General features: G+C 62.5%; 55 protein-coding genes and 1 riboswitch (1 of these 56 only partly in view). Of the genes, 21 read left to right on the plus strand and 34 right to left on the minus strand.

Features of this window, described 5'->3' with window-relative positions; translation table 11 throughout:
- Both dnaE and EJ079_RS26080 read right to left on the minus strand, forming a co-directional pair.
- On the minus strand, positions 1-611 hold the start of the coding sequence (gene dnaE, locus EJ079_RS26075) for a DNA polymerase III subunit alpha (RefSeq protein ID WP_127810551.1). The gene continues 2,917 nt to the left of window position 1, outside the view; the window shows 611 of its 3,528 coding nt (coding positions 1-611); it begins with the start codon at positions 609-611; its stop codon lies beyond the left edge, outside the window.
- 108 nt (positions 612-719) lie between these two features.
- Positions 720-2,732, minus strand: a complete 2,013-nt coding sequence (locus EJ079_RS26080; RefSeq protein ID WP_127810552.1) for an acetyl/propionyl/methylcrotonyl-CoA carboxylase subunit alpha — start codon at positions 2,730-2,732, stop codon at positions 720-722.
- A 198-nt stretch (positions 2,733-2,930) separates the two neighbouring features.
- Between EJ079_RS26080 and EJ079_RS26085 the strand changes: the two genes are divergently transcribed.
- The 5 genes from EJ079_RS26085 (at position 2,931) to EJ079_RS26105 (ending at position 7,080) form a co-directional block, all read left to right on the plus strand.
- On the plus strand, positions 2,931-4,058 hold the full coding sequence (locus EJ079_RS26085) for an S-(hydroxymethyl)glutathione dehydrogenase/class III alcohol dehydrogenase (protein WP_127810553.1): 1,128 nt from the start codon (positions 2,931-2,933) through the stop codon (positions 4,056-4,058).
- A 70-nt stretch (positions 4,059-4,128) separates the two neighbouring features.
- Positions 4,129-4,599, plus strand: coding sequence for a YaiI/YqxD family protein (locus EJ079_RS26090; protein WP_127270240.1), 471 nt, complete (start codon positions 4,129-4,131; stop codon positions 4,597-4,599).
- A 31-nt stretch (positions 4,600-4,630) separates the two neighbouring features.
- On the plus strand, positions 4,631-5,308 hold the full coding sequence (locus EJ079_RS26095) for a DUF1345 domain-containing protein (protein ID WP_127810554.1): 678 nt from the start codon (positions 4,631-4,633) through the stop codon (positions 5,306-5,308).
- Positions 5,309-5,405: 97 nt separating this feature from the next.
- The gene (locus tag EJ079_RS26100) at positions 5,406-6,287 is read left to right on the plus strand and encodes a cytochrome b/b6 domain-containing protein (RefSeq protein WP_127810555.1); all 882 of its coding nucleotides are present in this window, start codon (positions 5,406-5,408) and stop codon (positions 6,285-6,287) included.
- 1 nt (position 6,288) lies between these two features.
- Positions 6,289-7,080 (plus strand): molybdopterin-binding protein, encoded by a 792-nt coding sequence (locus tag EJ079_RS26105; RefSeq protein ID WP_127810556.1) that lies wholly within the window; start codon positions 6,289-6,291, stop codon positions 7,078-7,080.
- Positions 7,081-7,111: 31 nt separating this feature from the next.
- Here the strand turns inward: EJ079_RS26105 and EJ079_RS26110 are convergent, their stop codons facing one another.
- A complete protein-coding gene (locus EJ079_RS26110; protein ID WP_127810557.1) occupies positions 7,112-7,909 on the minus strand; it encodes an aspartate/glutamate racemase family protein in 798 nt (265 codons plus the stop codon).
- A 221-nt stretch (positions 7,910-8,130) separates the two neighbouring features.
- Between EJ079_RS26110 and EJ079_RS26115 the strand changes: the two genes are divergently transcribed.
- Both EJ079_RS26115 and EJ079_RS26120 read left to right on the plus strand, forming a co-directional pair.
- Positions 8,131-9,411: a D-amino acid dehydrogenase gene (locus tag EJ079_RS26115; RefSeq protein WP_127810558.1), complete on the plus strand. Its 1,281-nt coding sequence runs from the start codon at positions 8,131-8,133 to the stop codon at positions 9,409-9,411.
- A gap of 52 nt (positions 9,412-9,463) precedes the next feature.
- Complete coding sequence (locus EJ079_RS26120; protein WP_245481738.1) at positions 9,464-10,147, plus strand: GntR family transcriptional regulator; 684 nt, start codon at positions 9,464-9,466, stop codon at positions 10,145-10,147.
- A 57-nt stretch (positions 10,148-10,204) separates the two neighbouring features.
- On the opposite strand, the gene EJ079_RS26125 is transcribed toward EJ079_RS26120, so the two are convergent.
- Positions 10,205-11,206, minus strand: coding sequence for a hypothetical protein (locus tag EJ079_RS26125; RefSeq protein WP_127397834.1), 1,002 nt, complete (start codon positions 11,204-11,206; stop codon positions 10,205-10,207).
- Positions 11,207-11,449: 243 nt separating this feature from the next.
- Positions 11,450-11,536, plus strand: a riboswitch (glycine riboswitch).
- A 149-nt stretch (positions 11,537-11,685) separates the two neighbouring features.
- Here EJ079_RS26125 and gcvT point away from each other — a divergent pair.
- From gcvT to gcvP, 3 genes are read left to right on the plus strand one after another with little or no spacing between them, the layout of a single operon-like run.
- Positions 11,686-12,786, plus strand: coding sequence for a glycine cleavage system aminomethyltransferase GcvT (gcvT, locus tag EJ079_RS26130; protein WP_127810559.1), 1,101 nt, complete (start codon positions 11,686-11,688; stop codon positions 12,784-12,786).
- Between the two features lie 5 nt (positions 12,787-12,791).
- A complete protein-coding gene (gcvH, locus tag EJ079_RS26135) occupies positions 12,792-13,160 on the plus strand; it encodes a glycine cleavage system protein GcvH (protein WP_127320643.1) in 369 nt (122 codons plus the stop codon).
- A 17-nt stretch (positions 13,161-13,177) separates the two neighbouring features.
- A complete protein-coding gene (gcvP, locus tag EJ079_RS26140) occupies positions 13,178-15,988 on the plus strand; it encodes an aminomethyl-transferring glycine dehydrogenase (protein ID WP_127810560.1) in 2,811 nt (936 codons plus the stop codon).
- Here gcvP and EJ079_RS26145 read toward each other — a convergent pair whose 3' ends face one another.
- The 10 genes from EJ079_RS26145 to cpaB form a co-directional block, all read right to left on the minus strand.
- Positions 15,989-17,164: a diguanylate cyclase gene (locus tag EJ079_RS26145; RefSeq protein ID WP_127810561.1), complete on the minus strand. Its 1,176-nt coding sequence runs from the start codon at positions 17,162-17,164 to the stop codon at positions 15,989-15,991.
- 160 nt (positions 17,165-17,324) lie between these two features.
- Positions 17,325-17,795, minus strand: coding sequence for a hypothetical protein (locus EJ079_RS26150; RefSeq protein ID WP_127320645.1), 471 nt, complete (start codon positions 17,793-17,795; stop codon positions 17,325-17,327).
- 163 nt (positions 17,796-17,958) lie between these two features.
- The gene (locus EJ079_RS26155) at positions 17,959-18,780 is read right to left on the minus strand and encodes a hypothetical protein (protein ID WP_127397570.1); all 822 of its coding nucleotides are present in this window, start codon (positions 18,778-18,780) and stop codon (positions 17,959-17,961) included.
- A 134-nt stretch (positions 18,781-18,914) separates the two neighbouring features.
- Entirely contained in the window at positions 18,915-19,877 is a 963-nt protein-coding gene (locus EJ079_RS26160) for a type II secretion system F family protein (RefSeq protein WP_127397571.1), read from the minus strand.
- Between the two features lies 1 nt (position 19,878).
- Entirely contained in the window at positions 19,879-20,844 is a 966-nt protein-coding gene (locus EJ079_RS26165; protein WP_127327445.1) for a type II secretion system F family protein, read from the minus strand.
- Between the two features lie 4 nt (positions 20,845-20,848).
- On the minus strand, positions 20,849-22,270 hold the full coding sequence (locus EJ079_RS26170; protein ID WP_127810562.1) for a CpaF family protein: 1,422 nt from the start codon (positions 22,268-22,270) through the stop codon (positions 20,849-20,851).
- A complete protein-coding gene (locus EJ079_RS26175; RefSeq protein WP_013531961.1) occupies positions 22,267-23,481 on the minus strand; it encodes a CpaE family protein in 1,215 nt (404 codons plus the stop codon). The genes EJ079_RS26170 and EJ079_RS26175 overlap by 4 nt, the downstream gene beginning before the upstream one ends.
- A gap of 49 nt (positions 23,482-23,530) precedes the next feature.
- The gene (locus tag EJ079_RS26180; RefSeq protein WP_127269273.1) at positions 23,531-23,800 is read right to left on the minus strand and encodes a hypothetical protein; all 270 of its coding nucleotides are present in this window, start codon (positions 23,798-23,800) and stop codon (positions 23,531-23,533) included.
- A 4-nt stretch (positions 23,801-23,804) separates the two neighbouring features.
- The gene (locus EJ079_RS26185) at positions 23,805-25,250 is read right to left on the minus strand and encodes a type II and III secretion system protein family protein (protein WP_127395790.1); all 1,446 of its coding nucleotides are present in this window, start codon (positions 25,248-25,250) and stop codon (positions 23,805-23,807) included.
- Positions 25,251-25,280: 30 nt separating this feature from the next.
- Entirely contained in the window at positions 25,281-26,207 is a 927-nt protein-coding gene (cpaB, locus tag EJ079_RS26190; RefSeq protein ID WP_245481739.1) for a Flp pilus assembly protein CpaB, read from the minus strand.
- 237 nt (positions 26,208-26,444) lie between these two features.
- On the opposite strand from cpaB, the gene parE reads away from it, so the two are divergent.
- Together parE and EJ079_RS26200 are read left to right on the plus strand one after the other, a co-directional pair.
- The gene (parE, locus tag EJ079_RS26195; RefSeq protein ID WP_127810563.1) at positions 26,445-28,499 is read left to right on the plus strand and encodes a DNA topoisomerase IV subunit B; all 2,055 of its coding nucleotides are present in this window, start codon (positions 26,445-26,447) and stop codon (positions 28,497-28,499) included.
- A 44-nt stretch (positions 28,500-28,543) separates the two neighbouring features.
- Positions 28,544-30,610 carry an FUSC family protein gene (locus EJ079_RS26200; RefSeq protein ID WP_127395788.1) on the plus strand — a complete coding sequence of 689 codons (2,067 nt, stop codon included), beginning with the start codon at positions 28,544-28,546 and terminating at the stop codon, positions 30,608-30,610.
- On the opposite strand, the gene EJ079_RS26205 is transcribed toward EJ079_RS26200, so the two are convergent.
- Positions 30,607-31,731, minus strand: a complete 1,125-nt coding sequence (locus tag EJ079_RS26205; RefSeq protein ID WP_127395787.1) for a DUF2336 domain-containing protein — start codon at positions 31,729-31,731, stop codon at positions 30,607-30,609. The genes EJ079_RS26200 and EJ079_RS26205 overlap by 4 nt on opposite strands.
- A gap of 150 nt (positions 31,732-31,881) precedes the next feature.
- Here EJ079_RS26205 and EJ079_RS26210 point away from each other — a divergent pair, with 150 nt between their 5' ends.
- Entirely contained in the window at positions 31,882-32,334 is a 453-nt protein-coding gene (locus EJ079_RS26210) for a MaoC family dehydratase (RefSeq protein ID WP_023810497.1), read from the plus strand.
- A gap of 3 nt (positions 32,335-32,337) precedes the next feature.
- Entirely contained in the window at positions 32,338-33,219 is an 882-nt protein-coding gene (locus EJ079_RS26215) for a CoA ester lyase (protein ID WP_127810564.1), read from the plus strand.
- Between the two features lie 7 nt (positions 33,220-33,226).
- On the opposite strand, the gene EJ079_RS26220 is transcribed toward EJ079_RS26215, so the two are convergent.
- Positions 33,227-33,901: an isoprenylcysteine carboxylmethyltransferase family protein gene (locus EJ079_RS26220; protein WP_127272690.1), complete on the minus strand. Its 675-nt coding sequence runs from the start codon at positions 33,899-33,901 to the stop codon at positions 33,227-33,229.
- Between the two features lie 107 nt (positions 33,902-34,008).
- Between EJ079_RS26220 and EJ079_RS26225 the strand changes: the two genes are divergently transcribed.
- Positions 34,009-34,740, plus strand: coding sequence for a TetR/AcrR family transcriptional regulator (locus EJ079_RS26225; protein WP_127379837.1), 732 nt, complete (start codon positions 34,009-34,011; stop codon positions 34,738-34,740).
- Here EJ079_RS26225 and EJ079_RS26230 read toward each other — a convergent pair.
- Positions 34,737-35,345, minus strand: coding sequence for a flavin reductase family protein (locus EJ079_RS26230; protein WP_127810565.1), 609 nt, complete (start codon positions 35,343-35,345; stop codon positions 34,737-34,739). The genes EJ079_RS26225 and EJ079_RS26230 overlap by 4 nt on opposite strands.
- Positions 35,346-35,930, minus strand: a complete 585-nt coding sequence (locus EJ079_RS26235; RefSeq protein ID WP_127810566.1) for a nitroreductase — start codon at positions 35,928-35,930, stop codon at positions 35,346-35,348.
- A gap of 152 nt (positions 35,931-36,082) precedes the next feature.
- Between EJ079_RS26235 and EJ079_RS26240 the strand changes: the two genes are divergently transcribed.
- Complete coding sequence (locus EJ079_RS26240) at positions 36,083-37,045, plus strand: hypothetical protein (protein WP_127270173.1); 963 nt, start codon at positions 36,083-36,085, stop codon at positions 37,043-37,045.
- A gap of 23 nt (positions 37,046-37,068) precedes the next feature.
- On the opposite strand, the gene EJ079_RS26245 is transcribed toward EJ079_RS26240, so the two are convergent.
- The 5 genes from EJ079_RS26245 to EJ079_RS26265 all read right to left on the minus strand — a co-directional run bounded on the left by EJ079_RS26245 (position 37,069) and on the right by EJ079_RS26265 (position 41,837).
- A complete protein-coding gene (locus EJ079_RS26245) occupies positions 37,069-38,007 on the minus strand; it encodes a GNAT family N-acetyltransferase (protein ID WP_127810567.1) in 939 nt (312 codons plus the stop codon).
- Positions 38,008-38,091: 84 nt separating this feature from the next.
- Positions 38,092-40,068 carry a threonine--tRNA ligase gene (gene thrS / locus EJ079_RS26250; RefSeq protein WP_127396400.1) on the minus strand — a complete coding sequence of 659 codons (1,977 nt, stop codon included), beginning with the start codon at positions 40,066-40,068 and terminating at the stop codon, positions 38,092-38,094.
- A gap of 174 nt (positions 40,069-40,242) precedes the next feature.
- Entirely contained in the window at positions 40,243-41,070 is an 828-nt protein-coding gene (blaOXA, locus tag EJ079_RS26255; RefSeq protein WP_127810568.1) for a class D beta-lactamase, read from the minus strand.
- Positions 41,071-41,218: 148 nt separating this feature from the next.
- The gene (gene yidD, locus EJ079_RS26260; RefSeq protein ID WP_127322936.1) at positions 41,219-41,593 is read right to left on the minus strand and encodes a membrane protein insertion efficiency factor YidD; all 375 of its coding nucleotides are present in this window, start codon (positions 41,591-41,593) and stop codon (positions 41,219-41,221) included.
- 79 nt (positions 41,594-41,672) lie between these two features.
- Positions 41,673-41,837: a hypothetical protein gene (locus EJ079_RS26265; RefSeq protein WP_127810569.1), complete on the minus strand. Its 165-nt coding sequence runs from the start codon at positions 41,835-41,837 to the stop codon at positions 41,673-41,675.
- A gap of 92 nt (positions 41,838-41,929) precedes the next feature.
- Between EJ079_RS26265 and EJ079_RS26270 the strand changes: the two genes are divergently transcribed.
- A complete protein-coding gene (locus EJ079_RS26270) occupies positions 41,930-42,847 on the plus strand; it encodes a LysR substrate-binding domain-containing protein (RefSeq protein ID WP_127810570.1) in 918 nt (305 codons plus the stop codon).
- A gap of 21 nt (positions 42,848-42,868) precedes the next feature.
- Here the strand turns inward: EJ079_RS26270 and EJ079_RS26275 are convergent, their stop codons facing one another.
- Both EJ079_RS26275 and EJ079_RS26280 read right to left on the minus strand, forming a co-directional pair.
- A complete protein-coding gene (locus EJ079_RS26275; RefSeq protein ID WP_127396397.1) occupies positions 42,869-43,315 on the minus strand; it encodes a cell envelope integrity protein TolA in 447 nt (148 codons plus the stop codon).
- Between the two features lie 2 nt (positions 43,316-43,317).
- Positions 43,318-43,764 (minus strand): iron-sulfur cluster assembly scaffold protein, encoded by a 447-nt coding sequence (locus EJ079_RS26280; protein ID WP_127267647.1) that lies wholly within the window; start codon positions 43,762-43,764, stop codon positions 43,318-43,320.
- A 240-nt stretch (positions 43,765-44,004) separates the two neighbouring features.
- Between EJ079_RS26280 and folE the strand changes: the two genes are divergently transcribed.
- From folE to EJ079_RS26295, 3 genes are all read left to right on the plus strand, one after another.
- Complete coding sequence (gene folE, locus EJ079_RS26285; RefSeq protein WP_127399015.1) at positions 44,005-44,640, plus strand: GTP cyclohydrolase I FolE; 636 nt, start codon at positions 44,005-44,007, stop codon at positions 44,638-44,640.
- Between the two features lie 90 nt (positions 44,641-44,730).
- Positions 44,731-45,192, plus strand: a complete 462-nt coding sequence (gene hisI, locus EJ079_RS26290) for a phosphoribosyl-AMP cyclohydrolase (RefSeq protein ID WP_127399016.1) — start codon at positions 44,731-44,733, stop codon at positions 45,190-45,192.
- An 84-nt stretch (positions 45,193-45,276) separates the two neighbouring features.
- The gene (locus tag EJ079_RS26295) at positions 45,277-46,248 is read left to right on the plus strand and encodes a patatin family protein (RefSeq protein ID WP_127267650.1); all 972 of its coding nucleotides are present in this window, start codon (positions 45,277-45,279) and stop codon (positions 46,246-46,248) included.
- An 88-nt stretch (positions 46,249-46,336) separates the two neighbouring features.
- Here the strand turns inward: EJ079_RS26295 and EJ079_RS26300 are convergent, their stop codons facing one another.
- Positions 46,337-47,794, minus strand: coding sequence for an MFS transporter (locus EJ079_RS26300; RefSeq protein ID WP_127810571.1), 1,458 nt, complete (start codon positions 47,792-47,794; stop codon positions 46,337-46,339).
- A 159-nt stretch (positions 47,795-47,953) separates the two neighbouring features.
- Between EJ079_RS26300 and EJ079_RS26305 the strand changes: the two genes are divergently transcribed.
- The gene (locus EJ079_RS26305; RefSeq protein ID WP_164873856.1) at positions 47,954-48,925 is read left to right on the plus strand and encodes a helix-turn-helix domain-containing protein; all 972 of its coding nucleotides are present in this window, start codon (positions 47,954-47,956) and stop codon (positions 48,923-48,925) included.
- Between the two features lie 53 nt (positions 48,926-48,978).
- On the opposite strand, the gene recJ is transcribed toward EJ079_RS26305, so the two are convergent.
- The 8 genes from recJ to EJ079_RS26345 all read right to left on the minus strand — a co-directional run bounded on the left by recJ (position 48,979) and on the right by EJ079_RS26345 (position 56,183).
- Entirely contained in the window at positions 48,979-50,763 is a 1,785-nt protein-coding gene (recJ, locus tag EJ079_RS26310) for a single-stranded-DNA-specific exonuclease RecJ (protein ID WP_127397568.1), read from the minus strand.
- Positions 50,764-50,943: 180 nt separating this feature from the next.
- A complete protein-coding gene (locus EJ079_RS26315) occupies positions 50,944-51,177 on the minus strand; it encodes a DUF6434 domain-containing protein (protein WP_127810572.1) in 234 nt (77 codons plus the stop codon).
- A gap of 73 nt (positions 51,178-51,250) precedes the next feature.
- Complete coding sequence (gene glpX / locus EJ079_RS26320; RefSeq protein ID WP_127810573.1) at positions 51,251-52,234, minus strand: class II fructose-bisphosphatase; 984 nt, start codon at positions 52,232-52,234, stop codon at positions 51,251-51,253.
- Positions 52,235-52,438: 204 nt separating this feature from the next.
- Positions 52,439-52,606 (minus strand): Thivi_2564 family membrane protein, encoded by a 168-nt coding sequence (locus tag EJ079_RS26325; protein ID WP_013531988.1) that lies wholly within the window; start codon positions 52,604-52,606, stop codon positions 52,439-52,441.
- Between the two features lie 71 nt (positions 52,607-52,677).
- Positions 52,678-53,034 (minus strand): hypothetical protein, encoded by a 357-nt coding sequence (locus EJ079_RS26330; RefSeq protein ID WP_127810574.1) that lies wholly within the window; start codon positions 53,032-53,034, stop codon positions 52,678-52,680.
- Positions 53,035-53,166: 132 nt separating this feature from the next.
- Positions 53,167-54,480, minus strand: coding sequence for a homoserine dehydrogenase (locus EJ079_RS26335; protein WP_127398513.1), 1,314 nt, complete (start codon positions 54,478-54,480; stop codon positions 53,167-53,169).
- Positions 54,481-54,527: 47 nt separating this feature from the next.
- Positions 54,528-55,745, minus strand: coding sequence for an LL-diaminopimelate aminotransferase (locus tag EJ079_RS26340; protein ID WP_127810575.1), 1,218 nt, complete (start codon positions 55,743-55,745; stop codon positions 54,528-54,530).
- 45 nt (positions 55,746-55,790) lie between these two features.
- Positions 55,791-56,183: a hypothetical protein gene (locus EJ079_RS26345; RefSeq protein ID WP_127323218.1), complete on the minus strand. Its 393-nt coding sequence runs from the start codon at positions 56,181-56,183 to the stop codon at positions 55,791-55,793.
- Between the last annotated feature and the right edge of the window lie 92 nt (positions 56,184-56,275).

Consider the following 56,275-nt stretch of genomic DNA (forward strand, 5'->3'; position numbering starts at 1 on the left):
AGTTCGACATAGAGGCGATCGCCGAACATTGCCTTCAGGGTCAAAAGCCGTGCCTCGGCCAGATCGCGGCGATCTTCCTTGATGGCGGTGCCGATCGGTCCGCGCGGCCCACCGCTGAGGCAGATCAACCCGTCACAAAAGCCTTCCATCATTTCCGTGGTCAGGTGCACGGCTTCGCCCGGCGGCGTTTCGAGGTAGACGCGGCTGACCAGCCTGACCAGGTTGGAATAGCCGGCCTCGGTCGCGGCAAGCAGGACGACCGGCCGCATATCGGGACCTTGCCGCCGGCGGTCGCGCTGGCCATCGCTGTTTTCGCCGGAAAAGGCGAGCGCCGTCTGACAGCCGATAATCGGCTGGATGCCGTCCTTCACCGCCTTCTGCGCGAATTCCAGGGCGCCGAACAGGTTGTTGGTGTCGGTGACGGCGATGGCCGGGGCTTCGTCCTTGACCGCATGAGCGACCACCTTGCCGATCTGCAAGGCGCCTTCCAGCAGGGAATAGGCCGAATGCACGCGCAAATGGACGAAGGGCCGCGCCGGGGCCTCCGGCCGCGCCGCAGCAATCGCTGCTTCGCGCTTCAGGGGATCGCGGGGAAGTTTTTCGTCGGCCATGGTGCTGTGTGAAGGTCCTTGAGTCGATGGAGATGTATTGTCCGGGACCGCGCGATGCCAGTCCAGCACAAACCACTGCTGATCACAGGCCGCCTGCCCGGTCAGGCCTTACGCAAACTCCATGATCACCGCGTCGACAGCCAGGCTGTCACCCGGTTTGGCGTTGAGCTTGGAGACGACAAGGTCACGTTCGGCACGCAGCACGTTTTCCATCTTCATCGCTTCGACCACCGCCAAGGTCTCGCCGGCCTTGACCTCCTGGCCTTCGGCGACGGCAATCGATACGACAAGGCCAGGCATCGGGCAAAGCAGCAGGTTCGACGTGTCCGGCGCCACCTTTTCGGGCATCAGCCTTTCCAGCTCGGCGGTGCGCGGCAGCATGGCGCGCGCGGTCACCGACATGCCTTTCCAGGCTATGCGAAAGCCGTTGGCAACCGGCCTGACCTGAGCCGTAACCTTGCGCTTGCCGACCGTGCCGCGCCAGACCAGATCGCCCGGCCGCCAGTCTGATGCAACGGTCAATGCCCTGCCGCCCTCGATCGACAGATCGACTTCCATCGGAATGGAAATCATGCCCTCGATGATCGACGCCGACAGATAGTCATCATCGATCTTCACGACCCAGTCGCGCTTCAGCGCTCCCGAATGCGGCGCCAGGCGCCCGCCCAGCCGGTCAAGCCGATCACGGCGCAGCAGTTCCACTGCGGTCGCGATCGACGCCAGCACCGCCTTCTCGTCGTCGTTCGGCAAGACCGGCGCGAAGCCGTCGGGATATTCCTCCGATATGAAAGCGGTCGATATCCGCCCTTCCCGCCAACGCGGATGCTGCATCAAGGCAGCCAGGAACGGAATGTTGTGCTCGATACCGTCGACGACGAAGCTGTCGAGCGCTTCCGACATGGCATCGATGGCCTCCAGACGCGTCGGCGCCCAGGTGCACAGCTTGGCGAGCATCGGATCGTAGAACATCGAGATTTCGGAGCCTTCGGTGACGCCTGTGTCGTTGCGGATGACGACATCGCCGAATTGTCCTTCCTCAGGCGGCCGGTAGCGTGTCAGCCGGCCGATCGACGGCAGGAAGTTGCGGTTGGGATCTTCGGCATAGAGCCGGCTTTCCACCGCCCAGCCGTTCAGCTTGACGTCGCTTTGCTTGATGGCAAGCTTGGCGCCGGCGGCGATGCGGATCATCTGCTCGACCAGATCGATGCCGGTGACGAGCTCCGTCACCGGATGCTCGACCTGCAATCGTGTATTCATTTCAAGGAAATAGAAGTTCTTGTCCTTGTCGACGATGAATTCGACCGTGCCGGCGCTCTGGTAATCGACGGCCCTGGCCAGCGCCACCGACTGCTCGCCCATGGCCTTGCGTGTCGCGGCGTCCAGGAATGGCGATGGCGCCTCTTCGGCGACCTTCTGGTTGCGTCGCTGGATCGAGCATTCGCGCTCGCCGAGATAGAGCGCGTTGCCATGCGCGTCGGCCAGCACCTGGATTTCGATGTGGCGCGGATCGACAACGAATTTCTCGATGAAGAGACGATCGTCGCCGAACGAACTCTTGGCTTCCGAGCGCGCGCGGTCGAAGCCGTTGCGCACTTCGGCCTCGCTCCAGGCGATGCGCATGCCCTTGCCGCCGCCGCCGGCCGAAGCCTTGATCATCACGGGATAGCCGATTTCGCCGGCAATCTTTTCGGCATGGTCGGCATTCTCGATGACGCCGAGCCAGCCGGGCACGGTGGAAACCTTGGCGGCGTTGGCGAACTTCTTCGATTCGATCTTGTCGCCCATCGCCTTGATGGCCTTGGGCTTCGGGCCGATGAAAATGATGCCTTCCGCTTCCAGCGCTTCGCAGAAGGCCGCCCGCTCTGACAGGAATCCGTAGCCGGGATGCACGGCCTGGGCCCCCGTTTCCTTGCAGGCGGCGATGATCTTTTCCGGGACGAGATAGCTCAGCGCGGCTGGCGAAGGCCCGATATGCACCGCCTCGTCGGCCATCTCGACATGCACGGCATCGCGATCGGCATCGGAATAGACGGCAACCGTGGCGATGCCCATCTTGCGCGCCGTTTTGATCACGCGGCAGGCAATTTCGCCGCGATTGGCGATCAGGATCTTGGTGAACATGCGAAATGTCATCCCCTCGGGTCGGCCGTTCCTTTTATGGCCTGTGCTTGCAGGGTCAAGCCGACCATGCAATTCACTGCCTTTCAATCGACTTGCGATTCCAGTTCATCGCCGTGGCCCAGTCGGGGAGCGAGCTGCCAGTTGATCGTGTCGGCAAAACCTGAAACCTTGGAAAAAAATCGCATTGGAGGACGCCTGATGAAAACCCGCGCCGCTGTCGCTGTCGCCGCCGGAAAGCCGCTGGAGATCATGGAGGTCGACCTCGACGGCCCACGTGAGGGCGAGGTTCTGGTCGAGATCAAGGCGACAGGCATCTGCCACACCGACGAATTCACGCTGTCGGGCGCCGATCCGGAAGGTCTGTTTCCGGCCATCCTCGGCCACGAGGGCGCCGGCGTGGTCGTCGATATCGGCAAAGGCGTCACCTCGCTCAAGAAGGGCGATCACGTCATCCCGCTCTACACGCCCGAATGCCGCCAGTGCCATTCCTGCCTGTCGCGAAAAACCAATCTGTGCACGGCCATCCGCGCCACCCAGGGCCAGGGCCTGATGCCCGATGGTTCATCGCGCTTCTCGATCGGCAAGGACAAGATCTTTCACTATATGGGCTGCTCGACCTTCTCCAACTTCACCGTGCTGCCCGAGATCGCGCTGGCCAAGGTCAACCCCGACGCGCCCTTCGACAAGATCTGCTACATCGGCTGCGGCGTCACCACCGGCATCGGTGCTGTGATCAACACCGCCAAGGTCGAGATCGGCGCCACCGCCGTCGTCTTCGGCCTCGGCGGAATCGGCCTCAACGTGATCCAAGGCCTGAAACTTGCCGGCGCCGACATGATCATCGGCGTCGATTTGAACAACGACAAGAAGGAGTGGGGCGAGCGGTTCGGCATGACGCATTTCGTCAATCCGAAGGAGATCGACGGCGATGTCGTGCCCCACCTCATCAACATGACCAAGCGCGGCGCCGACCAGATCGGCGGCGCCGACTACACATTCGACTGCACCGGCAGCACCAAGGTGATGCGCCAGGCGCTGGAAGCCTCGCATCGCGGCTGGGGCAAGTCGGTCGTCATCGGCGTCGCCGGTGCCGGCCAGGAGATCTCGACGCGGCCGTTCCAGCTGGTCACCGGCCGCACCTGGATGGGAACCGCCTTCGGTGGCGCGCGCGGCCGCACCGACGTGCCCAAGATCGTCGACTGGTACATGGACGGCAAGATCCAGATCGACCCGATGATCACTCACACGCTGAAGCTCGAGGACATCAACAAGGGTTTCGATCTCATGCATGAGGGCAAATCGATCAGAAGCGTCGTGGTTTACTGAGGAAGATACCAGGCCGCCGCCCAATCGGCCCGCGACCTCTGTGGTTCACAAGTGGGAGGAGAAAAGAAACATGAGCGAACTCCCCGCCATTCTCGTCGATGCAGACGCCTGCCCGGTCAAGGCCGAGGTCGAAAAAGTGGCCGACCGGCATGGCGTCGTTGTCACCTACGTCTCCAATGGCGGCCTGCGGCCATCGCGCGATCCGATGATCCGCAATGTGGTGGTTTCCAAAGGTGCCGATGCCGCCGACGACTGGATCGTGGACAATGCACGCACCAACGACATTGTGATCACCGCCGACATTCCGCTGGCCGCCCGCGCGGTGGCACTCGGCGCGCATGTGCTTGGGCCAACGGGGCGCCCCTTCACGCCGGAAACGATCGGCATGGCGGTAGCGATGCGTGACCTGAAGCAGCATCTGCGCGAGACCGGCGAGAGCAAGGGCTACAATGCCAGCTTCGCGCCGCAAGACCGGTCGCGATTTCTCGGCGAACTCGACCGCATCTTGCGGCGGGCGCTCAAATCCGCCACACCAGACTAGAAACCGAGCGCCATCCCAGGTTGGAACCGACATGGCTGCCGAAACCCCGGTGAAGTCTCCCATTCAGCGCCACATGTTGTTCGCTGTGTCGGCCTGCGTTGGCGTTTTTGCGCTTCTCGTGGCGTTGCTGCTGCACGCCCCGCTCGCCTATTCGATCGGCGCCAACGCGTTCTTTGCCGCTTATGTCATTCTCGTCGTCGCCCAGATGCCGAAGTTCACCGGCAGGTATCTGAGCAGGAATGCGCGTGCCACGGACCAGCCGGTGCTGGTCATCTTCGCTGTGACGCTTGTCGTCGTCGGCGTTGCCGTTATCTCATTGTTCCTACTGATCAATCAGAAGGACAGAAGCCATCCCGTCGAGCTCACCTTCGCGCTGCTGTCGATCCCGCTCGGCTGGTTCACCATTCATGCCATGGCAGCGCTCCATTATGCTCATGTCTACTGGATGGACGGCGATGCTGTGGATGCCGAGACCAGGAAGAAAATCCCTGTCGGCGGACTGCTGTTCCCGGGTGGCAAACGGCCGGAGGGCTGGGATTTCCTGTACTTCTCGACGGTGATCGGCATGACGGCACAGACCGCCGATACCAACATCTCGACCACGCATATGCGTCGTGTCGTGCTTGTCCATTCGATCCTGTCGTTTTTCTTCAACACGGTCATCGTCGCCGCCGCCGTCAATCTCGCCGTCAGCCTGGGCGGTCCGTAATAAATCCGTGATCAGATGAAACATCGGTTTGGATCGCGACGTATCAGGAGGACAATGAACGCGCAGGCCATGCCGCGAGGCCGGGAGACGAAACACGATGGAATCCGTTGCCAGAAGCCAATCCGCCGCCGATCCAGGCGCTTCGGCGTCGAACGACAAAACGCTGATCTACCGGCAGTCGCGCTGGACACGGCTGACGCATTGGCTCTGGGCTATCTCGTTGTTCTTCATGCTGCTGTCAGGCCTGCAGATCTTCAATGCCCGTCCGCAGCTCTATATCGGCAAAGAATCGGGCTTCGAATACAACAACACCATCTTCGCCATCGGCGCCGAGAATTCCGATGCGGGTCCGCGCGGCTACACGGAAATCTTCGGGCATCGCTTCGACACCACTGGCGTGCTCGGCTGGTCGGGTCCGGCCGGCCAGGAGACGTCCCGCGCCTTTCCCTCCTGGGCGACCATCCCGTCCTACTATGATCTCGGCACCGCGCGCGTCATCCATTTCTTCTTTGCCTGGATACTGGCCACGACGTTGATCGTCTGGTTTGTCGCCAGCACCGTGAACGGCCATCTGCGGCGCGATCTCGCGCCACGCCTCGACGATTTGAAGCGATTGCCGCAAGACATCGTCGACCACGCCAAGCTCAAATTCCACCACACGCGCGAATACAACACGCTGCAGAAGATGGCCTATGGCGGGGTGCTGTTCGTGCTGTTGCCGCTGATGATCATCACCGGTCTGGCCATGTCGCCGAGCATGAATTCGGTGCTGCCGTTCCTCAACGATCTGCTCGGTGGCCGGCAGACGGCACGCACCATCCATTTCACCGTCATGGTGCTATTGGTCGCCTTCTTCGTCGTCCATATCCTGATGATCCTGGCCGCCGGCCCGATCAACGAACTGCGTTCGATCATCACCGGCTGGTATCGCACCGATCCTCCCGCACAGGACGACAAAAACGTCGAGAGGAGTGCCTGACATGGCGAAGTTTGAGATCAGCCGCCGCAAATTCCTGACCGGTGCCAGCCTTGGTGCCTCCGGCATCATGCTGTCGGGCTGCGACGCCTTCGACAGTCAGCTAGGTGTTGGCAGCGGCCTGCGCAGTTTCCTCGAAAACGCCAATGGCCTGACCTACCGCGCACAGCGGCTGCTTGCCGGAAGTGACGCGCTCGCCCCGGAATTCACCGAGGCCGACATCCGCCAGCCGCAGCGGCCGAATGGTGTCACCGCTCCCGATGACGATGTCTACAAGGGCTTGCTCGCCAACAACTTTGCCGACTGGCGACTGGAGGTTTCAGGCCTTGTCGAGAAGCCGCTGTCGCTCAGCCGCGAGCAACTCCAGAATATGCCGAGCCGCACCCAGATCACCCGCCATGACTGCGTCGAAGGCTGGAGCTGCATCGCCAAATGGACCGGCACGCCGCTGTCGCTGGTGCTGGACCAGGCGATGGTCAAACCGCAGGCGCGTTACGTCATGTTCCATTGCCTCGACACGATCGACCGCAGCCTGTCGGGCGACATCAAATATTACGGCAGCATCGACCTGGTCGATGCCCGCCACCCACAGACGATCCTCGCCTATGGCCTGAACGGCAAGCCGCTGCCGGTCGAGAACGGCGCTCCGCTGCGGGTTCGCGTCGAGCGCCAACTCGGCTACAAGATGCCGAAATATCTCTACAAGATCGAGCTGGTCGACGGCTTCGCCACTGTCGGCGGCGGTCGCGGCGGCTATTGGGAAGACAATGGCTACGACTGGTACGGCGGGATCTGATCTGAACACCGCAATTCCGGCTCTGAAGATGCTAGCCTAGCGAGCGGCGAAACAGTTCGCCCTTTCCGGCAATCTGCTCGCCAATGCCGCCAAGCCGCAGCATATGCCAAGCAAGTGCATGGTTGCTCGAGGTTACCGGTTTCCCCAGTTCCTTCTCGACGTCCTCGATGATGCGGGCAACGCGCATGCTGGTGCAGGAAACGAACACCGCCTCACAGTCGCTCGACGCACCGATTTCCAAGATGGCCTGCTTGACCGATGCCGGCGTGATGCGCGCAACGACATTGTCATCCGCCTCGTTGAAGGAGCCCATGACCGGAATGTCCATCCCCCGCGCCATCAGCGATGCACGTAGCGAATGATTGATTTTCGCCAGATAAGGGGTGAGCAGCGCGATCCGCGAGACGCCCAGGGCCTTCAGCGCCGCCCTTGCCGCCGTCACCGGGTTGGTCACTTGCACGCCCGGCAGCACCTCATGAACGCGTTCGGCGACCTTGTGCTCGCCGATAACCAGCGCTCCCGAGGTGCAGGCAAAACCGATCACATCGAACTTGACGTCCGGCAAGAGCCCGACAGTTTCCGGGATGACGGCCGACATCTTCATCAGGTTTTCCGGCGTGATCTCGACATCGCTGTAGAGCCGCGCCTCGTACAGCGCGATGTCGCGCGCGGGCAGCGCATAGCGGAATTCATCCTCGATGGTCTGGTCGGTTCGAAGGACGAGCAGGCCGAGATTGGCGCGGGTGCCGATGCCGTCGTCGGTCTTGAAGGGAATGTGTTCCTTGTCGACGACAAGCGCATCGTCGGCGCGGCTAAGCGGGGCGTCCATGGCGCAGTCCCCTTCCTGATGCCAATCAGAATTGTCGACAATAGAAGCGACAACTTTGCCAAACGTGTCAAGAGCTCCGTTCCAATTTTGGGAACCGGGAAATGCCGGGATTTCGCCCTGTCTGAACGGTGAATCGATCGTCGACCCACGCGCCGTTGACAATGGCCAGCGTCCTCCTGTTGAATTGTCGACAATAGAAACGACAACCATTCGGGTCAGCGATGCGCATATTGATCTTGGGCGGTGGCGTTGTCGGGATCACCACTGCCTATCAGTTGCAGAAGGACGGCCACACGGTCACCGTTCTCGAGCAGGCATCACAGGTGGCCGAAGGGGCAAGCTGGGCAAATGCCGGCATGATCGCGCCCGGCCATTCCTTCGTCTGGTCATCGCCGGCCGCGCCAAAAATCCTGCTGAAGTCGCTGTTCCAGAAAGACCAGGCGCTTCGTTTCAAGCTCTCCGCCGACCCGCATCTCTACAGCTGGTCGCTGCGCTTCCTCATGCAATGCACGGCCGCCAAAGCGCGTCGCAACACCCTTCTCAAACATCGGCTTGCGGTCCATTCCCAATCGGTCCTGCAGGCGGTCGTCAGGGAGGAAGCGATCCAGTACGACAGGACATCGGCCGGCATTCTTTACTTCCACCGCAACCGCCAGGCGCTCGACAAGGGCATCGCCAACATGCGCCTGCTGGAGGCCGACGGCCAGGAGATCCGTATCGTCGACGCGCAGGAAATCGTTGACCGCGAGCCGGCGCTGGCTTCGTCGCGCGACATCATCGCCGGCGGCGTATTGTGTCCGACCGACGAAACCGGCGACGCCGCCAAGTTCACGCGCGCGCTGGCGGCCATCGTCGAAAATAGGGGCGGCAAGATCCTGACAGGGACCAGGATCGTGGGGATCGAACGCAGAAAGGAAACGATCACCAAGATCGTCACCGACAAGGGAGAGTTTCTGGCCGACACCTACGTTCTGTGTCTCGGCGCCGAGAGCCCCGTCCTCGCCCGCAAGATCGGCCTTGGTCTGCCGATCTATCCGGTCAAGGGATATTCCATGACCATTCCCATCGTCGATCAGGCGCTGGCTCCAAAACTCCCTGTCATCGATGAGCACAATCTCGTCGCCATCACGCCGATGGGCGATCGCATCCGCGTGACCGCCACCGCGGAATTCGCGGGCTATGATCGCAGCCACAAGCCTTCGGATTTCGCCTTCATGAAGCGCGTCACGCAGGACCTGTTCCCGCGCGGCATCGCCTATGATCGCGCCGAGATGCGGGCCTGCCTGAGGCCCATGACGCCCGACAACCTGCCGATCCTCGGCCGGCGCGACATTCGAAACCTGTGGCTGAACACCGGGCACGGCCATATCGGCTGGACGATGGCGCATGGATCGGCCCGTATCGTCGCCGATCTGATCGCCGGCCGGGCAGCGCCGATCGCCCTCGACTGCATCCTTCCCACACAGGCGCGGTTCGCCGAACCAAGCGCCGCAAAGGCCTGACGACGCCATGCTCCGACCCGCCAGGCAAAGCAACCGGGACAACAGCGCAGCGTTGGCATCCAAGCCGATCAAGACCGGCCCGCGTGTCTATGAAGAAATCCGTCGCATGGCGATGGATTATCGCTTCAAGCCGAACGAGCGCATCAACGAAGTGGTGCTTGCCGCCAGGCTGAATGTCAGCCGCAGCCCAGTCCGGGAAGCGCTCCAGCGGCTGGTCACGGAGGAACTCATCACTTTCCAGACCAATCGCGGCTTCTTTTGCCGGGGCTTCGATGTCGACGAGATCGTCAATCTTTCCGACGTGCGAGCGGTGCTCGAGGACCGCTCCGTCAGGCTGGCGATCCAGCGCGCGACTGATGAGGAACTCGCCGCGCTCGTCGACTGGTGGGCGCTCACCATGGCGCGCGCCGACTCGTTTTCCAGCACTGAGCTGACCGCCAGGGACGAGGAGTTTCACAACCGCATCGCCAGGCTGTCGGGCAATCCCGAACTGGCGCGCATGCTCGAAGGCATTAACACGCGCATCCATTTCGTTCGCAAGATCGAAGTGGAGAAGCACCGGCGATTGTCGACGACCTACACCGAACACAGCGAAATCGCCCGGGCCATGGTAGCCCGCGATGCCGACAGGGCCGCAAGGCTCATGCACGACCACATCGCCATCAGCGTCGCCGATGCCATGTCGACCGTCAGGGAAGGCTTGGCAAGGATATACATCGACGTCGACCAGATCTAATCGGGCAACCCCAGCTTTGACCGAGGCAACCCATACCGCTCAGGCAACCCCTACCGCTCAGGCGACCTTGTCGAGCAGCGGCCTCAGCGCCGGATGGATTTCCGGTGAGGCGTGCTTGATCAGGGTCAACAGCGCGCGTTCGTTCTCATAAAGAGGCCTGTCGACGCCGATATGTTCGATCAGCCAGCCGGCTTCACCGGCATCGACCGTCTCGGCGCGGCGGGCCAGCGCCTCGGCCGCCCTGTTCTTGGCTTCCCACTCGGCCTCGATGTCGCCTGGCGACCGATAGGCTTCCATGATGCCGGCAAGGCCGCCGGAGATCATGCGGCTGAAGAAGCCACCTATTTCCGGATCCGCATGTTCGAGGAAGGCATCACGGCGCAGCGCCACATCGCGCGTCGGTGCTTCGTAGCCGGCCGAGCACATGACGAAATTGGCGATCGCCTTGACGAACAGCTCGTTCCAGGACGGATCGTTGTGCCCTTGAGCAGTGCACTCGTTGATCTTGAACAGCACCTCGGCCTCGGCGCGCGTGATGGCGATGTTGCCGTCGCCGCCATGGGCATGGAGGATCCGGCGCAGCAACTCGACCTCCGCCTGTGCGATGAGGCCGGGAGCCAGCGTGCCGCCGAGCATCAGCGGCCCCTTGCCGTCAATGACGGCATGCGCCACCTGCTCCAGCGCATACACACAAAGCTGGCTCGGCGACGATTTCGCCTGTTCCAGCACATGCACCAGCAATTCGAGCTCGGTCCGGCTGTCGACCATGCCATCGCGCGAGATCGTGCGGATCAGCCAGTCGGCATTGTCTTGCGAGATATAGCCCGACGGCTTTTCCTGGTGGACGATATAGTCGGTGACCGCCTCGACGAAGAAGGGCGGCCATTCCTGGCATTTGTCCTTCGCCGTTGCATCGAGCGCAAACAGCGCCTCGGCCTCGCCGCGCGTCACGACGCCATCGCCGAACACTTCATGGCGCAACATCGCCACGTCCTCCGCGGCGATGCGGATTTTCGAGGTCAGCCCGGCCACCGGCGCGCTCATGATCAATTCGCCCATTTGTCGTCCCCGTCCGCCGTCGCCAAGCGCCGGCCCCAAGCGTCATACAAGCCAACATATCAGCAGTGTCTTGAAAAACCGGCAAACGGCGTGGTTAGCGAAGACTTGTCGGCCAACGCATATCGCCCAAAACGTGCCGCGGTTTTGAAGAATGGCATGCACGCGCTTTAGATGTCGCTGACAGGTGACAAGCCGTCGCGCGCGAGCTATGGATGGCGCGTCGAGGACTCAGGGTCTGAGTCCTACCTGTTTGCGGGAGAGAACAGCGAGAGCTGTCGCCGAAGGGGAAATCGCCCGAAATCTCTCAGGCAAAAGAACCGTAGACGGGAAAGACACTCTGGAAAGTCGGGGCTTGCCCCCGCGCCGAAGGTGTAAGCGCCGCTGACAGAGTTCCGGCTGCGCGAGTCTCTCAGGCTTCAGACAGAGGGGCACGGACTGGTCGCCATTCGCGACCGATTGCGTGCGACTCTGGAGACGACATGACGGGCGACGATACAAGACACCTACCCCTCGAAGACATCCATGTAACCGCCGGTGCGCGCTTTGGCGCTTTTGCCGGCTGGTCGATGCCGCTGACCTATCCGGCGGGCGTCATGAAGGAACATCTTCACACCCGCGAACAGGCCGGCCTGTTCGACATCTCGCATATGAAGCTATTCGAAGTCAGCGGGCCGGAGGCGGTTGCGCTGCTCAACCGCGCTTGCCCCTTGGATGCAGGCGCACTCCAAATCTCACAGTCCAAACTGTCCTTTTTCCTCAACGAGGCAGGCGGCATCCTGGACGACCTCATCGTCACCAGACTTGGCGATAGCAGGTTCATGGTAGTCGCCAACGCAGGCAACGCCGTCGCCGATGAAAAGCATTTGCGTGCACTTGCCGCGGATTTCGACGCCAGAGTCGAGCCGCTCGACCGCGTCTTCCTGTCCATCCAGGGTCCTGAAGCCTGGGCCGCCCTTTCCCGCGCCGGCATCGAGACCGGCTCGCTGCTTTTCATGCATGGTGTCGAACCGCGCAAAAACTGGTTCATGAGCCGGTCGGGCTATACGGGCGAGGACGGTTTCGAGATCGGCCTGCCGGAAGCCGATGCACGCGACCTCGTTGCCAAGCTGCTCGGCGACGAACGCGTGCTGTGGATCGGCCTGGCCGCCCGCGACAGCCTGCGGCTGGAGGCAGGACTGTGCCTGCATGGCCAGGACATCACGCCGGAGACCGATCCGGCCAGCGCCGCCTTGATGTGGGCAATTCCAAAGGACGTCCGCGCTTCCGGCGCTTTCATCGGCGCCGATGCGCTCCGCGCCGCCGTGGAACGAGGACCCGCGCAAAAGCGGGTAGGGCTTAAGCCGGAAGGCCGCCAGCCGGTGCGTGGCGGTGCCGCGCTTTTTGACGCCGACGGCAATCCGGCCGGCCAGGTCACATCGGGCGGCTTCGGCCCCTCGGCCGGCCATCCGGTCGCCATGGGCTATGTCTCGACACCTCTGGCAAAGCCCGGAACGCGGGTCTTCGCCGATGTGCGCGGGACGAAAATCCCAGTCGATATCAGTTCCCTGCCCTTCACACCCCATCGCTACCGCAAAGGATGATCTCAATGGCAACGACCTATTTCACATCGGATCACGAGTGGCTCCGCGTCGAGGGCGGCATCGCCACGGTCGGCATCACTGATTACGCGCAGGAGCAGCTCGGCGACCTCGTCTTCGTCGAACTGCCGGAGACCGGAAAAAAATTGACCAAGGGCGACACCGCCGTCGTGGTCGAATCCGTCAAGGCGGCATCCGATGTCTATGCACCGGTCGATGGCGAGATCACAGAGGCCAACGGCACGCTGTCGTCGGATCCGTCACTGGTCAACTCGGCCGCAACAGGGGCCGGCTGGCTGTGGAAGATGAAGCTTGCCGACGAAAGCCAGCTCTCTGGCCTCATGGATGAGGCCGCCTACAAAGCCCATATCGGTTGATATCAGGACTTATTGACATGACCGCAGCACCCTACCCCTTCTCGGCCCGCCATATCGGTCCCGGCCTCAACGACACCAGGGCGATGCTGGCCGCCATCGGCGTGCCCTCGATCGAGACACTGATCAGCCAGTCCGTACCGAAGTCGATCCGGCTCGATCGGCCGCTTGCCCTACCAGCACCGGCGAGCGAAGCGGAAGCGCTGGCCGAACTCTCGGCTGTCATGTCCGGGAATACGGTGCTGAAAAGCTTCATCGGCGCCGGTTATCACGGCGTCCATGTCCCGCCGGTTATCCAGCGCAATCTGTTCGAGAATCCTGCCTGGTACACGGCCTACACGCCCTATCAGGCAGAGATCAGCCAAGGCCGGCTCGAAATGCTGTTCAACTTCCAGACGCTGGTCACCGAATTGACCGGCCTGCCGGTGGCCTCGGCCTCGCTGCTGGATGAGGCAACCGCCGTGGCCGAAGCCGTCGGCATCGCCTTGCGCCACCACCGTGACAAGCGAACCAAGGTCGCACTTGCCGGCACGCCGCATCCGCAAACGCTGGACGTGGTGCGCACCCGTGCCGAGCCGCTCGGCATCGAGATCGATGGCGAAACGATCGACGACAACACCGCCGCCCTGCTTGTCTCCTGGCCGGATACATTTGGCATCTATGGCGATCACAAGGCAGCGATCGACAAGGCGCGCGCGACCGGGGCTATCGTCGTCTTCATCGCCGACCCGCTCGGCCTGACGCTGACCGACGCGCCGGCCAAGCTCGGCGCCGACATCGCCGTCGGCCCGATGCAGCGTTTTGGCGTGCCGATGGGCTTTGGCGGCCCGCACGCGGCCTATTGCGCCGTCTCCGACAGGCTCACGCGGTTGATGCCCGGCCGCCTGGTTGGCCAGTCTACCGACAGCAAGGGCCGGCCTGGGTACCGGCTTGCCTTGCAGACGCGCGAACAGCATATCCGCCGCGACAAGGCGACCTCCAACATCTGCACCGCGCAGGCGTTGCTCGCCAACATGGCGACTGCCTATGCCATCTGGCACGGCCCCGCCGGGCTGCAGGCGATTGCCGGGCGCATCCACACGCTGGCCAATCGTCTCGCCTCCGGGCTCAAAGCAGCAGGTATCTCCGTGCTCGGTTCAAGCCGCTTCGACACGGTGACGGCGGAGGTGAAGGGCAAGGCAACTTCGATCGCCACTGCGGCTGAAAAGGGTGGCAGATTGCTGCGTGCCGTCGATGCCGACCATATCGGCATTGCCTTCGACGAAACTTCGACCGAGGCCGATCTCGACGCAATAGCGGCCCTGTTCGGCGCCAAGGCTGGTGTCTCCGCCGACAGCACGGTGCCCGGCAAGCCGCGCGGCAAGGAGTTCCTGACCCAGCCTGTTTTCCACGAAAACAAGTCGGAAACCGAGATGATGCGCTTCCTGCGCCGGCTGGCCGACAAGGACCTGGCGCTCGACCGCGCCATGATCCCGCTGGGGTCCTGCACCATGAAGCTCAACGCCGCCGCCGAGATGATGCCGGTGAGTTGGCCGAGCATTGCCAATCTGCACCCTTTTGCCCCGGCCGCGCACTCGACAGGCTACCGTGCCATGATCGGTGAGCTGGAGGACTGGCTGTCGGAGATCACCGGCTTCGACGCCGTCACCTTGCAGCCCAATGCCGGGAGCCAGGGCGAATATGCCGGCCTGCTCGCCATCCGCGGCTATCACCGCTCACGCGGCGACAACCACCGCACCGTCTGCCTGATCCCCTCCTCGGCGCATGGTACCAATCCCGCGAGCGCGGCGATGGCCGGCATGAACGTCGTCGTCGTGCGCTGCACCGAAGACGGCAACATCGACATGGACGACATGAAGGCCAAGGCGACTGAGCATGCGCAAAATCTCGCGGCGCTGATGTTCACCTATCCCTCGACGCATGGCGTGTTCGAGGAAGGCGCACGCGATCTCTGCGCACTAATCCATGAGCATGGCGGCCAGGTCTATTTCGACGGTGCCAACCTCAACGCGCTGGTCGGGCTTGCCCGTCCCGGCGACATTGGCGCCGATGTCTGCCACATGAACCTGCACAAGACCTTCTGCATACCGCATGGCGGCGGCGGACCCGGCATCGGGCCGATCGGCGTCAAGGCGCATTTGAAGCCGTATTTGCCCGGCCATGTCACCGAAGGCTCGGCGCACGCCGTCTCCGCCGCCCCCTTCGGCAGCGCCTCGATCCTGCCGATCACCTGGATGTATATCCGCATGATGGGCGCCTCGGGCCTGAAGCAGGCGACCGAAACGGCGATCCTGTCCGCCAACTATATCGCGACGCGGCTCGGTGCGCATTTCCCGGTGCTCTACAAGGGCAGGCAGGGACGCGTCGCGCATGAATGCATCCTCGACACCCGCGTGCTCAAGGAGAGTGCAGGCATCAGTGTCGACGATGTCGCCAAGCGCTTGATCGACTATGGTTTTCACGCGCCGACCATGTCCTTCCCGGTCGCCGGCACGCTGATGGTGGAGCCGACCGAGTCCGAGCCCAAGCGGGAACTCGACCGCTTCTGCGAGGCCATGATCGCCATATCGGCAGAGGCAGCAAAAGTCGCCAGGGGCGAATGGCCTTTGGCCGACAATCCGCTGGTCAACGCGCCGCACACCGCCGCCGAGGCGTTGGCCGGCCAGTGGACCCATCCCTACTCGCGCCTGGAAGCGGCCTATCCGGCAGGCGACCCCGACACGGCAGCCAAGTACTGGCCGCCGGTGTCACGCATCGACAATGTCGCCGGCGATCGCAACCTGGTCTGCTCGTGCCCGCCGCTGTCGGACTATCTGGGGGCCGCGGAGTAATTACGCTGAGCGCAAGGCCGGCTTGATCGGCTCGGCCTTGCCCATCCTCTTGCGGCTGATGACACAATTTCGCCCGGCGCGTTTGGCGGCATAGAGCGCCGCGTCCGCCTCGGCGAGCACGTTGTCCAGCCTGCTGCCGCTTGCCTCGCCAAAGCCGATGCCGCCGCTGACCGTGCTGCGCAACTTGCCGAGCTGGGTGGGGACGATTTCGGTGCCGAACGCCACGCCGATCTTGCTGGCGAGATCGTAAGCTTTTTCGTCCGTCATCCGCGACATGACGATTGCGAACTCCTCGCCGCCAAGGCGAAAAGCGTCGACGCCGGGCCGGGCATACTTTTTGATGACGGCGGCAAAACGGCACAAGACCTGATCCCCTACCGGGTGACCGTAGACATCGTTCGTCCGCTTGAAATGGTCGAGGTCGAACATGACGATGGACATGAACGGACCGAAACTCCGTTCGCCGTAGAGCGACGTCAATGCCCGGCGGTTCAGCAACCCTGTCAGCGGATCGGTCATAGTCTCGGCCTTGAGCTCGATTTGCGCCTGCAGATGATGGAGGGAGAGCGTCAACGCTCCGAGTCCGGTCATGCAGGCGACCGCCACCACGGAATTCAATCGTTCGGCCCAGTTGTCGGGCGCAACCGCGAGCGTCCATTGCCCCTTGGTCAGCAGAACCAGGCCGCAAAGCGCAAACGACATCGCGCAGGTGCCGCTCAGAAACGAAACCACCAGAAGGATGCGGCGGTCGTGACTGCCGTTGATCCAGAACATGGCACCGATCGCCGACAGCAGCGCCGTCACCGTGGTGTAGGTGACGATGAAGCCAATGCCGTCAAAGCCCATAAAGGTCACGACGGCACAAATGGCCATGGCGCCAAGCGCCGGTGCAACGGCGCGTCCGTAGCCGGGCACCCCCAGAAATTGCATGGCCGACAAGCAGATGATCAGGAACCCCAGGCTGAGCAGTGCGAGCACGATCTGGCAAAGCAGCGGATCGGGATCCTTGGTGTACCGCCAGAACAGGATCACATGCGCGACGAGCACCAGAATTCCGCACGCAACCGTCAGCACGAAACCTGCCTTGGGCGCGGTGAACCAGATCGCAAACATGGTGACGCTAAGGCATATGCCCGACAGCGCGGCTGCGAGCAGGAGCGAACTGAAGTCCAGCATATCGGGCAAGGGCCTCTTGAGCGTCGGCGGTTGCGCTGCATTCTAAGTCAGCGGCAGCCCTCAGATACGGGTTTTCAGGCAATCCATCGATGCAACCTGCGGATAGGGTTTACAAAGCGTCGATGGCACGTGTCCCGAAACCGGACCCATGGATGCGAGATCAACCCTTGTTCAAGAGAGCGAGGTTGGCGTTGACGACGGTGGGATCGGCCATGCCGGCCTTCGCTTCGAGCAGCAGCGCCTTGGCCTTCTTGCGATTGCCGCGCAGCAGTTGCGAATAGCCCATATTGTTGACGATCTGCGGCTTGCGGCCGGCGACCTTCAAAAGCTGGCCGTAGGCTCGGTCGGCGAAGTCGAAGCGGCCGAGTTCATCATAGGAAGCGGCGAGCCCCATCCAGGCCTCCGCATTGTCGGCCTTCAACTCGACGGCCTTGCGGAAGTGCTTTTCGGCGAGGCCGTAATTGGCGTCGCGAAACTGCGCCTTGCCTTGCGCCAGATCGGAGGTTTCGGTGTCTTTTGCCGCCGGTTGGATGGCGGTGGTCTTGGTGGTGTCGACGCCACTCGTCGTACAGCCAGACATCATCAAGACGGCCGCCATTGCGGCCATTGCCGTGAAATTACTGTGACGCATGCCCCTGCCTCATCGCCCGATTTGCCGGGTCGTTCTTCAGGAAACACAATATATCAGCGGCGATTAAACTTCGGTGCCGAAACGCCGCCAAAATTCGGCTTCGGGCACACCAGCCATTAACCACGAGACGAGGGTTATCCCTGCAAGGACGCGCGCGGCCTTTTCACGGACCCATGACCTTGAGTGCCTCGGGAACCGGATAGCGGTTGCCATCATAGCGCAGCCGGTAGGTCCGTTTCACCGGCTTGCCGGGATGGGACTGGCACTCGCCATCCTTGTCGGGAGACGGGTCATCGGTTTGCGTCCGCTCGAGCGCGACCATGTCGTGATAGCCGTGATGGCTCGTCGGGCTCATTGCCAGGCTGACCTCAGTCGAACGAAAAGATCCCGCGCAATTGGTGTCGCCCTCGCCGCCATTGCCGGCCACGACAAGGCCATCGAGCACCAGGCGCAGGGCATCGCCGGCGAGAACATAAAGCCGCAGGTCGGTTTCGCTGAAGGGGTTGGCTTGCGAATGGTTCGCGATTTCGATGCGCAGGCCGAAGGCCATGACCCCGGGCGCCAGCCTGTAGCGGCCGGTATCGAATTCGACCTTGCGGATGGCGATGGCATCATCGGTGATCAGCCCCGGCTGGAGCAGGCGCAGGCGCACACGCTGGCTGTTCCTGTCGACGACCAGAAGCTCGATATCGCCGACATGGCCATCGTCGCTGGATTGGGCGCTGTCGATCAGCGGCACGGCTACCAACAGCAGGTCGTCATGGGCAGGCCAGATCTTGCAGCTCAGCCCAAACGGCGTGTCGCCATCCGTCAGGGCGATGCTGAAATGGGGTTCGAGCGTGAACGAGGTGCCGTCGGCGCTCTTTCGAGCTTTGGGGTAGGCCTGCTGCACCAGGGCGGCGGCATCGCCGCAATCGTCGGCCACGGCCCAGGCGGGCGACAGGGTGGCTGCGGCAAGGCCGAGAAAGAGGGTGCGCAACAGCATGGACTTCTCACCTGCAAGGCCGAGTACGGTCATAACAATGGTTTGTCAGTCCCCTTGCTAGGACTTTTGTGGGGCGCTCGCTAGACCCGGACGATTTCAGCTCGAATCGAAGCCTCACACCTTTCGGCATCATGCTATTGCGCCGTCATTTTGACGATGACTGGAATGGCCGCGATCATCAGCACCACCGGCAGGATGCATACGACCACCGGCACCGACATCTTGGCCGGCAGAGCGTGCGCCTTTTCCTCGGCCAACGACATACGCTTATGGCGCATGTCGTCGGAAAAAACGCGCAACGCCCCCGACAGGCTGGTGCCGAGTTCCTTGGACTGCTGCAGCAGCGTGGCGAAGGAACGCACTTCGTCCAGGCTGAGGCGGTCGGCGAGCGCCTTCAGCGCATCGTCGAGGCTGCGCCCTGCCCTCAGCTCCAACGACACCAGCTGCAGGTTCTGGCTGAGCGCGGGATAGGTCTTGGCGAGTTCCTTGGAGACGCGCTCTATGCCCGCCTCCATGCTCATGCCGGCATCCGAGCAGACAATCATCAGGTCCATGAAATCGGGAAAGCCGTTGCGGTACTCACGCCTGCGTTCCCGCACTTTCTGGCTCAACATTAGGCCGGGCAGGAAATAGCCGGCCGCTCCCGACAGGATGACGAATGTCCAGCGACTGGCCATCGTCGCGTCCGGGCTGGCCATCCACCGGTTGAGCACAAACACACCGATTGCCGTGCCGATCATCGCGCTGAACCGGATCAGGAAGAACGTGCCGACAGCGCGCGGCTCCATGTAGCCCGCCTGGATGAGCTTCATGCGCAGCCGGGCGACATTTTCCGGATCGCTCCTGGCGTAGAATTCCTGCGCCCGCTTCACCGCCTTCTCGCGCACGACGCCGGTATTCTTCTTCTGCACCGGCTCTGGTTTGGCGGCCACGGGGCCGTTGTCGACCCTGAGCCGGCGCATGACCTCGTTGCGGTCGCCCTTCGCCATGACAACAGGCCAGGCAACAGCGGCAGCACCCGCCGCCAGCAGCAGGATGGCCACCGGCATCAATGAGGTCGGCGCAAGCGAGGCGAGGAATTCGATGAAGCCCTGCATGTCAGAACTTGAAATTCGACATCTTGAACATGATCAGATTGCCCAGCATCAGCCAGGTGATCGAGCCGCCGAGCAGGTACCAGGTTTTCGCCTCGCCCCAGACGTCGCGGTAGAAGCCCGGCATCAGCGCCATAATGGCGGTGAACAGCAACGCCGGCACCGCTGTCAGGATGTAGGCCGACATCCGACCTTCTGTCGCAATGGCGCGCACCTTGCGGCGCAGCTTGCCGCGCTCGCGGATCGTCGTCGCCAGGCCGTCGAGGATCTCGCGCAGATTGCCGCCCGAACTGGTCTGGATCGAGACGGCGGTGACGAACAGCGGCAGATCCTCCTGGCCGACCCGGTCGAACAGCGAGTTCAACGCCGAAACCAGATCGGAGCCATAGGTCACCTCGTCGGCGATGACGCCGAACTCGGTGCCGATCGGGTCGGGCATCTCGCGCGCCACCATGGCGATCGCCACCGGCACCGGGTGGCCGGCCTTCAGGCCACGCGTGATCAGTTCCAGCGCCTCCGGCAATTGCATGCCGAACCGCTTTACCCGGCGCTTGCGCTTGAAGCGCAGCGTGATCACCGGCAGCACCGGCACAAGCACCACAAACAGCACAAGCCCCATCAGCGGCGGCAAGCCGTACCAGATGGCGACCAGGGTCATCGCCATCGCCACGCCGCAGCTGATCATCAGGAATTTCGACAGCGGCATGATCATGCCCGACTGGGTTCGCAAAGCGCGGAACCGATCCAGCGAAAACAGCGGCGTGCCTGCGTCGAGGCCGCGTTCCTTGCGCAGTTGGACAAGCACCTGCTCCTGGCTGATCTTGTTTTCCTGCAGCTTCATGCGCCGGTTGATGGCGGTGCGCTTGTCGCTGCGGCCGGCATAAAGCAGGTAGCAGGCCTCGGCGATCAGGATGCCGGTCAGCGCGGCCGCGGCATAAACGACATAGATAGCGCTCATTCCATCGAACACTTGGCTACTCCTGCGGCCGGCCGGGTTCGAAATATCGTCCGGGAAACTCGATGCCCATGGCACGCAGATCCTCAAGGAAGCGCGGCCGGATGCCGGTCGCCTCGTAGTGGCCCAGAATCCTGCCGTCGGCCTCCATGCCGGTACGCACGAAGCGGAAGATCTCCTGCATCTGGATGACATCTCCTTCCATGCCGGTCACCTCGGCGACACTGGTCACCTTGCGCTTGCCGTCGGACAGGCGCGTCAGCTGAACGATCAGGTCGAGCGCGCTGGCGATTTGGCTGCGGATCGACTGCACCGTCATCGGCATGCCGGTCATGCCGAGCATCTGCTCGAGCCGCGAAATGGCGTCGCGCGGCGTGTTGGCATGGATGGTCGCCATCGACCCTTCGTGGCCGGTGTTCATTGCCTGCAGCATGTCGAAAGCCTCCTCGCCCCGGCACTCGCCGAGGATGACGCGGTCGGGGCGCATGCGCAGTGCGTTCTTGACCAGGTCGCGCTGCTTCAGCTCGCCATGGCCTTCGATGTTAGCCGGACGTGTTTCCATACGCGCGACATGCGGCTGCTGCAGTTGGAGCTCGGCCGCGTCCTCGATGGTGATCAGCCGCTCGTCCTCGGGAATGAAGGCCGACAGCGCATTGAGCATGGTCGTTTTGCCGGTGCCGGTACCGCCCGAAATGATCGTCGTCTTGCGGGCATGCACGGCCGCCGCCAGCACTTCGGCCATGTTCTGGGTGATGGCGCCGAATTCGACCAGTTTGTGCAGGCCGAGCTTGTTCTTGGAGAATTTTCGGATCGACACCAGCGGCCCATCGACCGCAACCGGGCGGATGGCAGCGTTGAAGCGCGAGCCGTCCAGCATGCGGGCATCGACCATCGGCTGCGATTCGTCGACGCGGCGACCAACCGCGGCGACGATCTTGTTGACGATGCGCAGGAGATGCGCCTCGTCCTTGAACGGAATGTGGACCGGCTGCAGCTTGCCCTTCTTTTCGACAAAGCAGTTCATGTGGCCGTTGATCAGGATATCGTTGATGTCCGGGTCCTTGAGCAGCGGCTCGAGCGGACCGAGGCCGACCATCTCGTCGACGATGTCGTCGACCAGCGCGTCAAGCTCGACGGTGTTGATCGCCATCCGCTCCTGCTTGGTCTTTTCCGACACGAAATCATGCACTTGCCGGCGCATCTCATCCTTCGGCAAACGCTCCAGCGCGACAAGATTGATCTCTTCGAGCAGCAGCCGGTGGATACGCACGCGCGCATCGAGCACCTTGTTGGCATTCTTTGCCGGCGCTGTGTCCGGCTTTGCCGGCAAAGCCTTTCGGCTGGTCGGAATGACGACGGCATGATGGGCGACCGGCGTCGTCTCAGGCACGCGCTGCGGAAGCGCATCGCGGTTCTGCAGGGCGGAGAAGCGGCTGGTCATCCGGCTTTCCTCTTCAGCAATCCACGGCCCATGCCAAACAGCGAGCGCGATTTCGCCCGGGTTGGGACCGCCTCCTCCGGCAGGATGATCTTCTTCAGATCGTTGACGACATTGGCGTTTGGATCGATCTCGTGCAACGGCACGCCGCGATCGACCGCCTCGCGCACCAGCCGATAGTTGTTGGCGATACCGCCGACGAAATGCTCGCCGAGAATTTCCTGGACGTCCGCCTGCTTGATGCCGTTGTCGAACATCTTCTGTTCGAAACGGTTGACGATGACGTTCGGCTTCACTTCCTTGCCGGCAGTCTCGTAGACCGCCTGGATCAGCCGCTGGGTGTGGCGCAGGCACGGCACCGTCATTTCCGCGACGATGTAGAGCTTGTTGGAACCGAGCAGCACGGTTTCCGTCCATGGAAACCAGGTGCGTGGCATGTCGATGACGACATTGTCGAAATAGGCCGAAACGAGGTCCAGCATGCGCACCACGACATCGGTCTTGAACGAGCGCATCTCTGCTGGATGCGCCGGTGCCGCCAGCACGCACAGCCCGCTGGCATGCTTGGACAGCATCACGTCGAGCAGTTGCCGGTCGAGACGCTCGGGCTGGTTCTCGATCTCGGTGATGTCGAAACGCGGTTCGAGGTCGAGATATTCGGCACAGGCGCCCTGCTGGAAATTGAGATCGACGACGCAGGTCGACGCGCCGCGCGTCACCGAGTGATGCAGCTGGAAAGCGGTCTGCAGCGCCAGCGTGGTGGTGCCGACGCCGCCCGCGGCAGGCATGAAGGTGTAGATCTGCGATTCGGTGTTTTCCTCGCGCCCGGGTCCCTGCAGCGCCCGCACGACGGAGCGCACCAGATCGGCCGTGGTGATCGGCTTGACCAGGAAATCCGCGACCTTGAGCTGCACCAGAATGCGCACCGCGGCGGCGTTGAACTCCTGGGTGACGACGACGACCGGAACCTTGTCCTCCAGCCGGCGCATAATGCGCTGCAGCGACTCGACCTCCTCCAGCCTTGCCGCATCCATGTCGACGATGATGGCGCCGAAGTCGGCTTCCTGGATCTCGCCGCGCAACTCGGTGACGTTCTTCTCCACCGTCGAGAGCTGTATGATCTCGGAGGCGGAAAATGCGGTGCGCGTGTCCTGCGCAAATGTCCTGTCGGTCGATACGAGCAGGATCTTCCTGGTCTTGATGCCGTTTGCCATTCTGTCAGCCTGTCAGGTCGATCGACCGTTGGATCAGTTGCCCGTGGGATCAATTGGTCGTGCTGGACTGCGACGCCTTGGCACCGGCCGCCTGATCGGGTGTGACAGCCGCGGCACTGCCTCGTTGGGCCGGCACCAGGAGCCTGGTGTTCTGGACCCCGTATTTCCAGGGATCGACCATCTGCATGACGGTGTTGGCGGCCTGCGCATTTCCGGCGCCGGCCGTCGGCCCTTCGCTGCGCACATAGTCGTCGCTGGTGCAGCCGGCGGCAAAGCCGGTCAGCAGCAAGGCGACGCTCGATCCAAAGACCAGACGCATGGCTTCAATCCTTCGGCAGGTCGAGGAAATGCCCAGCCGAAGCGGCCGCTGCAGGTTGAGTGACGCGGCCGTCTGCCAGCGCCACGGTGCGACCGGCATCGGAATCCTTCACTTCCTCGGTGTTGTTGAGAAAATAGTCGGCGTTGCTGGCCGGCTGCGTGCCATCTGTCGGCTCGATGAGCTTCTTCGACGGATCGACCGGCTTGACCAGATAGGGCGTCACGATGATGACGAGGTCGGTCTCGCGCCGCTGATAGGATTTCGAGGAAAACAGCGCCCCAAGCACCGGCATCTTGCCGAGGCCGGGAATGCGCGACGTGGTGATGTCGTTTTGCGACTGCAGCAGTCCAGCGATCATGAAGCTCTGGCCGTTCTTCAGGTCGACCGACGTCCTGGCACGGCGCACGATGAAGCCGGGAACCGAGATGGTGCCGATATTGTAGGAGGCCGATGCGTCGATCGAGGAGACTTCCGGCGCGATGTCCAGACTGACCAGCCCATCCTTGAGGACGGTCGGCGTGAAATCCAGGCTGACGCCGTATTTCTTGTAGCTGACCGAGATCTTGCCGTCGTCTTCGGAGACCGGGATCGGGAATTCGCCGCCGGCGAGAAAGCTCGCCGTCTGGCCGGACCGGGCGATCAGGTTCGGCTCGGCCAACCGACGGGCGAGACCGCGTTCCTCGAGCGCCTTGATAGCGATATCGATCGACACGCCGTTCGACAAAAGCCTGCCGATGATCTCGCCGGTGCCGGCGGCCGGCACTGTACCCGGATCGATCGAGACGTCGCGGCCACCGAGGCCGTAGGCAAAATTGGCGGCGTATTTGGCGCCCAGATCCTGACCCGCCTGGCGGTTGATCTCGACAAAGCGGACATTGAGCTGGACCTGCTGCGACGATGAGATGTTGACCGAGTTGATGACCTCCTCGGCGCCGGAAAAGCGCGTCGCGATCTTGTTTGCCTTTTCGGCGGCGACCGCGTCATCCGCCTCGCCCGACAGCACGACCCGGCCATTGGCCGATCCGACCTTGATCCTGGCATCCGGCACGCTGGCCCGAATGGTGCTGGCCAGCTGGTCTGTGTCGAGCGTCACCTCGATGTCGACGGTGCCGACAAGCTGCTTCTTCTCATCGAACAGCGCAATGCCGGTAGTGCCGAGATTGTTGCCGAGCACGTAGAAGGATTTGTCGGTCAGCGGATTGACGTTGGCGATCTCCGGGTCGCCGATGACGATCTGGTAGAAGGCGGCACTGGTCATGATCGTCTTCGGCTTGCCCTTGGCAACCTTGATCGACGCATTCTTGGTCGACGACACATAGACGATGTCGTTGTCAGCTCTCGCCGAGGCGCCGAAAGCCAGCATCGCGGCAGCAGCCAGCGAAGACGCGACAGCCACCGCACGCAAAATGCGCAACCGCCCCATGACCCGATATGTGAACAGCCCGAACATTGTCCCGTCCCTCACCCAGTCCCCACTGGCTTATTTCTGGTCCCGCGAAGGAACCTGGTATTCCTCGGCCTTCGTGCCGCGCGTTACGATGACCGTCTTGAACTTCGGTTTCTCCGGCTCCTTGGTGACGGCGTCGAACACCGAGCCGGCCGCGGCCTGCACATCCGAGGCGACCGATCCGCCGAAGGAGGAGATGGTGGTGACGCCGTTCTTGCCGTCACCGCCTTCGCTGGCGGACCGAAGCGACAGGGACAAGGTGCCGACGGTGCGGGCCAACGCCACTTTCTGCGCGCCGTCTGTCGTCACCTCTATAGTCACCGAATTGGAAATCTGCGGCGTCGTCTGGCGCTCGTCGGCGCCCTGCCCGACGCTCAGCACCTTGGCATCGGCGACGACGATCTCGGAGGTGATGGTCGAACCGGCGGCCCCTTGCGCATTCTTGGCCACTTCCTGAATTTCGCCGGCATCGCGCGTCAGCACCACGTCCACGCGGTCACCGGGCGTGACGAAGCCGCCGACACCGGCGATCTCATCGGTGCGGATGGTGACCGCCCGCATTCCAGGCGTCATCATGTTGGAGAGTGTCGCGCGGCCGTTCGGACCGGACAGCTTGGTCAGCAGCACCGGTTCGTTGACCTCGATCGGCGACAGCACCACGCGGCTGCCATCGGCAAGCAACGCATTGATGGTGGTGAAGGCGCCCTGCGGCACGGCCTCTTGCGACCACGGGATTTCGCTGAGCTGCGCGCGGTCGAGCGCCATGCCGTAGCGCAATGGGGCATTCGCCACCACGATGGTCTTGAACTCGACCTTCGGCACAACAAGTGCCGGGATCGACGACGTCTTCTCTTCGGAATCGGCCTCGGCCTGGCTTTTGACCCAGAAATCCGCGGCAAAGATCGAGATCGCCCCGAAAACGGCGGCGATGCCGATCATCGATATGGCCTTGCCCCTCACGCCTAAACCCCTGATATCAGCAGTTTCTTGTTTTGTTGGGCTCACGCTAGGCCGCATTGTTAAAGAATCAGGAATCTTGCGCGGCGGCATCGGACCTATTTCCGCCAGCTTGGTTATCGAATGGTTTTGGGTTAAGAGGGATCAGATCCCCGAACGGAACAGGAACCTCGGTCGCTTGGCGCTGAAAAGCGTGGCAGTATCGCGAGGTGATTCGCAGCACCGGACCCTATGGCAGGCATGGACGACAACAACGATCTCTTCGGCAATATGGACAAGCAGCCGCAGCCGGTTCGCACACCGGCGCGCCCGGCGGATCCGCTGGTGCAGGCCACCAAGCGTCCTGCCTCAATCAAGGATGGCAGCGAGGGCTATAGCGCTGCCGACATCGAGGTGCTGGAAGGGCTGGAGCCGGTGCGCCGCCGGCCAGGCATGTATATCGGCGGCACCGACGACAAGGCGATGCACCATCTGTTCGCCGAGGTCATCGACAATTCGATGGACGAGGCGGTAGCCGGCCATGCCACCTTCATCGATGTCGAGCTCTCGGCCGACGGCTATCTCGCCGTGACCGACAATGGCCGCGGCATCCCGATCGATCCGCACCCGAAGTTCAAGAAGCCGGCGCTCGAAGTGATCATGACGACGCTGCATTCGGGCGGCAAGTTCGACTCCAAGGTTTACGAGACATCAGGCGGCCTGCATGGCGTCGGCGTGTCCGTGGTCAACGCGCTGTCGGACCATCTCGAGGTCGAGGTCGCGCGGGGACGGCAACTGTATCGACAAAAATTCTCGCGCGGCGTTCCCGTGACCGGCCTGGAGCAACTGGGCGAAATCCACAACCGGCGCGGCACAAAGATCCGATTCCACCCCGACGAGCAGATTTTCGGCAAGGGCGCTGCGTTCGAACCGGCGCGGCTCTACCGCATGACGCGCTCGAAAGCCTATTTGTTCGGTGGTGTCGAGATCCGCTGGACCTGCGATCCGTCGCTGATCAAGGAAAAAGATCAGACACCGGCCAAGGCTGAATTCCATTTTCCCGGCGGCCTGAAGGATTATCTCAAGGCATCGCTCGGCGACGACTTCCAGGTGACTCGCGAAATCTTCGCCGGCAAGAGCGAGAAACAAGGCGGCCATGGCTCGCTCGAATGGGCGGTGACCTGGTTCGGCGGCGACGGCTTCATCAATTCCTACTGCAACACCATCCCGACCGGCGAAGGCGGCACCCACGAAGCCGGCTTCCGCAACGTGCTGACGCGGGGCCTGCGCGCCTATGCCGATCTCGTCGGCAACAAGCGCGCCTCGATCGTGACCTCGGAAGACGTCATGATCTCGGCGGCGGGCATGCTGTCGGTGTTCATCCGCGAGCCGGAATTCGTCGGCCAGACCAAGGACAGGCTGGCGACGATCGAGGCAATTCGAATTGTCGAGACCGCGATCCGCGATCCGTTCGACCATTGGCTGGCCGACAATCCGCAGGAAGCCTCGAAGCTGCTCGAATGGGTGATCGCGCGCGCCGACGAGAGGGTGCGCCGACGGCAGGAAAAAGAGGTGTCGCGCAAGAGCGCGGTGCGCAAACTGCGGCTGCCGGGCAAGCTCGCCGATTGCACGCAGAATGCCGCGGCCGGTGCCGAACTGTTCATCGTCGAAGGTGACTCCGCCGGCGGCTCTGCCAAGCAGGCGCGCGACCGCGCCAGCCAGGCCGTCCTGCCGCTGCGTGGAAAAATCCTCAACGTCGCCAGCGCCGGCAACGACAAGCTGGCGGCCAACCAGCAGATTTCGGACCTGATCCAGGCGCTCGGCTGCGGTACGCGTTCGAAGTACCGCGATGAAGATCTGCGCTACGACCGCGTCATCATCATGACCGACGCAGACGTCGACGGCGCCCACATCGCCTCGCTGCTGATCACCTTCTTCTACCAGGAGATGCCGGCGCTGGTGCGCGGCGGCCACCTTTACCTCGCCGTGCCGCCGCTTTACTCGATCAGGCAAGGCGGCAAGGTCGCCTATGCCCGCGACGACGCGCACAAGGACGAGCTCCTGCGCACCGAATTCACCGGGCGCGGCAAGGTGGAACTCGGCCGCTTCAAGGGCCTGGGGGAGATGATGGCCGCCCAGCTCAAGGAAACCACCATGGACCCGAGGAAGCGCACGCTGCTCAGGGTCGATGTGAACGAAATCGATTCAGCCACCAAGGACAGGGTCGATGAACTGATGGGCACCAAGCCGGAAGCCCGTTTCCGCTTCATCCAGGAACGCGCCGAATTCGCCGCGGCGGAAGTGCTGGATATCTAGCCATCAGCCGGTTTAGCTTGCGCTTCTGATATGGAGACCAGCGTGTGATTGCGGCACGGCTGAAAGGCTATTTCGAAACCAGTTTGACCGACCTGACGCAACCGACGCGCTCGGACTGGATTTTCGCTCTTCGCACCGTTTCAGCCGGCCTGATCGCACTGCTGGCCGCCTACGCCCTAAAACTCGACCACCCGCAATGGGCCATGATGACGGTGTTCATCGTCGCCCAGCCGGTTGCCGGCATGGTGCTGGCGAAGGGCTTCTACCGGCTGCTCGGCACGCTGGTCGGCGGCGTCGCGGCGATCGGTATCACCACCGTATTCGGCACCAACCCCTGGGTGCTGGTGACGGTGCTTGCCGTCTGGATCGGCATCTGCACCTTCGTCTCGTCGCTGCTGCGCAATCCGGAAGCCTATGGCGCCGCGCTCGCCGGCTACACCGCAATGATCATCGGCCTGCCCGCCTTCGGACAGCCGCATCTCGTCGTCGACCTCGCGATCGCGCGATGTGCCGAGATCGTGCTTGGCATTGTCTGCGCCGGCCTGACCAGCCGCCTGATCCTGCCAAAACTGGCCAGCGACGCCATCGTCTCGCGCCTGAAACGCTGCATCCTCGATCTTGCCACCTATGCCGACGGTGCGTTCTCCGGCGGCGACCCGGCAACGCTGTCCGCGCTGCACCGGAAGCTGATCACTGATGCCCAGACGCTCGGCGAGATGCGCGCCTATGCCAGGCTCGAGGCGCCAAGCTTCGCGCCGCGCGCCCATCCGGTCCGGCGCACCATCGGACAGCTGCTCTCGGCCCTGTCGGCGGCACGCGCGCTGCATTCGCACGCCGCTCCGAAGAATGCGGCGCTCATTCCGGTACGCTCGGAACTGCAGTCGCTGGTCAGCGAGCTGGCGACCAAGCCCGGCGCGCTGAACGATACGGCGCTGTGGATGGCTCGGCTCGATGCGATTGCCGGAAACGCCCGGCAAATGCCCGATGCCTCGACCGAACAGGGCGACGACAGGGTCGGCACTATCACCCGCCTGACCATCGCCGCCGATTTCGCCGATGCGCTCAAGCAGGTGCTGCGCGGCCTCGACGCCTTGCGCGCGCCTGCCACGCGGTCGGCCAGGGGCAGCAGGCAGCCTGCGCTGGTGGTGCATCGCGATTACGCCGGCGCGTCGCGCAACGCCGTGCGCGCTGCCCTTGCCACGCTGCTGGTCGCGGCCTTCTGGTTGACGACGAAATGGTCGGAAGCGGCCGGTACGGTCATCCTCGTTGCTGTCGTATCGAGCCTGTTTGCTGCTCGCCCCGACCCTGTGCAGGTCGCCTGGGGTTTCTTCAAGGGAACGCTGCTCGCTTTGCCCTTTGCCTTTCTCGTCGGCCAGATCGCGCTGCCCGCTTTGCCGGGCTTCGGCTGGTTCATGCTGTTTGTCGTGCCCATCCTTGTACCGACGGCGCTGGCCATGGCCAATCCACGCTATGTCGGCGTGGCGACGGCCTTCGCCATCAACTTCCTCGCCTTCCTGAGCCCGCACCAGGCGATGACCTACGATCCCGTACCCTTCTTCGCCGGGTCGGCGTCGATCCTGGTCGGCATCCTGCTGGCGATCGGTGTCTTCATCGTCGTGCTGCCAGCCGATCCGTGGCTCGCGGCCAACCGCATCGTGCGCGCCATGCGCGAGGATCTGGCGCGGCTTTGCCTGCATGAGCGGGTGCCGAGGCGGTCGGCCTTCGAGAGCCTCGCCTACGACCGCATCAACCAGCTGATGCCGCTGGTGCAGAATGCCGGTCAGAAGGGCGATGCGGTTCTGGGCGGCGGAGTCGCCGCCGTCACCGTCGGCCTGGAGGTCCTTCGGCTGCGCGATGCAAGCCAAAGCCATGCCATTCCATCCGAGACCGCGCTTTCGATCGCCAACTTCCTAAGGGGACTGGCGCGCGAACTGCTTTTCCGCGCGCCCGGCGATCCACAGACCTCGACCGTCGCCGTCGCCCGGCAGTACGCAGCGAACATCGCCGAGCGAAACGGCACCGGCGAATTGCTGCAAATCGCAGCATCGCTGCGCATCATTGCCGCGGCGATGGAGGATTTCCCGGACTTTTTCGCGAGGGATAAAGGCTAAGCCGCCGCTATCGCGAGTGCGTGGCCGCGTGCGTTCTCGCGCAGCGCGTCGAGATGGATCGACTTGACCAGCGTGGCAAGATCGCCTTCCGCGGACTGCCCGCCCTCCTCCTTGAGCATCAGCCAGCTGACCTCTTGCACACCGGCGACGCGCTTGCCGTTGGCAACCTCGCGCCAGATCTTCAGCGCACGCAGGATGATGGCATGGGTGACTGCGGCAAGTCCTGCGCTGCGGAACAGCGCCTGCAAGGCGACATCGTGCCCGCCGGCAAGCAGCGCCCTTACCCTTTGTTCGGACTGCTGGCTGAGCGCGACCAGCGCCGAGCCGAAGAAATCGACCTTGCCATGCGCGATGGTGCGGATCAGAAAGCTCGCGGTAAGGTCGCCGCGCAGCCTGAGATGCTCGATCAGGGCCGCATGTTCTTCCTGGCGCGTGCCTTCTATCAGCGTCACCGAAGCCTTGACGCAGGCGTCGCGCATGACGCGGTCGGCTCGCGCCGCGCCCATCATCGCCATCACCAGTGGCGACGTTTTCAACATTTCGCCGAGCTTGACGAGCAGCATATGCCGACAGTCGGCCGGCAGCCTGATATCCGATATCAGCGCCTCGCGTACCAGCGGCAGGTGCCCATGCCGTTCGGCCATGCGGCGGAAGCTGAGCGAGGCGATGTCGGCGCCGCTGTTGGCGAGCAGCACCGCGCAGGCGTCCGCCTCGCCGATCTCGGCGATGGCCGCCGACAGCGCCATCGAGACGAGTGGCCGGTCGGCGATCAATTTCTGTGTCGCCTTCGGACTTGAGGCCACGCGGTTGATCAGGTCGGCGTCGGTGAGCAGCGGCGAGCGCGCCAGCACCACGCCGGCGACTTCCGGCTGGTCGGAGGCCAGCACGCTGATGATCTGCATTGGCGCTTGGTGGCTCATCGACAGCGCCTCGGCCATCGCCAGCCGCACCTTCGACGAGGCATCGTCGAGCAATAGCGTCAGCGCCGCCTCGGCGGCGCAACGGTCCTCGAAAGGCAATTCGGAATTGATATAGGCCCGGGCCAGAGCGCTCGCCGCCGCTGCACGCTCCGACACCCTGGCCGTGTAGATCCATTTCAGGAAATGCGAAACAACAACCATGCCCGCCTGCTTACGCCCCTTGTCAGAAGCTTCTGACCCCACTGACGACCGTAGGCAGAATTGGTTTACGAACCGTTCACCATGTTCATTAACTGGCTTGCGAGGCTGATTTGCAGCGCCTATCACCGTCAAGCACCTGAGGAGAAAGAAATGGCCGGGCTTTATCTCGAAGAGTTCGTTGTCGGCCATGTCTTCCAGCACACGCTGCGCAAGACCGTTACCGAAAGCGACAACATGCTGTTTTCGGTAATGACGCTGAACCCGCAGCCGCTGCATATCGACTTCGATTTCGCCGCCAAGAGCGAATGGGGCAAGCCGCTGGTCAACTCGCTGTTCACGCTCGGCTTGATGATCGGCATTTCGGTCAATGACATCACAGTCGGCACTACGGTCGCCAATCTCGGCATGAAGGAGACCGTGTTTCCGCATCCGGTCTTCCATGGCGACACCATCCGGGTCGAGACGACAGTCATCTCGGTGCGCGAATCCAGGTCGAAACCCGATCGCGGCATCGTCGAATTCGAGCATCGCGCCTACAACCAGCATGGCGATCTCGTCGCCAAATGCACCAGGCAAGCGATGATGCTGAAGAAGGCGATCTGACGCATGCGTTCGCTGCTGTTCGTCCCTGGCGATTCCCAGAGGAAACTGGAAAAAAGTTTTGGTGCCGGCGCCGACGTGATCATCGTCGACCTCGAAGATTCCGTGGCGCCGCACAACAAGGCGCTGGCGCGCGAGGTGGCGGCGCGCTTCATCCTGGAACGCAGGGCGCAAACCAGTTCAGCCATCTATGTCAGGGTCAATGACCTCACGACCGGGTTGACGGATGACGATCTGGCGGCGTTGGTGCCGGCACGACCCGACGGCATCATGCTGCCCAAGTCGAACAGCGGCCAGGATGTGCAGCATCTGTCAGCAAAGCTCAGGGTGCGCGAGGCCGAAAATGGCTTGGCCGACGGCGCGATCAAGATCCTGCCGATCATCACCGAAACGCCGGCAGGCGTGCTGGCGGCGGCGACCTATACCGGGACCAGTGCGCGGCTTGCCGGCCTCACCTGGGGCGCTGAAGACCTGTCGGCGGCGATCGGCGCGCGCAGCGCCCGCGACGAGCATGGCCGCTACACGGACGTGTTCCGACACGCTCGCACCATGACCATACTTGCCGCCGGTGCGGCGGAGGTCGAAGCGATCGACACCGTCTTCCCGAATTTTCGCGACATGGCGGCCTTCGAAGCGGAATGCACCGAGGCCGAGCGCGATGGCTTCACCGGCAAGATGGCGATCCATCCCGATCAGGTGCCGGTCATCAACGCCGCCTTCACGCCGTCGGCCGAGGCCGTGAGACAATCGGCAGCAATCGTCGCCGCGTTCGCGGCGGCGGGAAATCCCGGCGTAGTCGGCATTGACGGCAAGATGTTCGATCGACCGCATCTGCGGCTAGCCGAGCGGCTTCTGGCGCGGGCAAAGGCGGCAGGTGTTTCCGCATGAGCGCCTGCTACCAAACCAATGGGATCAGGCGGTAACGGACCCGGGCCACATAGTCGTCATAGCCGCGCAGGCCGGTGCGAAGCGTCTTCTCTTCAATGAAGGTGCGGATGGCCAGGAGAACGACGATCACGAGTACCGACGCCAGCCCCCACCAGGAACCAAGCAGAAGTGCAGTGCCGGCGAAGAAAAGGATGGCGCCGGCGTACATCGGATGGCGGACGTAGCTGTAAGGCCCCGTGGAGATCACACGTTGTCCGCGTTCATCCTGGATCTTCACCACGGGCGCCGCGAAACTGTTCTCCAGCATCGTCAGATAGCAGATCCAGATTCCGAGCAGCAGGACGAGCGCGCCGACCACCTGCACCCAGACGGGAACCACGGACCAGCCGAAACGGACGTCGAATCCCATGAATATCTGCGAACCAAAGATGGCGAGCAGGAGTATGGACAGCAGGACCTTGTCGGCCGTGTCCTGATTCTTCTGGATAGGAGAACTCAACCGCTCATTCATCAGGCCGGGATCGCGCCTTGCCAGCGCCACGCCCAAGGTGAGACTGAGCCCCACCATCCCCACCAGATAGACCCAGGCCCCCGGCCAGCGCAGCGTGCCGGCCGACAGGAAGAGCAAGGCGCCCATGGCGCCAAACCAGACGAATGTTTGGAGGACCAATTTCGCGATCATGATCGACCTTTCATGATATCCGCTCACTGCACTGGCAATTTCAGACCATTGGTCTACCATACCGACCAGCGGTCTGTAATTCAAGCGAACTGTGCAGAAGGTTCATCATGCCCCGTGTCATCAAGCATCCAGAGTTCAGGCGAGAAGAGCTTCTGGACCATGCCCAGACCCTTTTCCTGACGCAGGGCTATGACAAAGCGAGCCTCAACGACGTGATTGCGTCCGCCGGCGTCTCGAAGGGCGCCTTCTATCACTACTTCCCCTCCAAGGAGGCTCTTCTGGAAGCATTGGCCGATCGCTTTGCAAGACAGGCACTGGCTGGGGTGCAAGACATAATCGACGATCCGGACCTAGACCCGCTTGGCCGCCTGAATGGCCTGCTCAGCCAGTCGCGGCGGGCAAAGATCGAGACCGCGCCCGAAGCTTGGACTCTTTTCGAGACGATGTTTCGGCCTGAGAATCTGGTGCTTTTCCACCGTATCAATCTGGCCGCCAGCGCGTCGTTTTCACCTCTGCTGGTCAAGATCATCAGGCAAGGGATCGAAGACGGCACTTTCAGGACCTTCGATCCGGAAGGTGTTGCCGACATCGTCATGCAGTTCGGCATGGCCACGCATGACGTCGTTGCCAAGGCAATTGCCGGCGGCAGCGACGCCGACATGGAGATCGCGATCGAGGCCCTGGAGAAACGCGTCAGGCTCTACGAGATCGCTCTCGACCGCATACTGGGCCTGCCCGATGGAAGCATCCGGATCGGCGAGCCCGGCTATGTGCGCACCGTCATGACGGCCAGGCGGCGAAAGAGTGCCGGCAAGGCGCTGGCCAAGCCTGATATCTAGTCCTTGTCCCAGCGCGGCCGGCGCATCGAAAACACCTCGTCGACGCTGGCATAATCCATATAGCCGAGACGGGCGACATTGCCGGCCTTGGTGATGTCGAACAGGCCGTCTGTCAGGAAGGCGTCGTCGATGTGCACGCCGACCACTTCACCGGCAACAATCACAGCGCGTGTCGGCGATCCGTCCAGCGCCTTTGGCCGAAAGACTTCCGTCACCCGGCATTCGAGCGCGGCCGGCGCTGCCGCCACGCGCGGCGGCGCCACCAGCCGAGACGGCGCCATGGCAAGATCGGCATAGACGAACTCGTTGACGCCGCGCGGTGCGTTGACCGATGTGCGGTTCATCTTCTCCGCGAGATCGCGGCCGACGAGATTGGCGACGAACTCGCCGGTTTCCTGGGCGAAGGAGGCGCTGTCCTTCTCGCCTTCGGAGGAGAACCAGACGATGAAAGGCCGCGTAGAAACGGCATTGAAGAAGGAGTATGGCGCGAGATTGACCTCGCCTGCCCTGTTCAGTGTCGAAATCCAGCCGATCGGACGCGGCGCCACGATCGCCTTCGAAGGGTCATGCGGCAGGCCGTGGCCCTTTGAGGGTTCGTAGAACATTCAGCCCGCCCACGGCCCCGAATAGTCACTGTACAGCTTTGCCGGATCGGGCCGGGGCCGCTCCGGTGCCGGGCCGGCATAGGAGCCGATATGGATGAAGCCGATGACCCGCTCCTGCGGCGCCAGCCCCAGCAGCGCCCTGCCCTCCGGCACATCCGAATACCAGTTGCTGATCATGTTGGTGCCATAGCCCAGCGCATTCGCTGCTATCATCAGGTTCATCGCCGCCATGCCGCCCGACAGGAACATTTCCCATTGCGGGATTTTTGGATTGTCCCTGGGGATCGAAACGACGCCGATCACCAGTGGCGCGCGCGAGAATCGCGCCAGTTCTTGGTTGCGGCGGCCTTCGGACAAGGGACCTTCCCGCTGCTCTGCAAGCGCTGCCAGTTGCCTGCCGATCTCGACGCGGGCGTCGCCACGGTAGAGGATGAAGCGCCAGGGCTCCAACCGGCCATGGTCGGGCACCCGGGAGGCAGCGGCGATCATCGTGGCGATCTCCGCATCGCTCGGCGCCGGCTCCTTCAAATCGGGGATCGGTGCGGAGTTTCGGGTGAGCAGGAAGTCGATGATCGGCGACGCCATGGGCGCAAGTCTCCTGGACATTCTGTTTTGAGCTGAAGCGCACCATCGGGGATTCGGGCGGCTCGGGCATTGGCGCGGGATACGCCGGAGGGAAGAGTCGTTTCAACTCTTAAGCCTTGAAATTGCCACCGCCATGGGCTTCAACGCAAGGCATGTTTGAGGGGACTGTCCGTCTTTTCCTGGTCTGGCTCGGCGCGCTGATATTCATGGCGCCGGTTTCGCTTGCCGTGGCGCAGAACGTCGACGGTGTCACCGACCTGAAGCTTCCGGGAATTTCGAGCTACGCGACGCCGAAAGGCGAGACGTCGCTGGCGCTGAGCGGCGGCGGCGCCATCACATTGTCCGCCCAACTGACCGACAAGGGTTCCGACATCACGCGCGGCATCGTCTGGCGGGTTTTCAAGCCCGAAGCCGTCAACGGCAAATTGCCGATGGTTGCCTCCTCCCATGGCGGCACCGCCGTCTTCCAGCTCGAACCCGGCAGCTATCTGGTTCACGCCTCCTACGGCCGGGCCGGCGCCACCAAGCGCATCACTGTCGGCAAGGACGCCAAGCGCGAAAGTCTCGTGCTCGACGCCGGCGGCCTCAAGCTCGACGCAGTGCTGTCCGGCGGCGTGCGCATTCCACCAAAGAAGCTGCGATTTTCGATCTACGAAGGCACCGCCGAGGCCAATGGCGACCGCGCGCTGATCATTCCCGATGTCGAGCCCAACAGCGTCGTGCGGCTCAACGCCGGCATCTACCACGTCGTCTCGACCTATGGCGCAGTCAACGCGGTCATCCGCTCCGACATCCGTGTCGAGGCCGGCAAGCTGACCGAAGCCACCGTCGAGCACCACGCCGCCGAGATCACCATGAAGCTGGTGCGCGAAACCGGTGGCGAGGCGATCGCCGACACATCCTGGTCGCTGCTCAACGAATCGGGCGATCCGATCAAGGAAACCGTCGGCGCCTTCGCCTCGATGGTGCTGGCCGAGGGCGACTACACCATCATCGCCAAGAACCGCGACCGCATCTATCAGAAGGATTTTACGGTCGTGGCCGGGCAGAACCAGGAGATCGAGGTTCTGGCCACCGAGGCCGCGGCGATGGATCCCGAAGAAGGCGCGGACTAACCTTCCGCGGCAGTTTTCCTGTTTCAGGCTGCCATCTTGGTCCGCGCTGGCAGGAACGGAATCCGGCGGCGCGCCACGATTGGCGCCAGATCGAACACGCCGCGATACAGCCGGTCGAGCAATGCCTTGCGGTCGCGCAACGGCTCCAACTCGCTCCAGCTCAGCACATCGCCGACGCGCACGTCTATCGCCTTGCCGGACAGCCGCGCGAATTCGTGGATGAGCAGCGACGTGCGCAGCGTCAGCGAGGCCTTGCCGACGAACTTCGCCAGGCGGCTGTCGCGCTCGGCCATGTTCATCGGCCCGCTGACGAGATGGAACAGCCTGCCGTTCTGTCCGGAAAAATGCATCGGGATGACCGACGCCCTGGCGTCCTGAATGAGACGGGCCGGAAATATCTTCCACGGCAGATCGCGCGCCCGTCCAAAACCTTTTGGCGCGGTGGCAACACCACCGGCCGGAAACACCACGATGGTCACGCCTTCCTTCAACAGCCGCACCGCCTCATGGCGCACGGCCATGTTGTTCTTCAGCGCGTCCTTGGTCTCGGAAAAGTCGATTGGCAGCGAGTAAGGCTCCATCTCGCGGATCTTGAGCAGATCCTTGTGGATCATCACCCGGAACGGGCGCCCAAGCTGCTCGGCCAGCGACAGCACGGCGATGCCGTCGCCGATACCGAACGGATGATTGGCGACGATCACCAGCGGCGTGTTCGGCAACTGTGCCGGCGGCCATTGATCCGATGTCCGCACCCGGACGTCGATCAGGTCGAGCATGCGGCTGAACACGCGTTCGCCTGTCGGCACGACCTGGCGGCGCCAGAAATCATAAAGTGCTGTGTAGCGGTCGCGGCCCGACAGGCCTTCGACCGAATGAATGAACCAGCGTGTCAGCGCCGGCTGGCGCGAATTGGCATAGGAAAGCTCGGGAAAGGGTCGTTCGCGCAATTTCAACTTGAGCATAAGGGCTGGTTACAAGGTCGGCGTGACAGGGATATGAAAATGGCGGTGGATCGCTCCACCGCCATTTGGTCGAAACTATGCCAATCAAGCCGCGCGTTTGCGCCGGCGGTCGGGTGTAACAGCTTCTTCGGCCAATTGCGCGATCGCCTGGTCAAGGCCAAGCGATTCCTGGTCGCGTGAGCCCAACCGGCGCATGTTGACGGTCTGCTCTTCGGCCTCGCGCTTGCCGCAGACGAGGATGACCGGAACCTTGGCCAGCGAGTGCTCGCGGACCTTGTAGTTGATCTTCTCGTTACGCAGATCCGCTTCCGCCAACAGCCCTGCGGCCTTCAGCTTTGCCACCACCTCGGTCGCATAGCCGTCGGCGTCGGACGTGATCGTCGCCACCACCACCTGTAGCGGCGCGAACCACAGCGGGAAGTGGCCGGAATAGTTCTCGATCAGGATGCCGAGGAAGCGCTCCATCGAGCCGCAGATGGCGCGGTGCACCATCACAGGCTGCTTCTTCTCGGAATCGGAGCCGATATAGAAGGCGCCGAACCGTTCCGGCAGGTTGAAGTCGACCTGCGTCGTGCCGCACTGCCATTCGCGGCCGATGGCATCCTTGAGCACATATTCGAATTTCGGTCCGTAGAAGGCGCCCTCGCCCGGATTGATGGAGGTCTTGATGCGATTGCCGGACCGTGTCCTGATCGTCTCCAGCACGCTCCCCATGATCGCCTCGGCATGATCCCAGGCTTCGTCGGTGCCGACGCGTTTGTCGGGCCGCGTCGACAGCTTGACGCTGATTTCGTCAAAACCGAAATCAGCATAGGTCGACAGGATCAGATCGTTGATGCGCAGGCACTCCGCGGCCAGCTGCTCCTCGGTGCAGAAGATGTGCGCATCGTCCTGCGTGAAGCCGCGAACGCGCATCAGCCCGTGCAGCGCGCCCGACGGCTCGTAGCGGTGCACATTGCCGAATTCCGCAAGCTTTACGGGAAGATCGCGATAGGACTTCAACCCATGCTTGAAAATCTGCACATGGCCCGGACAGTTCATCGGCTTCAGCGCGAAGACCCGGTCGTCATCGGTGTCGTCGCCGGCGACCGTCACCTTGAACATGGCGTCGCGATACCAGCCCCAATGGCCTGACGTCTCCCACAGGCTCTTGTCGAGTACCTGCGGCGCGTTGACCTCCTGATAGCCCTGCTCGTCGAGGCGGCGGCGCATGTAGTTGACCAGGTTCTGGAACATCTTCCAGCCCTTGGCATGCCAGAAGACGACGCCCGGTCCCTCTTCCTGGAAATGGAACAGGTCCATCTCGCGGCCGATCTTCCTATGGTCGCGCTTCTCGGCCTCCTCCAGCATCATCTGGTAGGCTTCGAGCTGCGCCTGATCAGCCCAGGCCGTGCCGTAGATGCGGGTCAGCATCGGGTTGTTCGAATCACCGCGCCAATAGGCGCCGGCCACCTTCATCAGTTTGAAGGCATTGCCGATCTGCCCGGTCGAGGCCATGTGCGGGCCACGGCAGAGGTCGAACCAGTCGCCCTGTGCGTAGATCTTGAGATCCTGATCCTCGGGAATGGCATCGATCAGCTCCAGCTTGTAGCGCTCGCCCTTGTCGGCAAACACTTTTTTCGCCTTGTCGCGCGACCAGACTTCCCTGGTGAACGGCTTGTTGCGCGCGATGATCTCACGCATCTTCTTCTCGATCACCGGAAAATCGTCGGGCGTGAACGGCTCGTTACGGGCGAAGTCGTAGTAGAACCCGTTCTCGATCACCGGCCCGATGGTCACCTGCGTTCCCGGCCATATCTCCTGCACGGCTTCCGCCAGCACATGGGCCGCGTCGTGGCGGATCAGCTCCAGCGCGCGCGGGTCGTCGCGGGTGACGATCTCGACCTTGCCGGACTTGCCGAGCGGATCGCTGAGATCGCGAACCGTGCCGTCGATCGCATAGGCGACCGCCTTCTTGGCCAGCGATTTCGAGATCGATTCGGCGAGGCCGGCACCGGTCATCGCCGCGTCATATTCGCGGACGGAGCCATCGGGAAATGTCAGAGAAACGGAATTCAGCATATATATCTCCTATCCAGTCCCGCAAACGAGCGCGGGTGGTTGAAATGCATGTCGCCCAAAAGTGTATGGCGGTTTTGGGTTACGACATGCATAGGGAAAAGCCGGATGCGTCCGGCAGCGGCTGTCTTTTATGGACAGATTTCGCCGCCGTAAAGCCCGGCTCAAATGTCAGCGTCATTTGATGAGGAGCGGCAGTTCCTTCAGGAACGCAGCCCGGGTCTTGAGGCCCTTTGGCACGTCCGTGCGGTTGGTGTCGACGACAAGCCGCGCAAAGACGATCTGGCGGCCATCCTTTTGCGCCCAGCCGACGAACCAGCCGAGCGAGCGCTTGTCCTGAACCTTGTCGGCGTCGTTGCGCAGCCTGGTGCTGCCGGTCTTGCCTTGCACCGTCCAACCCCCGGCCTGGAAGGTCGGGATGATGGCTGATGTCATGTCGTAGGCCTTGGCCGAGACAGGCAGCTTGCGGGCCAGCAGCTTGCGCAGGAATTCGACCTGCTCGACCGGCGTGATCTTGAGCGAGGAATTCACCCAGGACTTGGTCAAACCATCATTCTTGCCGGGATTACCGGAAACATCGGCATTGCCGTAGTCGAATTTCGAGACATAACCGGCAAAACTCTCAGACCCAAGCCGGCGGGTGATTTCCCGGGAAAACCACAGGATCGAATCTCGCTCCCAGACCACCGGATCGACGGTCTTCTGATCCCGCTTCACCGCGTTGAATTCAGGCTTGTAATCCCAGCTCGGCGTGTGCTCGTCGCTCAGGATCCCGCTGTCATAGCCGATCAGCGACAACGGCACCTTGAACGTCGACGCCGGGCTGAACCGCTGGTCGCACACCCCGTCCTGGTAAAGCGTCTTGCCGCTCGCCGCATCGGCGATCACCGTGCACTGCACGTCCCCCAACGGCGCCGATTGCGCGCGCAACGGAAATCCCAGCAGCCAGGCGAGCAGGAACAGTATCCCGGCAAAGATGAAGGGAAGACGGTCGAAATTGCGCATTTGTCTGCTCGCTCAAGAGGGGGGTTCGCGAGCGGCTTAGCGAGGTCTCTTGTCTCGATTTTGTCTCAAATGCGCAGTCTTTGTGCAGGCTGTTGTTAACCCTACCGGATCGTAAACGGGCAGAGCCGCCGGTACCTGACCGATGCGATCACCCCTGCGCTTCGCCGCGCTTGCTGCCGATCCGCCAGTACCGCCATGGCGTGAACCAGACATAACGATCCTCCAGCACCTCCGGCACGCGGTCGATGCCATGCGTGCCGAATGGCCCGCAGCGCAGCACGCGGAAGAATCCCATCCAGCCGCCGGCCCACAGGCCATGGCGGGCGATCGCCTCATGGGCATATTCCGAACAGGTCGGCAGATGCCGGCAGGAATTGCCGACAAAGCCCGACAGCGTCAGCTGATAGAGGCGCACGAGCGACGTGCCGAGGAGACGGCCCGGCGTCTTGCGCCATGGACCGGGCCAGTTGCGGCCGCGTTTCGGCGGCCTGGCGATATGCGCATGCCCATGCTGGTCGCGCACCACAGTCTCCGTTTCGCGTTTCCCAGGCGATAGATGTGGGCTTCCACTGGAAAACGCAATCCCCACTCCTTGCGCGCACTTAGTCGTCACGGGCGGAACGGCGAAACGGCTGCCAGTGAGCCGAAGCCACCCACCGGCCACGACTGGTCGGCTCTTCGTAACGCTTTTCATGCTTTCTTCTGTCACGCCATTGAAACGTTGCGATCCGCATGACATCGCCAAAGATGCTCAGCAACTGGATCATGATCGGTCTCCTTTGACATGGATTAGACCGCCGCTGGCCTTCGCCTTCAAACGAGTATAATTTCCACTTCGGATAATCCTGGGTTATGCGAAATGAAGCGTGGGCGCCTGCCGCTGACGGCATTGAGGAGCTTCGAGGCGGCGGGCCGGCATCTGAGCTTTAGCCGGGCCGCCGAGGAGCTTTTCGTCTCGCAGGCGGCGATCAGCCGGCAGATCCGGGAACTCGAAATCTTCCTGCATCAACCCTTGTTCGAACGTCACCATCGCCGTGTCGAGTTGACCGACACCGGCCGACGTCTGCTGGAGCAGCTTGTCAGAAGTTTCGACGCCATCGACACCTTGCTTGGAGAACTGGTGGCGACACCACCGCAGTCCGTGGTCCGCGTCAGTGTCGAGCCGTCGCTTGCATCCGTGTGGCTGGTGCCGCGGCTCAACCGGTTTCGCCAATTGCGGCCTGACATCGACGTCTCGCTCGAGGTCGACCCAAGGCTGATCGAGTTCCGCAGCGATCAGCCGGAGCTTGCCTTACGCTTCAGCACGCATGTCACCGCGTGGCCGCGCAGCCAGGCTGAGCGGCTTGCCTCGACTGTCGATTCACCGGTTCTGTCGCCGGCGCTGCTTGCTTCTGGCCCTGCCCTCGATAAGCCGATCGATCTTGCCCGCTACACGCTTCTGCACGAGGAAAACCGTCAAGGCTGGGCGCGCTGGTTCCAGGCGGCCGGCGTGCCCGCCGACGCCATACCGGCGCGCGGGCCGATGCTGGCGGATGCGTCGCTTTCAAAACAGGCCGCTTTGCTCGGACATGGCGTGGCCTTGGGCGATCTCTTGCAGATCGGCGGGGAAATCGCATCCGGCGCGCTGGTCAAGCCGTTCGACATCGACGTCGCATCCGGCGCCTATTGGCTGGTGGCCAGAAACTTGCGCGACCTCTCGGAACCGGCCGCCGCGTTCGCCGACTGGCTCAGAAGCGAATTCGTCGAAAGCAGGCGGGTGCTGGAAGCGCGGGCTTGAACCCTTCCGGCCGGGCTCCCGCTACTTTGCCTTCTTGCTGTATTTTTCGAAGAGTTTGTCGAGCGCATCCGCGGCCGGAAGCTCGCCCGGTGAGTCTTCTCCCGGGTTGAATGTGAGGATGACATCGCGCCACATATCGTAGTGGGCAGCATATGATGTCAGCCTGGGAAATGGCGCGCAGCGTGCGATGGCCCGGACAGCGGACTCGGCAACCTTGTCCGGCGGCGTCGTCACAGGACCGAGGATTTTTGGCGGGCCTGCGAGTGACCCGTCCTTGTTCAGACTGATCTGGACGCGTGCAATGCTGTGGGTGTTTGCAGGCATGTTCCAACAATGCTGGATTGCCTTCATGAGATAGTCGCCGATATCGTGCTCGACCGCTACGTCTGCCCGGCTCGGGGTCCCGCTCAACGCGAGTGAGCCAGCAAGGCTCCCGGCAAACACCAGGCTTTGGTAGCCAAACCCCAAGGTCAGGCCGCTTCTTCGGCGCGCTTCTTCTCGATCTGGCCGATGGCGTCGACCACGGCATCGAAAGTCAGCATGGTCGAAGCGTGCCGCGCCTTGTAGTCGCGCACCGGCTCCAGATATCTGAGATCCGCGAAGCGACCGTCCGGCGGGGCGCCATTTTCCTTGAGCATCTTCAGCATGGTGTCGCGCACCGCGCGCAATTCCTCAGCACTCGCGCCGACGACATGCTGCGCCATGATCGATGACGACGCCTGGCCGAGCGCACAGGCTTTCACGTCATGGGCAAAGTCCGTGACCAGGCCGTCCTGCATCTTGAGGTCGACGGTGACCGTGGAACCGCATAGCTTGGAGTGAGCCTTGGCGGTCGCGTCAGGATGATCGAGACGGCCGATGCGGCCAATGTTCCCGGCAAAACCGAGAATTTTCGCGTTGTAGACCTCGTTTATCATTATTTTCCAATCCGTCGCCGCCAAGCGAACAGCGATTGCCGCTGTCGTGTCTTCCTTTCGCTCGCTATGACCTTATATAATGCTGGCAGTCCGGTATCGACAAGAACGACGAAAGCCAATGTCCTTGCCGGGAAGTTCACGCCACTTACGGGGCTGGAAACGGGGCGAGTTTCCGACACCGAAAGGTCGTGGTCCGTTCAACTCGTTCCTCCGCCGAGAGGGACTACGGGAGACGCCTTTATGGATGCCGTCATCAAGAAGCTCATGCCACAGTCAGCCTATATGGAAAAGCCGGTCACCGACCGGCCAAGCGAAGCCGAAGTCGAAGCCGCCGTGCGCACGCTTTTGCGCTGGACCGGCGACAATCCGGACCGCGAAGGGCTGATCGACACGCCGAAGCGGGTGGCAAAGGCCTATCGCGAAATGTTCGGCGGCTACGACATGTGCCCGGCGGACGAGCTCGGCCGCACCTTCGAGGAGGTCGCCGGCTACGACGACCTGGTCATCGTCAAGGACATAACATTCCATTCGCATTGCGAGCACCACATGGTGCCGATCATCGGCAAGGCGCATGTCGGCTATCTGCCGGATGGCAAGGTTGTCGGCCTGTCCAAGATCGCCCGCGTCGTCGATATCTTCGCCCACCGCCTGCAGACCCAGGAGGCGCTGACGGCGCAGATCGCCGGCGTCATCCAGGACGTGCTCAATCCGCGCGGCGTCGCCGTCATGATCGAGGCCGAGCACATGTGCATGGCCATGCGCGGCATCCGCAAGCAGGGTTCAACTACGCTGACCTCGACCTTCACCGGCGTCTTCAAGGATACGCCCGAAGAGCAGGTTCGTTTCGTGACCATGGTGCGTGGCGGCGGGATCTGAATGGCCCTCGCCGGCCATCAGACCATGATCCCGAAAAGTGGAGACCGGTTTTCGGACAAGATCATGGTCAACGAGGAAAATGGACCGGCGATGTCGGCACTGGAATTTCCAAAAGCTCCGTCGGACAAGAAAGCGCTCGAGGAAGGCGCGGTGTTCTCGCCGCGCTTCGATGCAGCCGGGCTGGTCACGGTCGTCGTCACCGATGCCGGAGACGGCATGCTGTTGATGGTTGCGCATATGAATGCGCAAGCACTGGCACTGACGCTGGAGACCGGCATCGCCCACTACTGGTCGCGCTCGCGCAACGTGCTTTGGAAAAAGGGCGAAACATCAGGCAATTTTCAGCATGTCGTCGAGATGCTCACGGATTGTGACCAGGATGCCATATGGTTGCGCGTCAAAGTGTTGGGCCACGACGCAACCTGTCACACCGGCCGGCGTTCATGCTTTTATCGGACGGTGGGGCTGATCGATGGCAAGGGGACGCTTGCCGGCGACGGCAGCAAGCCGCTGTTCGATACGGAAAACACGTATCGGAAACCACCAGCTTGAACCTTCTGCCTGACACCAACCACACAGATTCATCATTTCGATACGGCCCGCTCGTATAGTAGCCGTGGGACAAGGGAGATCATGATGCTCGAGTGGGCGTCATTGCGTAACAGACCAGATGTCAGGGAGGCCAACGGCCTATCCTCGTCAGGCGGCGCGTCCGAAACCAACTCCCAGAAGAAAACAGCCATTTCGCTCGCCTTGGGTGGCGGTTGCGCCCGCGGCTGGGCGCATATCGGCGTGCTGCGCGCGCTCGACGAAGCCGGCATCGAAGTGTCGATGATCGCCGGCACCTCGATCGGCGCGTTGGTCGGCGGCTGCTATCTCGCCGGCAAACTGGACGAGCTCGAAGAATTCGCCCGCAGCCTGACCAAGCGCCGCATCTTCGGCCTGCTCGATCTCAATTTGCGCGGCAGCGGCCTGTTCGGCGGTATGAAGCTCGATGCAAGGCTGCGCGAGCACATGGCCGGCATTCGTTTCGAGGACCTTGCCAAGCCGTTCGTCGCGGTCACCTCCGAAATCCGCACCGGCCACGAAATCTGGCTGTCGAGCGGCTCATTGATCACCGCCATGCGCGCCTCCTACGCGCTGCCCGGCGTGTTCGAGCCGGTGAATTGCAACGGCCGCGTGCTGGTCGACGGCGCGCTGGTCAACCCGGTACCGGTTTCGGTCTGCCGCGCCTATGAGCAGCCGCTCGTCGTGGCGGTCAACCTTCACTATGATCTGTTCGGCCGCGCCGCCGTCATCAAGCACAGCGCCGGCGAGCTGGTCGTTGAAAAGGACGCGCCGCGGCCTGGTCAGATCGACGCCGAGCGCCAGTCGCATCAGACGCGGCTCGGCATCACCGGCGTCATGGTCGAGGCCTTCAACATCATTCAGGACCGGATTTCGCGCGCCAGGCTTGCCGGCGACCCGCCCGATATGTCGCTGCAGCCGAAGCTCAGCCATATCGGCCTGACCGAATTCCACCGCGCCGACGAGGCGATCAACCTCGGCTATCAGGCGACGATGGCGCAGATCGGCGAACTGACCCGGCTGCAGACCGTTCTCGCCTGACGCATATCTTCCCAACGCATGGAATCAAAACACTTGAAGCACGTCGATTGAATTCAACGCGACGCGCTTCAAGGTGACTGAGCAAGGATCAGTGCGCAGCTTCGGCAGAGGTGGCGGCATCCTGGGCTATGCCCGGAGCCTGCTTGAGCATCAGAGCCAGAACCGCACCAAGGAAAACCGCGGCGGCGGCGAACAATCCTGCCATACGCAATCCGTCGACGACATCCGATGTGGTAGCGGCCACTCCACCCAAACCGACATTGGCCACGACAAGAGCGGCGGCAAGACCCAAGGCTGCGCCGATCTGTAGGGATGTCGACCCTAGCGCCGAGGCGACTCCTTGTTCGTTGGCGGCCACTCCGGAAGCGGCAGCTACGAACAGCGTCGTAAAGGCGATGCCGCCACCGAAACCATAGATGAGGATCCCGGGCAGCACGGCCCAGTACGACCCGCCTGGTGACAGAGCAAGAGCGATCGCCACCAGCCCGATCCCATAGATGAGCATGCCGGCAACCATCGTGGCGCGAGTCCCCCACTTGGTGAGCAGCAGTGCCGCGCCCTTGCCGCCGCCGACCATCGCCAGCACGCCGAGCGGAACGAATGCCAGACCGGCGGCGAGCGCGTTGTAGCCAAGCAGGTTCTGAAAGTAGGTCGTGAGAATATAGTAGCCCGAACTCAGCGCCATGTGATGAAAGAAACTCACCGCCATGGCCGTGACAAGGCTTCGATTGGCAAACAGCCGCAGTGGCGCGAGCGGATCGCGCACGCGTCTCTCGATGAGAATGAAGGCACAAAGCAGCAGCACACCGATTGCAAGCGATCCGGTGCTGCGAACCGTATTCCAGCCCACCTCAGGTCCACTGGCCAAGCCGAACACCAGCAATGTCGCGGCTGCCGTGACAACCAGCGCACCCGGCAGATCAAAACTCCGCCTCTGGCCACTATTTACCGGATCGGGCGCCAGGAGAACTGGCGCGGCGACAAGAGCGGCGCCCAGAGCCAGTGGAACGGTGAAGAAGAAGACCGCTTGCCAACCCCAGCCATTGGTCAGGACGCCTCCGATGATGGCACCGGCTGCCAGGCCGCCACTAGCCGTGGCACCCCAGACTGCCAGCGCCCGATTGCGTTCTGCACCTTCCGCGAAGCTGGTATTGATCAGCGCCAGAGTTGCAGGAAACAGAAGCGCCCCGCCCAGGCCCTGAACGGCCCGAGCGACCACCAGCGTAAGAGCATCGGGCGCAAAGCCTCCTGCAAAGGACGAGACGCCATAGAGCACGAGCGCCAGGATGAACATGCGCCGCGGGCCAAGCCGGTCAGCCGCTCGACCGCCGAGCAGCAGAAAGCCGCCAAACGCCACGGCGTAAGCGCTCACCACCCATTGCAGCGACTGTGGCGTAAAGCCGACCTCCCGGCCAATATCCGGCAGTGCGACATAGACGATGTTGTAGTCGATCGCGATTATGAACTGCGCGAACGCCAGCAGCGCGAGCCTGAGCCCGGACCAGCGTGGCACTCCCGCATCGGTTTGATTCAGTGATTTCCGCATTTGGCATCTTTCCCGACTATGGATTCCGCAGCCCGCTCTTCGTCAGCGAGACCCGCATGCGGCTACCCTGGAGGCGCAGCGCTTGTTTCGGAATTGGCATTTTTGACAAAGATTGTGCTAAACTTGCCACTCGACGAAACCGATACCGGGAGCCGCCCCATGGCTGGCAAGTGCATCCACGTGGTCATCTGGCTGCCGTCCGATTTCTATTCGGCGGTTGTCTCGACGCTGGTGGAGATGTTTCAGCTCGTGAATGACGTCAGCGGCTCACAGGTTCTCTCCTGCGAGTTCGTTTCCAGGGCGCCGCCTGCAATTTCGACGGCCGGAATTTCTTTCCCTGCGAAGACGCAACCGTCTCGAAAAATGGATGTGTTGATCCTCATCGCGATGCCAGGTGTCGATATTCCCGAACTTCTGCGCTCGCTTGACCAGGAGAGTGAGTACTCAAAACCGCTGATCGCACTCGCACGACAACAGGATGCAATCATCGCGGCACATTGCGGTGCATGTTATCTGCTCGCCGATACAGGGCTGCTGGACGGCAAGCGTGCGACGATATCCTGGTGGCTAAAGTCCCACGTAAGCAGCCGATTTCCGCAAGTTCAATGGGACTCGTCGCACATGCTTGTTCGCGACGATCGCCTATACACTTGCGGCGGCGGATTTTCGGGACTGGAACTCGCCAAAGCTCTGCTGGTCGATCTCGGCTTCTCGAAAGAGGAGCGGATCGTTCGAAAGCTCTTGGTTCTTCCGCCTTCGCGCAAATTTCAAAGCCCCTACGAATTCCCTCTCGAAGAATTGCCGAAGGAGACCAATCCGCTGGAGACCAAACTTCGTGGACTCGCGGAAAACAAGATACGGGAAATCGATTTGGGCTTTCTCGCGGCGGGACTTGGCATGTCTGCGCGAACGCTGTCTCGCAGATTTGTTAGTGAACTCAAGACCACGCCGGGAAAATGGATCCAGGAAAGACGGCTTGAACTCGCAAGGTCGCTGCTTGAGGGAACCAAGCTAAGCGTCTCGGAAATCTGCTATCGGGTGGGCTATCAGGACGTGGCTTCGTTCAGTCGCACTTTCTCCAAGACGACCGGAATGGCGCCGGGCGAGTTTCGGAAGCAGATACGATCATAGATCGCCCGAGGCGAACATTGCCGCGCAAGCTACGGTTCGGTCACACAAGAACCTCACGCACGAGCCGCATCGCTGATGCGAAACTGCACGGTGCGGTTGCCGTTCCAGTAGTTGCCTGACAACGAACCGGCGACGTGGATCGTCTTGCCCCGGTTCTTGAACAGGAATTCGCCAAGTGCGGTTTCGACAGCGCGAAAGGCGATCGCCTGGATACGGCCGCCGCTTTCCGATTGCAGTTCGACGCGGATGTGGTTGGTGCCGACCGGCCGCGCATCGGCCAATCGGTGGCGCGGCAACGCGAAAACAGGGGCCACATGCCCGGCACCGAAGGGTCCGGCCTGTTCCAGCGCGTCGAGCAGGCTGAGCGTCGCGCCTTCAGCGGCAAGTGCGCCGTCTATGGCCAGGCTTTCCTCGCCCTGCAGGCGAAACACGTCGGCTGCCGCCCGTTCTTCAAAAAACGCCCTGAGTTCGCCAAGCCTTGCCCGCTCCACGGTGATGCCCGCCGCCATGCCATGGCCGCCGCCCTTGACGATCAGACCGGCAACGGCCGCCTCGCGCACCAGCCGGCCGAGGTCGAAACCCGAGACCGAGCGGCCCGAACCGGTGCCGATGCCCACAGCATTGAACGCGATGGCGAAGGCGGGCCGCCGGGCATGATCCTTCAATCGCGAAGCGAGCAGGCCGACAATACCCGGATGCCAGCTGTTGGAGGCGGTGACGACGATAGCCGGGCCATTGCCGCCGGCGAGCTCTGCATCGGCCTCGACGCGCGCCGCCGCGAGCATCTCCTGCTCCATCAACTGCCGTTCCTGGTTGAGCCGGTCGAGCGTCTCGGCAATGGTGCGCGCCTCGACCGGATCGTCGGTCGCAAGCAGCCGGCTACCAAGTGCGGCATCGCCGATGCGTCCGCCGGCATTGATGCGCGGGCCGATCAGATAGGCCAGATGGAAAGTGCTGATCGGCTCGCCGATGCGCGACACGCGTGCCAGTGCCGCCAACCCTTCATTCTTCTGCTGGCGCGCCATCTGCAGCCCCTTGACCACGAAGGCGCGGTTGACGCCGGTCAGCGGCACCACGTCACAGACTGTGGCCAATGCCACGATATCAAGCAGCGAAAGCAGGTCCGGCGGCGTAGCATCGGCCATGCGGCCGCGCAGGATCCTGGCCGTCTGCACAAGGGCGAGGAAGACCACGCCGGCGGCACAGAGATGGCCCTGCCCGGAAAGGTCGTCGTCGCGATTGGGATTGACGACGGCAATTGCCGCCGGCAAGGCACCGCCGACCTGGTGGTGGTCGAGCACCAAGACATCGGCCCCAGCCTCGTTGGCGGCATCGATGGAAACTGCGCTGTTGGTGCCGCAATCGACAGTGACGATCAGTGTCGCGCCACGCGAAACAAGTTCGCGCATGGCATCCGGGTTGGGCCCATAGCCCTCGAAAATACGATCCGGAATGTAGATTTCCGACGGCACCGAGAAATGCGTGAGGAACCGCTTCAGCAAGGCCGACGAGGCGGCGCCGTCGACATCATAGTCGCCGAAGATCGCCACCTTTTCCTTGGCCATCACCGCGGCGGCGATGCGGGCCGCCGCCCTGTCCATGTCGGTCAGCGATGCCGGATCCGGCAGAAGATCGCGGATCGTCGGGTCGAGAAACCGCTCGGTCTGTTCGGCGGTAACACCACGGCCGGCAAGCACCCGCGCGACGATGTCGGGCACGCCATGGCCTTGCGCGATGGCGAGCGCAATCATGTCCTGGCGTTCTGTCAGCCGATGTTCCCAGGAAACCCCTGATACTGACTGCCTGACATCGAGGAAGAGGCGTTTTTCGCCGGTCATACGCTTTGCCAACTCATCGTTGGCCGCACGATAATGCATGTCGCCCATAAGTGGGCAGCGGTTTTGGGGCGACGACCTGCATTGGCAACAATTTTAAGCGCGTCGCGTTCACGCGACGCTCTATAGGCCAAAGGCAGGCAAAGCCAAGCGATTCACGGGTGCGCGCGGTCCCGAAATAAGTCAAGAAAACTGCGCTTTCGGCTTTTCAGCCTGGCGCCGAAGCCATTCGTCGGCCGCATCGCCCATCGTCTTTTCCACACCGTCCTTGAGCCAAGCCATGAAAGGCCGGTCGAACCTGAATGCATCGCCGCATTCCCGGATGAGAAAGCGACGCACATTCTGGGTGTTGCGATAGGACTTTGTGATGGCGGTGGCACGCGAAATCGGATCCGCATGCCAGTCGAACGGTTTCATCGTCAAATCCTTGCAGCCAGCATCGGATGCGCCCGAATGGCTAGCAATTGCAAGGTGGCTTCGCAAGCGAGCGTCAGAACTTATCCAGACCCTGATGGCGGGCCTTGATCTCGCGCACCGTCCGCGACGACGAGCGCAGCACGATCGTGTGGGTGGTGATGTAATTGTGGCCGAACTTGACGCCAGCCAGCATGTTGCCGTCGGTGACACCGGTGGCCGCGAACAGCACATCGCCGCGCGCCATGTCCTCCGTCCGATAGACCCGTTTCGGATTGGAAATACCCATCTTTGCCGCGCGAGCAACCTTTTCCGGCGTGTCGAGGATCAGCCTGCCTTGCATCTGGCCGCCGGTGCAGCGCAGCGCGGCAGCGGCCAGCACGCCCTCTGGTGCGCCGCCAGTGCCGAGATAGATGTCGATGCCGGTTTCTTCCGGATCCGTGGTGTGGATGACGCCGGCGACATCGCCATCGCCGATCAGCCGGATCGCGGCACCCGTGGCGCGCACGGCATCGATCAGCCTGGCATGACGTGGCCGGTCGAGAATGCAGGTGGTGATATCCGATATGGCCACGCCCTTCGCCCTGGCGAGGCTGGCGATGTTCTCAGCCGCCGAGGCGTCGATGTCGATGACGCCGTCCGCATAGCCCGGGCCGATGGCGATCTTGTCCATGTAGACGTCGGGCGCAAACAGCAGGCTGCCCTTTTCGGCGATCGCGATGACCGCGAGTGCATTGGGCAGGTTCTTGGCGCAAATCGTCGTGCCTTCGAGCGGATCGAGCGCGATATCGACGGCCGGACCTTTGCCGGAGCCGACTTCCTCGCCGATGTAGAGCATCGGCGCCTCGTCGCGCTCGCCTTCGCCGATCACCACAGTGCCCTTGATGGCAAGCCGGTTGAGTTCCTGGCGCATGGCGTCGACTGCGACCTGGTCGGCCGCCTTTTCGTCGCCGCGCCCGCGCAGCCTGGCGGCCGCGACGGCGGCTCGTTCGGTGACGCGCACCAGTTCCATGGTGAGTATCCGGTCAAGGCCGGCGACGATGTTCTGGGCCACATTCATCTGGTGATTTCCTCGTTGGCAATGCGGCCTCCCGCCGGAGGCGGGCCTGTTTTGTCAAACCAGCATGACAACGGCAAGACCTACTGAGGATTTTATCGAATAACCAACAATACCAATCGGTTAAGCCGCATCCTGAAACGATACTGGCCCGATCGCCGTGCGCCGGGCCAGTCTCAAAACGGTAAAAATGGCGGCGTTCGCGGCCTAGAAAACCGCGAGGTATTTGAGCAGTGAAATGATGCCGATGATGATGACGATGACCTGAACTATCTGTCTCATCCGGCCATCGAGCGGCAGGCGTTGAACCAGATAGAGAACGAGGATGATGACGAGGAATGTGATCAGGATGCCGATCAATGCTGATGAAGCCATGGTGCCCTCCTTAAAAGTGATTTGCTGAAAACAAGAGAGTGGGCCGGAAGCCCGGCCCTATCGCGCTGCGGTCAATACCAGCGGCGGGAGGTATCGTTCGTCGATTGACCAATGGTGAAGCCGGCCAGAAAGCCGAGCAGGCCGATCACGCCGACCAAAGCTGTCGTCGTACCTGGATTTTCACGCGCGACCTCCGAAACAGCCTGAGCCTGGCTGCGCAGCTGTTGCGCCGTACGCGAAGCGCGGCTCGCGGCCGTGTCGTACAACTCGGACGCCTGTTCGCCGGCGTCGTCGAGCATCTCCGCGCCCCGCGCCGAAATGCTCTTGTTGATCTTGGTAATCTCCTTGCGCAAATCGGCAATCTGCTTTTCCAGCGTCTTCTGGATGTCGTCGATATTAGGGGTGTCGGACTTGTTGGTATCGGCCATGAAGCGGTTCCTCTGGTTGCTGACCAAGAGAACGGCGACGACACCAATTCGTTCCCGCGTGGCGGCTGTCCCCACCAGACCAGACCTCAATGCCTGCGGGATTCCTGTCCCGCAGGGCCTATCGGGCGAAAGCTACCCTGCCCGCTCGATGCGGATGACCTGCGGCTTGTCGGTCAGATGGCCATCCTTGGTGATGCCATCGACGGCCTTGCGCACAGCAGCCTCGGTCGTCTCGTGGGTGACGAGGATCACCGTCTTCTGTGCCGCCGCCTCGCCATTGACCGCGTGCTGGACGATCGATTCCAATGAAATGTCATTATCGGCCATGCGCTTGGCGATTGCCGCGAAAACGCCGATGCGGTCATGCACGGTCAACCGGATGAAATAGCCGCCGGCATGGCTGCGCATCTGCGCCTTCTTGTAGGGTTTCAGCTCCTTCGCCGGCCGTCCAAAGACCGGACCATGCTGGAAGCCTGGCCGGCTCTTGGCGATGTCGGCGATGTCGCCGATGACGGCCGAGGCGGTGGCGTTGCCGCCGGCACCGGGGCCTGACAGCAGCAGTTCGCCCAGAATGTCGGTCTCGATCGCCACCGCATTGGTGACGCCATGCACCTGCGCGATGACCGATGCCGTCGGCACCATCGTCGGATGCACGCGCTGCTCGATGCCGCTCTCGGTGCGCTGGGCGACACCCAGCAGCTTGATCCGGTAGCCAAGATCGGCGGCCGCGCGGATGTCGGCCTGGGTGATGTTGGAGATACCTTCCATATAGATGTCGTTGGCGGCGATCCTGGTGCCAAAGGCAAGGCTGGTCAGGATCGACAGCTTGTGCGCGGTGTCGTGGCCCTCGATGTCGAACGTCGGATCGGCTTCGGCATAGCCCAGCCGCTGCGCGTCCTGCAGGCAAGCATCGAACGAGATGCCCTCGGCCTCCATGCGCGTCAGGATGTAGTTGCAGGTGCCGTTGAGGATGCCGAATACGCGGGTGACCGAATTTCCGGCCATCGCCTCGCGCATGGTCTTGATGACGGGAATGCCGCCCGCCACCGCCGCCTCATAGTTGAGCAGAACACCCTTTTTCTCGGCGATCTCGGCCAGCGCCACGCCATGCTTGGCCAGCAGCGCCTTGTTGGCGGTGACGACGTGACGGCCGGCTTCGAGTGCCGCTTTCACCGACGAGCGCGCCGGGCCCTCGTCGCCGCCGATCAGTTCGACGAACACGTCGATTTCTGCGGTCTGCGCCATCTTGACCGGATCGTCGAACCACTTTGCCGAGCTCAGATCGACGCCGCGATCGCGCTTCTGGTCGCGCGCCGAGACGGCGGTGACGATCACGTCACGGCCGCACTGGCGGGTCAGTTCCACCGCTTTGTCGCGCAGCACGCGCGCCACCGACGCGCCAACGGTGCCGAGGCCGGCAATTCCAACACGCAATGCTTCAGCCATGTCCGGCGACGTCCCTCAAAGTCAGATCGAATTTGCGTGCGGCAAGCTTACCGGTGAGCGGAGAGCGGCACGACATTGTTGGGCTGCTTGGCGCTGGTCGACAGGAAGCGCTTGATGTTGCGCGCCGCCTGCCGGATCCTGTGCTCGTTCTCGACCAGAGCGACGCGCACGAATTCGTCGCCATGCTCGCCGAAGCCAACACCGGGCGCCACGGCCACGTCGGCATGTTCGATGAGCAGCTTGGAGAATTCGAGTGAGCCGAGATGTCGGAACGGCTCCGGGATTGGCGCCCAGGCGAACATCGATGCCGCCGGTGCCGGGATGGTCCAGCCAGCGCGGCCGAAGGCATCGACCATCACATCGCGGCGCTTGTGGTAGATGTCGCGCACTTCGGCGACGTCGGCGCCGTCGCCATTGAGCGCATGTGCCGCCGCCACCTGGATCGGCGTGAAGGCGCCGTAATCGAGGTAGGATTTCACCCGCGTCAGCGCCGAGATCAGCCGCTCGTTGCCGACGGCAAAGCCCATCCGCCAACCGGGCATGGAGAAGGTCTTCGACATGGAGGTGAATTCGACGCAAACGTCGATCGCGCCAGGCACCTGCAGCACCGAAGGCGGCGGATTGCCGTCGAAATAGATCTCCGAATAGGCAAGGTCGGACAGGATGATGATGTCGTTCTTCTTGGCGAAGGCGACCACATCCTTGTAGAAATCGAGCGAGGCGACCAGCGCCGTCGGGTTCGACGGATAGTTGAGGATCAGCGCCAGCGGCTTCGGGATCGAATGTTTGACTCCGCGCTCGAGCGCCGGGATGAAGCCGTCGTCCGGCTCCACCTGCAGCGAGCGGATGACGCCACCCGACATGATGAAGCCGAAGGCATGGATCGGATAGGTCGGGTTAGGGCACAGGATCACGTCGCCGGGCGCCGTGATCGCCTGCGCCATATTGGCGAAGCCTTCCTTCGAGCCAAGCGTGGCCACCACTTGCGTGTCGGGATTGAGCTTCACGCCGAAGCGCCTGCCATAGTAGGCGGCTTGGGCGCGACGCAGGCCCGGAATGCCGCGCGACGAGGAATAGCGATGCGTGCGCGGGTCGCGCACGACCTCGCACAATTTGTCGACGATAGCCTTGGGCGTCGGCAGGTCCGGATTGCCCATGCCCAGGTCGATGATGTCGGCGCCACGCGATCGGGCGCTGGCCTTGAGCCGGTTGACCTGCTCGAACACGTAAGGCGGAAGCCGGCGAACCTTGTGAAATTCTTCCATGGCAGTTCCAGACAGCGAAGGGGGTGTTGGGCGCGCGCTATATACTTATTTGCAGGTAGGGTCGAGGGCGGGGTCGCATTTGGCTTCGATCTGCTTCAGCGTTTCGTCGCCATGCTTCTTGGCCAGATCCGTCAGCGCCGCCTGGTTGGCGACCTTCGGGCCGCCGCCCTTTGCCGCCTGCGCATTCTCATCCGCCTTCAATTGCGCGAGCTTGGCGTTCTTCTCGGCTTCGGTGAACTGAGGCGCCGCCACTTGCGGCTTGATGTTCAGGTTCGGAAAGGTGCCGGTATCCTTCGGCCCCGTACCCGCAGCGACAGGCGTCGGGCCATTCGTGTTGGTGCTCGAGCACCCGGCAATCCCGATGAGGACGATCGCCGCGCCGATGCGGCAAAAACGTCCGGCACCGAAAAAAACAGTCTCGCCAATATTAATCGTCATATTGTTTCCCTGGCAGCCGAGGTAGAGCGAGATTGGCCCGGTCGGATGTCCCATGTTAATATGTCAAGAAAAGGCCTCGGGAGGAACCCCGC

It is taken from the genome of Mesorhizobium sp. M7A.F.Ce.TU.012.03.2.1 (genome assembly GCF_004006095.1).
In the GTDB taxonomy this organism is placed as follows: Bacteria; Pseudomonadota; Alphaproteobacteria; order Rhizobiales; family Rhizobiaceae; genus Mesorhizobium.

Coding starts and splice junctions, on each gene's coding strand:
- EJ079_RS26080 (WP_127810552.1), bottom strand. CDS start 2,732: ATGTTCACCAAGATCCTGATCGCCAATCGCGGCGAAATTGCCTGCCGC.
- EJ079_RS26085 (WP_127810553.1), top strand. CDS start 2,931: ATGAAAACCCGCGCCGCTGTCGCTGTCGCCGCCGGAAAGCCGCTGGAG.
- EJ079_RS26090 (WP_127270240.1), top strand. CDS start 4,129: ATGAGCGAACTCCCCGCCATTCTCGTCGATGCAGACGCCTGCCCGGTC.
- EJ079_RS26095 (WP_127810554.1), top strand. CDS start 4,631: ATGGCTGCCGAAACCCCGGTGAAGTCTCCCATTCAGCGCCACATGTTG.
- EJ079_RS26100 (WP_127810555.1), top strand. CDS start 5,406: ATGGAATCCGTTGCCAGAAGCCAATCCGCCGCCGATCCAGGCGCTTCG.
- EJ079_RS26105 (WP_127810556.1), top strand. CDS start 6,289: ATGGCGAAGTTTGAGATCAGCCGCCGCAAATTCCTGACCGGTGCCAGC.
- EJ079_RS26110 (WP_127810557.1), bottom strand. CDS start 7,909: ATGGACGCCCCGCTTAGCCGCGCCGACGATGCGCTTGTCGTCGACAAG.
- EJ079_RS26115 (WP_127810558.1), top strand. CDS start 8,131: ATGCGCATATTGATCTTGGGCGGTGGCGTTGTCGGGATCACCACTGCC.
- EJ079_RS26125 (WP_127397834.1), bottom strand. CDS start 11,206: ATGGGCGAATTGATCATGAGCGCGCCGGTGGCCGGGCTGACCTCGAAA.
- gcvT (WP_127810559.1), top strand. CDS start 11,686: ATGACGGGCGACGATACAAGACACCTACCCCTCGAAGACATCCATGTA.
- gcvH (WP_127320643.1), top strand. CDS start 12,792: ATGGCAACGACCTATTTCACATCGGATCACGAGTGGCTCCGCGTCGAG.
- gcvP (WP_127810560.1), top strand. CDS start 13,178: ATGACCGCAGCACCCTACCCCTTCTCGGCCCGCCATATCGGTCCCGGC.
- EJ079_RS26145 (WP_127810561.1), bottom strand. CDS start 17,164: ATGCTGGACTTCAGTTCGCTCCTGCTCGCAGCCGCGCTGTCGGGCATA.
- EJ079_RS26150 (WP_127320645.1), bottom strand. CDS start 17,795: ATGCGTCACAGTAATTTCACGGCAATGGCCGCAATGGCGGCCGTCTTG.
- EJ079_RS26155 (WP_127397570.1), bottom strand. CDS start 18,780: ATGCTGTTGCGCACCCTCTTTCTCGGCCTTGCCGCAGCCACCCTGTCG.
- EJ079_RS26160 (WP_127397571.1), bottom strand. CDS start 19,877: ATGCAGGGCTTCATCGAATTCCTCGCCTCGCTTGCGCCGACCTCATTG.
- EJ079_RS26170 (WP_127810562.1), bottom strand. CDS start 22,270: ATGACCAGCCGCTTCTCCGCCCTGCAGAACCGCGATGCGCTTCCGCAG.
- EJ079_RS26175 (WP_013531961.1), bottom strand. CDS start 23,481: ATGGCAAACGGCATCAAGACCAGGAAGATCCTGCTCGTATCGACCGAC.
- EJ079_RS26180 (WP_127269273.1), bottom strand. CDS start 23,800: ATGCGTCTGGTCTTTGGATCGAGCGTCGCCTTGCTGCTGACCGGCTTT.
- EJ079_RS26185 (WP_127395790.1), bottom strand. CDS start 25,250: ATGTTCGGGCTGTTCACATATCGGGTCATGGGGCGGTTGCGCATTTTG.
- parE (WP_127810563.1), top strand. CDS start 26,445: ATGGACGACAACAACGATCTCTTCGGCAATATGGACAAGCAGCCGCAG.
- EJ079_RS26205 (WP_127395787.1), bottom strand. CDS start 31,731: ATGGTTGTTGTTTCGCATTTCCTGAAATGGATCTACACGGCCAGGGTG.
- EJ079_RS26210 (WP_023810497.1), top strand. CDS start 31,882: ATGGCCGGGCTTTATCTCGAAGAGTTCGTTGTCGGCCATGTCTTCCAG.
- EJ079_RS26215 (WP_127810564.1), top strand. CDS start 32,338: ATGCGTTCGCTGCTGTTCGTCCCTGGCGATTCCCAGAGGAAACTGGAA.
- EJ079_RS26220 (WP_127272690.1), bottom strand. CDS start 33,901: ATGATCGCGAAATTGGTCCTCCAAACATTCGTCTGGTTTGGCGCCATG.
- EJ079_RS26225 (WP_127379837.1), top strand. CDS start 34,009: ATGCCCCGTGTCATCAAGCATCCAGAGTTCAGGCGAGAAGAGCTTCTG.
- EJ079_RS26230 (WP_127810565.1), bottom strand. CDS start 35,345: ATGTTCTACGAACCCTCAAAGGGCCACGGCCTGCCGCATGACCCTTCG.
- EJ079_RS26235 (WP_127810566.1), bottom strand. CDS start 35,930: ATGGCGTCGCCGATCATCGACTTCCTGCTCACCCGAAACTCCGCACCG.
- EJ079_RS26240 (WP_127270173.1), top strand. CDS start 36,083: ATGTTTGAGGGGACTGTCCGTCTTTTCCTGGTCTGGCTCGGCGCGCTG.
- EJ079_RS26245 (WP_127810567.1), bottom strand. CDS start 38,007: ATGCTCAAGTTGAAATTGCGCGAACGACCCTTTCCCGAGCTTTCCTAT.
- thrS (WP_127396400.1), bottom strand. CDS start 40,068: ATGCTGAATTCCGTTTCTCTGACATTTCCCGATGGCTCCGTCCGCGAA.
- blaOXA (WP_127810568.1), bottom strand. CDS start 41,070: ATGCGCAATTTCGACCGTCTTCCCTTCATCTTTGCCGGGATACTGTTC.
- EJ079_RS26265 (WP_127810569.1), bottom strand. CDS start 41,837: ATGATCCAGTTGCTGAGCATCTTTGGCGATGTCATGCGGATCGCAACG.
- EJ079_RS26270 (WP_127810570.1), top strand. CDS start 41,930: ATGAAGCGTGGGCGCCTGCCGCTGACGGCATTGAGGAGCTTCGAGGCG.
- EJ079_RS26280 (WP_127267647.1), bottom strand. CDS start 43,764: ATGATAAACGAGGTCTACAACGCGAAAATTCTCGGTTTTGCCGGGAAC.
- folE (WP_127399015.1), top strand. CDS start 44,005: ATGGATGCCGTCATCAAGAAGCTCATGCCACAGTCAGCCTATATGGAA.
- hisI (WP_127399016.1), top strand. CDS start 44,731: ATGTCGGCACTGGAATTTCCAAAAGCTCCGTCGGACAAGAAAGCGCTC.
- EJ079_RS26295 (WP_127267650.1), top strand. CDS start 45,277: ATGCTCGAGTGGGCGTCATTGCGTAACAGACCAGATGTCAGGGAGGCC.
- EJ079_RS26300 (WP_127810571.1), bottom strand. CDS start 47,794: ATGCGGAAATCACTGAATCAAACCGATGCGGGAGTGCCACGCTGGTCC.
- EJ079_RS26305 (WP_164873856.1), top strand. CDS start 47,954: ATGGCTGGCAAGTGCATCCACGTGGTCATCTGGCTGCCGTCCGATTTC.
- recJ (WP_127397568.1), bottom strand. CDS start 50,763: ATGACCGGCGAAAAACGCCTCTTCCTCGATGTCAGGCAGTCAGTATCA.
- EJ079_RS26315 (WP_127810572.1), bottom strand. CDS start 51,177: ATGAAACCGTTCGACTGGCATGCGGATCCGATTTCGCGTGCCACCGCC.
- glpX (WP_127810573.1), bottom strand. CDS start 52,234: ATGAATGTGGCCCAGAACATCGTCGCCGGCCTTGACCGGATACTCACC.
- EJ079_RS26325 (WP_013531988.1), bottom strand. CDS start 52,606: ATGGCTTCATCAGCATTGATCGGCATCCTGATCACATTCCTCGTCATC.
- EJ079_RS26330 (WP_127810574.1), bottom strand. CDS start 53,034: ATGGCCGATACCAACAAGTCCGACACCCCTAATATCGACGACATCCAG.
- EJ079_RS26335 (WP_127398513.1), bottom strand. CDS start 54,480: ATGGCTGAAGCATTGCGTGTTGGAATTGCCGGCCTCGGCACCGTTGGC.
- EJ079_RS26340 (WP_127810575.1), bottom strand. CDS start 55,745: ATGGAAGAATTTCACAAGGTTCGCCGGCTTCCGCCTTACGTGTTCGAG.
- EJ079_RS26345 (WP_127323218.1), bottom strand. CDS start 56,183: ATGACGATTAATATTGGCGAGACTGTTTTTTTCGGTGCCGGACGTTTT.